The organism is Monashia sp. HAY1-11D, assembly GCF_056868035.1.
This window is the reverse complement of record NZ_CP200320.1, coordinates 2,389,831-2,446,366: the sequence shown is the minus strand read 5'-3', so window position 1 is coordinate 2,446,366 and position 56,536 is coordinate 2,389,831. Positions and strand designations below refer to the sequence as shown.

General features: G+C 72.3%; 47 protein-coding genes and 7 pseudogenes (2 of these 54 running past the window's edge). 26 read left to right on the top strand and 28 right to left on the bottom strand.

Annotated elements, in window-relative coordinates; all coding sequences use genetic code 11:
• On the bottom strand, positions 1 to 800 hold the beginning of the coding sequence (locus tag AC1VM9_RS11290) for a glycosyltransferase family 2 protein (RefSeq protein ID WP_483122698.1). It extends 1,540 nt beyond the left edge of the window; the window shows 800 of its 2,340 coding nt (coding positions 1-800); the start codon lies at positions 798 to 800; the stop codon falls past the left edge of the window.
• Between the two features lie 154 nt (positions 801 to 954).
• Between AC1VM9_RS11290 and AC1VM9_RS11285 the strand changes: the two genes are divergently transcribed.
• Entirely contained in the window at positions 955 to 1,263 is a 309-nt protein-coding gene (locus AC1VM9_RS11285; RefSeq protein WP_481347189.1) for a hypothetical protein, read from the top strand.
• Positions 1,264 to 1,352: 89 nt separating this feature from the next.
• Here AC1VM9_RS11285 and AC1VM9_RS11280 read toward each other — a convergent pair whose 3' ends face one another.
• The 5 genes from AC1VM9_RS11280 to AC1VM9_RS11260 all read right to left on the bottom strand — a co-directional run bounded on the left by AC1VM9_RS11280 (position 1,353) and on the right by AC1VM9_RS11260 (position 8,224).
• Positions 1,353 to 2,795, bottom strand: a complete 1,443-nt coding sequence (locus tag AC1VM9_RS11280; protein WP_483122697.1) for a glycoside hydrolase family 3 N-terminal domain-containing protein — start codon at positions 2,793 to 2,795, stop codon at positions 1,353 to 1,355.
• A gap of 160 nt (positions 2,796 to 2,955) precedes the next feature.
• Positions 2,956 to 3,294 (bottom strand): STAS domain-containing protein, encoded by a 339-nt coding sequence (locus AC1VM9_RS11275; RefSeq protein WP_481342906.1) that lies wholly within the window; start codon positions 3,292 to 3,294, stop codon positions 2,956 to 2,958.
• On the bottom strand, positions 3,291 to 5,492 hold the full coding sequence (locus tag AC1VM9_RS11270) for an ATP-binding SpoIIE family protein phosphatase (RefSeq protein WP_483122695.1): 2,202 nt from the start codon (positions 5,490 to 5,492) through the stop codon (positions 3,291 to 3,293). Before AC1VM9_RS11270 ends, AC1VM9_RS11275 begins: the two co-directional genes overlap by 4 nt.
• A 180-nt stretch (positions 5,493 to 5,672) precedes the next feature.
• Entirely contained in the window at positions 5,673 to 6,140 is a 468-nt protein-coding gene (locus tag AC1VM9_RS11265; protein WP_483122694.1) for a hypothetical protein, read from the bottom strand.
• Positions 6,137 to 8,224, bottom strand: coding sequence for a CARDB domain-containing protein (locus AC1VM9_RS11260; protein WP_483122693.1), 2,088 nt, complete (start codon positions 8,222 to 8,224; stop codon positions 6,137 to 6,139). The genes AC1VM9_RS11265 and AC1VM9_RS11260 overlap by 4 nt, the downstream gene beginning before the upstream one ends.
• A gap of 245 nt (positions 8,225 to 8,469) precedes the next feature.
• Between AC1VM9_RS11260 and map the strand changes: the two genes are divergently transcribed.
• Positions 8,470 to 9,252, top strand: coding sequence for a type I methionyl aminopeptidase (gene map, locus AC1VM9_RS11255; protein ID WP_483122691.1), 783 nt, complete (start codon positions 8,470 to 8,472; stop codon positions 9,250 to 9,252).
• Between the two features lie 48 nt (positions 9,253 to 9,300).
• On the opposite strand, the gene AC1VM9_RS11250 is transcribed toward map, so the two are convergent.
• A complete protein-coding gene (locus tag AC1VM9_RS11250; protein ID WP_483122690.1) occupies positions 9,301 to 10,194 on the bottom strand; it encodes an NAD(P)H-hydrate dehydratase in 894 nt (297 codons plus the stop codon).
• A complete protein-coding gene (locus AC1VM9_RS11245; protein ID WP_483122689.1) occupies positions 10,184 to 10,867 on the bottom strand; it encodes a histidine phosphatase family protein in 684 nt (227 codons plus the stop codon). The genes AC1VM9_RS11250 and AC1VM9_RS11245 overlap by 11 nt, the downstream gene beginning before the upstream one ends.
• A 307-nt stretch (positions 10,868 to 11,174) precedes the next feature.
• Between AC1VM9_RS11245 and AC1VM9_RS11240 the strand changes: the two genes are divergently transcribed.
• From AC1VM9_RS11240 to AC1VM9_RS11210, 7 genes are all read left to right on the top strand, one after another.
• Positions 11,175 to 11,747, top strand: coding sequence for an NADPH-dependent F420 reductase (locus AC1VM9_RS11240; RefSeq protein WP_483122687.1), 573 nt, complete (start codon positions 11,175 to 11,177; stop codon positions 11,745 to 11,747).
• Positions 11,748 to 11,792: 45 nt separating this feature from the next.
• Positions 11,793 to 12,503 carry a FadR/GntR family transcriptional regulator gene (locus AC1VM9_RS11235; RefSeq protein WP_481342914.1) on the top strand — a complete coding sequence of 237 codons (711 nt, stop codon included), beginning with the start codon at positions 11,793 to 11,795 and terminating at the stop codon, positions 12,501 to 12,503.
• 72 nt (positions 12,504 to 12,575) lie between these two features.
• Positions 12,576 to 13,601, top strand: coding sequence for an asparaginase (locus tag AC1VM9_RS11230; RefSeq protein WP_483122686.1), 1,026 nt, complete (start codon positions 12,576 to 12,578; stop codon positions 13,599 to 13,601).
• 101 nt (positions 13,602 to 13,702) lie between these two features.
• Positions 13,703 to 15,112, top strand: a complete 1,410-nt coding sequence (locus AC1VM9_RS11225; protein ID WP_481343519.1) for an aspartate ammonia-lyase — start codon at positions 13,703 to 13,705, stop codon at positions 15,110 to 15,112.
• A 91-nt stretch (positions 15,113 to 15,203) separates the two neighbouring features.
• A complete protein-coding gene (locus AC1VM9_RS11220) occupies positions 15,204 to 16,733 on the top strand; it encodes an amino acid permease (protein ID WP_481343518.1) in 1,530 nt (509 codons plus the stop codon).
• A 292-nt stretch (positions 16,734 to 17,025) separates the two neighbouring features.
• On the top strand, positions 17,026 to 17,298 hold the full coding sequence (locus AC1VM9_RS11215; RefSeq protein WP_483122684.1) for a hypothetical protein: 273 nt from the start codon (positions 17,026 to 17,028) through the stop codon (positions 17,296 to 17,298).
• 61 nt (positions 17,299 to 17,359) lie between these two features.
• Positions 17,360 to 18,214, top strand: coding sequence for a PaaX family transcriptional regulator (locus AC1VM9_RS11210; protein WP_481346176.1), 855 nt, complete (start codon positions 17,360 to 17,362; stop codon positions 18,212 to 18,214).
• Here AC1VM9_RS11210 and AC1VM9_RS11205 read toward each other — a convergent pair.
• Positions 18,180 to 18,608: a RidA family protein gene (locus AC1VM9_RS11205; protein ID WP_481343515.1), complete on the bottom strand. Its 429-nt coding sequence runs from the start codon at positions 18,606 to 18,608 to the stop codon at positions 18,180 to 18,182. The two genes, AC1VM9_RS11210 and AC1VM9_RS11205, sit on opposite strands and share 35 nt — an antisense overlap.
• Positions 18,609 to 18,753: 145 nt before the next feature.
• Here AC1VM9_RS11205 and AC1VM9_RS11200 point away from each other — a divergent pair, with 145 nt between their 5' ends.
• The 7 genes from AC1VM9_RS11200 to AC1VM9_RS11170 all read left to right on the top strand — a co-directional run bounded on the left by AC1VM9_RS11200 (position 18,754) and on the right by AC1VM9_RS11170 (position 27,979).
• A complete protein-coding gene (locus AC1VM9_RS11200; protein WP_483122683.1) occupies positions 18,754 to 19,578 on the top strand; it encodes a fumarylacetoacetate hydrolase family protein in 825 nt (274 codons plus the stop codon).
• Positions 19,579 to 19,619: 41 nt separating this feature from the next.
• Positions 19,620 to 20,105, top strand: coding sequence for a cupin domain-containing protein (locus AC1VM9_RS11195; RefSeq protein ID WP_481343513.1), 486 nt, complete (start codon positions 19,620 to 19,622; stop codon positions 20,103 to 20,105).
• Entirely contained in the window at positions 20,102 to 21,028 is a 927-nt protein-coding gene (locus AC1VM9_RS11190; RefSeq protein WP_483122682.1) for an acyl-CoA thioesterase, read from the top strand. Before AC1VM9_RS11195 ends, AC1VM9_RS11190 begins: the two co-directional genes overlap by 4 nt.
• The gene (locus tag AC1VM9_RS11185) at positions 21,028 to 22,683 is read left to right on the top strand and encodes an AMP-binding protein (RefSeq protein ID WP_483122680.1); all 1,656 of its coding nucleotides are present in this window, start codon (positions 21,028 to 21,030) and stop codon (positions 22,681 to 22,683) included. Before AC1VM9_RS11190 ends, AC1VM9_RS11185 begins: the two co-directional genes overlap by 1 nt.
• Positions 22,680 to 25,076, top strand: coding sequence for a bifunctional salicylyl-CoA 5-hydroxylase/oxidoreductase (locus AC1VM9_RS11180; RefSeq protein WP_483122679.1), 2,397 nt, complete (start codon positions 22,680 to 22,682; stop codon positions 25,074 to 25,076). The genes AC1VM9_RS11185 and AC1VM9_RS11180 overlap by 4 nt, the downstream gene beginning before the upstream one ends.
• A complete protein-coding gene (locus tag AC1VM9_RS11175) occupies positions 25,073 to 25,498 on the top strand; it encodes an acyl-CoA thioesterase (protein ID WP_481346181.1) in 426 nt (141 codons plus the stop codon). Before AC1VM9_RS11180 ends, AC1VM9_RS11175 begins: the two co-directional genes overlap by 4 nt.
• Before the next feature lie 159 nt (positions 25,499 to 25,657).
• The gene (locus AC1VM9_RS11170; RefSeq protein WP_483122678.1) at positions 25,658 to 27,979 is read left to right on the top strand and encodes an ATP-binding protein; all 2,322 of its coding nucleotides are present in this window, start codon (positions 25,658 to 25,660) and stop codon (positions 27,977 to 27,979) included.
• 58 nt (positions 27,980 to 28,037) lie between these two features.
• On the opposite strand, the gene AC1VM9_RS11165 is transcribed toward AC1VM9_RS11170, so the two are convergent.
• The 3 genes and pseudogenes from AC1VM9_RS11165 to AC1VM9_RS11155 all read right to left on the bottom strand — a co-directional run bounded on the left by AC1VM9_RS11165 (position 28,038) and on the right by AC1VM9_RS11155 (position 30,084).
• Positions 28,038 to 28,400, bottom strand: coding sequence for a cupin domain-containing protein (locus tag AC1VM9_RS11165; protein ID WP_481343472.1), 363 nt, complete (start codon positions 28,398 to 28,400; stop codon positions 28,038 to 28,040).
• Positions 28,401 to 28,441: 41 nt separating this feature from the next.
• Positions 28,442 to 29,823: pseudogene (locus AC1VM9_RS11160) on the bottom strand (NAD-dependent succinate-semialdehyde dehydrogenase).
• Positions 29,824 to 29,919: 96 nt separating this feature from the next.
• Positions 29,920 to 30,084, bottom strand: coding sequence for a hypothetical protein (locus AC1VM9_RS11155; protein ID WP_483122676.1), 165 nt, complete (start codon positions 30,082 to 30,084; stop codon positions 29,920 to 29,922).
• Here AC1VM9_RS11155 and AC1VM9_RS11150 point away from each other — a divergent pair.
• Positions 30,083 to 30,574 (top strand): Lrp/AsnC family transcriptional regulator, encoded by a 492-nt coding sequence (locus AC1VM9_RS11150; protein ID WP_481346184.1) that lies wholly within the window; start codon positions 30,083 to 30,085, stop codon positions 30,572 to 30,574. The genes AC1VM9_RS11155 and AC1VM9_RS11150 overlap by 2 nt on opposite strands.
• An 18-nt stretch (positions 30,575 to 30,592) precedes the next feature.
• Here the strand turns inward: AC1VM9_RS11150 and AC1VM9_RS11145 are convergent, their stop codons facing one another.
• The gene (locus tag AC1VM9_RS11145; RefSeq protein ID WP_483122675.1) at positions 30,593 to 31,468 is read right to left on the bottom strand and encodes an SGNH/GDSL hydrolase family protein; all 876 of its coding nucleotides are present in this window, start codon (positions 31,466 to 31,468) and stop codon (positions 30,593 to 30,595) included.
• A gap of 97 nt (positions 31,469 to 31,565) precedes the next feature.
• The gene (locus AC1VM9_RS11140; protein WP_481343477.1) at positions 31,566 to 31,844 is read right to left on the bottom strand and encodes a hypothetical protein; all 279 of its coding nucleotides are present in this window, start codon (positions 31,842 to 31,844) and stop codon (positions 31,566 to 31,568) included.
• 442 nt (positions 31,845 to 32,286) lie between these two features.
• Here AC1VM9_RS11140 and AC1VM9_RS11135 point away from each other — a divergent pair.
• The 3 genes and pseudogenes from AC1VM9_RS11135 to AC1VM9_RS11125 all read left to right on the top strand — a co-directional run.
• A pseudogene (locus tag AC1VM9_RS11135) lies at positions 32,287 to 33,978 on the top strand (glycoside hydrolase family 3 N-terminal domain-containing protein); the annotation flags it as partial.
• Positions 33,979 to 34,060: 82 nt separating this feature from the next.
• Positions 34,061 to 34,624, top strand: a pseudogene (locus tag AC1VM9_RS11130) (glycoside hydrolase family 3 C-terminal domain-containing protein); the annotation flags it as partial.
• A 105-nt stretch (positions 34,625 to 34,729) separates the two neighbouring features.
• Positions 34,730 to 35,131, top strand: coding sequence for a carbohydrate-binding protein (locus tag AC1VM9_RS11125; protein ID WP_483124001.1), 402 nt, complete (start codon positions 34,730 to 34,732; stop codon positions 35,129 to 35,131).
• Positions 35,132 to 35,219: 88 nt separating this feature from the next.
• Here the strand turns inward: AC1VM9_RS11125 and AC1VM9_RS11120 are convergent.
• From AC1VM9_RS11120 to AC1VM9_RS11095, 6 genes and pseudogenes are all read right to left on the bottom strand, one after another.
• Positions 35,220 to 36,681, bottom strand: a pseudogene (locus AC1VM9_RS11120) (GH1 family beta-glucosidase).
• Complete coding sequence (locus tag AC1VM9_RS11115; RefSeq protein WP_483124061.1) at positions 36,678 to 36,887, bottom strand: hypothetical protein; 210 nt, start codon at positions 36,885 to 36,887, stop codon at positions 36,678 to 36,680. The pseudogene AC1VM9_RS11120 and the gene AC1VM9_RS11115 overlap by 4 nt, the downstream one beginning before the upstream one ends.
• A gap of 37 nt (positions 36,888 to 36,924) precedes the next feature.
• Positions 36,925 to 39,045, bottom strand: a pseudogene (gene yicI, locus AC1VM9_RS11110) (alpha-xylosidase); the annotation flags it as partial.
• A gap of 60 nt (positions 39,046 to 39,105) precedes the next feature.
• Entirely contained in the window at positions 39,106 to 40,035 is a 930-nt protein-coding gene (locus AC1VM9_RS11105; protein WP_483122673.1) for a carbohydrate ABC transporter permease, read from the bottom strand.
• Positions 40,032 to 40,988, bottom strand: coding sequence for a carbohydrate ABC transporter permease (locus AC1VM9_RS11100; RefSeq protein WP_483122672.1), 957 nt, complete (start codon positions 40,986 to 40,988; stop codon positions 40,032 to 40,034). The genes AC1VM9_RS11105 and AC1VM9_RS11100 overlap by 4 nt, the downstream gene beginning before the upstream one ends.
• Before the next feature lie 58 nt (positions 40,989 to 41,046).
• On the bottom strand, positions 41,047 to 42,363 hold the full coding sequence (locus AC1VM9_RS11095; RefSeq protein ID WP_483122671.1) for an ABC transporter substrate-binding protein: 1,317 nt from the start codon (positions 42,361 to 42,363) through the stop codon (positions 41,047 to 41,049).
• Between the two features lie 172 nt (positions 42,364 to 42,535).
• Between AC1VM9_RS11095 and AC1VM9_RS11090 the strand changes: the two are divergent.
• Both AC1VM9_RS11090 and AC1VM9_RS11085 read left to right on the top strand, forming a co-directional pair.
• Positions 42,536 to 43,465: pseudogene (locus AC1VM9_RS11090) on the top strand (LacI family DNA-binding transcriptional regulator); the annotation flags it as partial.
• 179 nt (positions 43,466 to 43,644) lie between these two features.
• On the top strand, positions 43,645 to 44,682 hold the full coding sequence (locus tag AC1VM9_RS11085) for an alcohol dehydrogenase catalytic domain-containing protein (RefSeq protein ID WP_483122670.1): 1,038 nt from the start codon (positions 43,645 to 43,647) through the stop codon (positions 44,680 to 44,682).
• 83 nt (positions 44,683 to 44,765) lie between these two features.
• On the opposite strand, the gene AC1VM9_RS11080 is transcribed toward AC1VM9_RS11085, so the two are convergent.
• From AC1VM9_RS11080 to AC1VM9_RS11045, 8 genes and pseudogenes are all read right to left on the bottom strand, one after another.
• Positions 44,766 to 45,383 carry a bifunctional 4-hydroxy-2-oxoglutarate aldolase/2-dehydro-3-deoxy-phosphogluconate aldolase gene (locus AC1VM9_RS11080; protein WP_483122668.1) on the bottom strand — a complete coding sequence of 206 codons (618 nt, stop codon included), beginning with the start codon at positions 45,381 to 45,383 and terminating at the stop codon, positions 44,766 to 44,768.
• Positions 45,370 to 46,299, bottom strand: coding sequence for a sugar kinase (locus tag AC1VM9_RS11075; protein WP_483124000.1), 930 nt, complete (start codon positions 46,297 to 46,299; stop codon positions 45,370 to 45,372). Before AC1VM9_RS11075 ends, AC1VM9_RS11080 begins: the two co-directional genes overlap by 14 nt.
• Positions 46,299 to 47,414: a glycoside hydrolase family 88 protein gene (locus tag AC1VM9_RS11070; RefSeq protein ID WP_483122667.1), complete on the bottom strand. Its 1,116-nt coding sequence runs from the start codon at positions 47,412 to 47,414 to the stop codon at positions 46,299 to 46,301. Before AC1VM9_RS11070 ends, AC1VM9_RS11075 begins: the two co-directional genes overlap by 1 nt.
• Positions 47,401 to 50,142, bottom strand: a complete 2,742-nt coding sequence (locus AC1VM9_RS11065; RefSeq protein WP_483122666.1) for a hypothetical protein — start codon at positions 50,140 to 50,142, stop codon at positions 47,401 to 47,403. Before AC1VM9_RS11065 ends, AC1VM9_RS11070 begins: the two co-directional genes overlap by 14 nt.
• Complete coding sequence (locus AC1VM9_RS11060) at positions 50,139 to 51,038, bottom strand: carbohydrate ABC transporter permease (protein ID WP_481342964.1); 900 nt, start codon at positions 51,036 to 51,038, stop codon at positions 50,139 to 50,141. Before AC1VM9_RS11060 ends, AC1VM9_RS11065 begins: the two co-directional genes overlap by 4 nt.
• Entirely contained in the window at positions 51,035 to 51,952 is a 918-nt protein-coding gene (locus AC1VM9_RS11055) for a carbohydrate ABC transporter permease (RefSeq protein WP_483122665.1), read from the bottom strand. Before AC1VM9_RS11055 ends, AC1VM9_RS11060 begins: the two co-directional genes overlap by 4 nt.
• Positions 51,949 to 52,683, bottom strand: a complete 735-nt coding sequence (locus AC1VM9_RS11050) for an extracellular solute-binding protein (protein WP_483122663.1) — start codon at positions 52,681 to 52,683, stop codon at positions 51,949 to 51,951. Before AC1VM9_RS11050 ends, AC1VM9_RS11055 begins: the two co-directional genes overlap by 4 nt.
• A gap of 13 nt (positions 52,684 to 52,696) precedes the next feature.
• A pseudogene (locus AC1VM9_RS11045) lies at positions 52,697 to 53,095 on the bottom strand (extracellular solute-binding protein); the annotation flags it as partial.
• Positions 53,096 to 53,413: 318 nt separating this feature from the next.
• Between AC1VM9_RS11045 and kduI the strand changes: the two are divergent.
• The 4 genes in view from kduI to glpK are tightly spaced (at most 6 nt apart) and all read left to right on the top strand, a layout consistent with a single transcriptional unit that may run on beyond the window.
• The gene (gene kduI, locus AC1VM9_RS11040) at positions 53,414 to 54,232 is read left to right on the top strand and encodes a 5-dehydro-4-deoxy-D-glucuronate isomerase (protein ID WP_483122662.1); all 819 of its coding nucleotides are present in this window, start codon (positions 53,414 to 53,416) and stop codon (positions 54,230 to 54,232) included.
• Positions 54,229 to 54,990, top strand: a complete 762-nt coding sequence (locus AC1VM9_RS11035; protein ID WP_483122661.1) for an SDR family oxidoreductase — start codon at positions 54,229 to 54,231, stop codon at positions 54,988 to 54,990. The genes kduI and AC1VM9_RS11035 overlap by 4 nt, the downstream gene beginning before the upstream one ends.
• Entirely contained in the window at positions 54,987 to 55,805 is an 819-nt protein-coding gene (locus AC1VM9_RS11030) for an IclR family transcriptional regulator (RefSeq protein ID WP_481342969.1), read from the top strand. The genes AC1VM9_RS11035 and AC1VM9_RS11030 overlap by 4 nt, the downstream gene beginning before the upstream one ends.
• A 6-nt stretch (positions 55,806 to 55,811) precedes the next feature.
• On the top strand, positions 55,812 to 56,536 hold the start of the coding sequence (gene glpK / locus AC1VM9_RS11025; protein WP_483122660.1) for a glycerol kinase GlpK. 784 nt of this gene lie beyond the right edge of the window; the window shows 725 of its 1,509 coding nt (coding positions 1-725); its start codon is at positions 55,812 to 55,814; its stop codon lies off the right edge, out of view.

Here is a 56,536-nt window from a genome sequence, read left to right as displayed (position 1 = left end):
ACGCCGACGACGAGGGCCCGTGGGTCCGTCACGGTCAGGGCGTAGTTGAGGGCCCCTGACTTGTACCCGGGCCAGTCGAGGAGGCGGTGGAACCGGAAGACCTCGGGGTGGGCGGCGCAGAACGCGGCGACCGGCTCGACGAGCGCGTCGTCCTCGGTGTTGTTGTCGATGACGAGCACCTCGTACGCCGGGTAGTCGAGGGCGGCCAGCGAGCGCAGGGTGTCGATGAGCATGTCCGGCGGCTCGTTGTGGGCCGGCACGTGGATCGAGACGAACGGCAGGTCGGTGCGGGTGGCGACGACGGACGTCGTCCCCGGTGCGAGGCGGCGGCGCCACTGCCGGCTGCCGAGCACGTCGAAGATCTCCCAGCCGTAGGCGAGGAGGAGCACGAACGCCGCGACCTCGAGACCGAGCAGCAGCCACGCGCCGACGAGGGTCAGCCCGGTGAGCCCGGAACCGAGCGTCCACCAGAGCATCGCGCCGAGGTAGGCGAGGCCTGCGGACACGGTGAGCGACCACGCGGCGTGCGCCCACACCCCCCAGCGTGTCGTGACGAGGACCCACGGCACGGACAGCACCCACAGGACGCCGACCGCGACGGCCACGTCGCTCGCGGCGCCGAGCAGGAGCATCCCACCGCCGACGAGGCCGAGCGGGACGAGGGGGAAGAGGGCGCGGGCGGGCCACGACGCCGGTGCGGCGCGGCGGACGCGGCCGGAGGAGCGGCGTGGCGCGGCGACGAGGCACCCGAGGGTGGCGAGCATGCTTGCGAGGACGGCTTCGAGGACGGTCAGACCCACGAACGAACTTCCTGTCGGCGGGTCCCCTTGCCCCGGATCCGTGCGGATGGACCCAGCGAGTGTAGGCAACCGGCGTGCCCGAGTCGAACCGAGCGGGTACGGCCCCCTCCGGAGGAGCGCGGCGGAGGCGGTCCCCACACCCGAGGAGGCAGCGATGGAGCCGACGACGGACCCGATGGACGACCGCGCTCTCGAGCGGGCCGCCCTCGCCCGCGACGAGCAGCTGCAGACGATCATCAACGACCTCGTGCGCCGGGGTCGGCACCGGTCCCACGACGAGGCCACGCAGGCGCTCGTCGAGGCGATCGCCGGAGCCGGGCTCGCGCCGATGCCGGAGCCGTGGGTCGACGCCGTGGCCGACGCGGTCGCCCGCGGCAACCCCTACGTCGTCTCGGCCCACACGGCCCGGGTCACCGACGTGCCGACGCCGGACGACGACGTGCCGAGCACGTCCGTCGAGTAGCGACGCGGGTCCGGCGCGCGTAGTCGGCCGACGACGGCTCCCCCGGCCGACGACGGCTCCTCGTCTCCCTGGTCGGACGCGTCTGCGGGTCAGAGCTGCGTGGCGAGGTAGCGCTGCAGCTCGGCGACGGTCCGGGCGTTCCACGTCGTCGCGCCGTCGCGGTAGAGGCCGAGGTAGGTCTGCATCGCGGCCATCGAGCGCGGGCCCCAGACGCCGACGACGTCCATCCCGATGCGGGCCTGCAGGGCGCGGATGGTCGTCGTGTCGAAGACGCCGGTGCGGGTGACGCCCAACCAGCGCTGGAGTGCGACGATCGTCGAGGACCCGAGGGAGCCGTTGACCGGGGGCCGCGGTGCGAGGAGTCCGTCCTGCGCCTTGACCGTGAGGACCCGGAGCACCGCCGCGTCGACCTTGGCCCGGAAGACCGAGTCGGACGCCGCCCGTGCCGTGACCGCCTGCACCATGGCCGGCACCACGGTCGGGGTGACGGTCAGGACGACGTCACCGCCGGCCTCGAGGAAGTGCAGGGCCCGCGCCGCCGGCGTCCAGCCGGTGACCTGCCGGGCGCTGCCGAGGTCGTCGCTGACGACGATCCCGGTGAAGTGCAGGTCGCCGCGGATCATCCCGCCGATGACGGTGGGTGAGAACACGGCCGGGTGCGCGGCGTCGATGAGCCGGTAGTAGGCCGACGAGACCATGAGCACCCGCGAACCGGCGGCGATGGCCGCGCGGAACGGCCCGATGTCGGCCGAGGTGCGCGTCGTGACGGTGTCGGTGACCCCGGCCGACGTGTCGGTGTTGCCGGTGACGCGGCCCAGACCCGGGAAGTGCTTGGCCGTCATCGCCAGACCGGAGGTCTGCATGCCGTGCTGGAACGCCGTGCCCTTGTCGGCGACGACCGAGGGCGTGTACCCGTACTCCCGGTCCCAGTACCCGATCGGCTGGTTGAGGCTGGCGAAGCTCTTGGCGACGGTGTCCATCACCGGTGCCAGGTCGAGGTCCACCCCGGAGCGGAACACCTGCCGCCCCCACGTCGTCGCGCTCGCGGTCAGCGTCGTGTCGGACCACGTGCCCTGCGTCAGTGCCGTCGGCATCCGCGAGAACCCGGTGCCCTGGAGCACCTGCACGTAGCCGCCCTCCTGGTCGGTCGCGATGAAGAGGGGGACGCCGGCCGTGGCCGCCGACGTCGTCAGCGCGTCGGCGTGGGCGGTGAGGTAGCGCACCGGGGCCGCGCCGTAGGTCGTCCGGCCGGTGAGGACGAGGTTGCCGACGTGGTACTGCGTGATGGCCGCCTGCGTCGAGGACCCGAGGCCGGTTGCCGGGCCGCCCACCATGAACAGCTGCCCGATCCGCTGCGCGGCGGTCATCCGGTCGAAGACCGCGCGCGCCTGGTCGGCCGGCGTCAGGGTGGTGGTCGCGAGCGTGGCCGGCACGGCGCTCGGGACCGTGCCCGAGACGGCGGCCGGCACGCCGGCTCCGAGCAGGAGGACCGCGGCGCAGGCCGCGAGGAAGGTCGTGCGTCGTGCCGGCATGTTGGGCCCCCAACGGTCGATGGCGTGCAGCAGCGACGCGTCTTCAGTGTAGGTCCGCGTGACGCTCCTGCCCACAGGTCCGCGACGACCCACAGGAAAGTGCCTCTCGGCCGGGCAGCCTTGTGCGGCAGGGCCTCCCGCCGGCCGGGGGTGAGGCGCGTCAGGCCAGCTCGGGCGGGCCGTCGTCGACGGGGATGACCGCGCCGAGGTCGGTGATGTCGACGACCCTGCGGATCACCGACGTCGGCGGCACGACGACCCGCAGGGGCTGGCGCTGGTGGCCCAGCCGTTCGGACAGGTGGAAGATCATCGCGATGCCCGTGCTGTCGAGGTACGTGGTGCCGCTGAGGTCGACGACGACCCGCGCCGCGGCCCCGGGAACCGCTGCGGCGACCGCGTCCCCGACGTCGGAGGCGTTGGACAGGTCGATCTCCCCGCGGACACGGACGAGGCAGAGCTCGTCGTGCAGTGCGGCGTCGACGTGCGCGAGGTCGTTCACGGCACAGCTCCTCTCCGGACCGCACGCGTCATCGTCACGACGGTGCCCCCCGGATCGTGTCGCGTGTCGACGGACTCCGTCAAAGCCCGGATCACGCCGAGCCCCCAGCCACCGCCGCGGGCCGCGGGCACGCGCCACGTCCCGTGGTCCCGGACGGCGACCTCCACGGCGTCGACGCCTCCGTCCGCGCCGACGCGTCGGCGCACCTCGACGTCGATGGTCTCCGGCGACGGGGCACCGCTGTACGCGTGCTGGACGACGTTCGCACATGCCTCCCCGCAGGCCACGAGGAGGGCGACCTCGTCCTCCGGCGAGACGCCCACCTCCCGCAGCCATCGGCGCATCGCGGTGCGGACCTCGGCGAGCGAGCGGGCGTCCGCCGGGACGCTGAGCCGCAGGGCGCCGGTGCCGGTCCGCACCGGGCGGACGGCGAGGAGGGCGACGTCGTCCGAGCGGTCGGCCTCGCCGAGGAGCACGGCCAGGAGCGCGTCGCAGACGGTGTCGAGGTCACCGGCATCGTGTCCGGCATCGGGCTGCACGAGGCGGAGCGCGCCGGCGCTCAGCCGGTCCAGGCCCTCGGTGATCGCGACACCGCGACGCTCGACGAGCCCGTCGGTGTAGAGCAGCAGGGTCGCCCCGGCCGGCAGCAGGTGCTCGACCTCGGCGAAGGTCCGGGCCGGGGTGACACCGAGCGGCGGCGCGAGGGCGCCGTCGAGGAACCGGGCCCGGTCGGCGTCGACGAGGAGCGCCGGCGGGTGCCCGGCGCTCGAGAGGCGCACGGTGCCCTGCGCCGGGTCGAGCAGGAGGAAGAGCATGGTGACCATCTCGTCGGTGGCCAGGCGCGTCAGGAGCCGGTGGACGCGACGCAGGACGCGGGCCGGCGAGGGGTCCTGGACGGCGTAGGCCCGCACGGCCATGCGCACCTGCGCCATGGTCGCCGCGGCGTGCACACCGTGGCCGGCGACGTCGCCGATGACGAGGCCGACGAGCCCGTGCCGCAGGGGGATCACGTCGTACCAGTCCCCGCCGACCTGCACGTCCGCGGTCGCCGGCAGGTACCGGGCGGCGACGTCGAGGCCGGGCAGGTCGGGCAGGCCACCGGGGAGCATGCTGCGCTGGAGGACCTCCGCGATCTGGTGCTCCCTCGTGGCGCGGGCCTCCTCGTGGCTCAGCAGGCGCTGCGCCTGGGAGCGCTCGCGGATCTCGCGGCGCAGCCGCGCGTTGGCGGTCTGCAGGTCGGCGGTGCGCTGGGCCACCCGCGCCTCGAGCTCGGCCGCGGACCGTGCCAGGGTGCTCGCCGCCTCGAGCCGCTCGCTGACGAGCGAGGCGAGGATCAACGACGTCAGCGCGACGCAGGCGTTGAACGCCTGGAGGCTCACCATCTGCTCGAGCAGGGAGCGGCCTTCGAACGGGCCGCGCTGGTGGGCTGCAGCCCACGTGGCGACGACGGAGGCCACGAGGGCGGCGGGGGCTGCACCGCGCAGCTGCAGCCGCCACGCCGCCCACCCGAGGACCGGCAGGACCACGACGAGGACGACCATGTGCGAGAAGGCCGCCCAGCCCGTGACCAGGCCCGACGCGACGAGGACGGTGAGGCCCTCCAGCCACTGGCTCCTGCGCCACGTGCGGTCGACGACGAGCGGCACGCTGAGCAGGTAGGGCGTCACGACGAGCACCCCCATGGCGTCCCCCGTCCACCACACCGCCCACGCGGTCGGCAGGGCGTCGACGCCGATGGCCCCCGACGCCGCGAGCGTGACGGCGCCGACCGTGGCGCTGACCGTCATGCTGGCGAGGGCGCCGAGGAAGACGATGGCGAGCGCGTCGCGGAGGCGGTCGACCTGGCGGCGGAAGCCGAAGCGGTGCAGCAGCAGGGCCGCGACGAGCGGGGCCGCGGCGTTGCCGACCGCCGTCACCCCGGCGGCCAGCGGGTTCGCGCTGATGGGCAGGTTGACGGCGAACGCCGACAGGAGGACGGCGAGGGTGACCACGGGCCGGCGTCGGCGGTCGAGCAGGAGGAACGCCGCGACGGCGATGCCCGTCGGCGGCCACAGCGGGGTGACGTTGCGCTCGACGAGGGACATGCCGAGGCCGAGGCGCGCGCCGAGGTAGTACGAGCCCCCGACGAGGAGGAGGACGCGGAGGTGGTGGAGCAGGGGGCGGCCTGCGGCGGGCCGCAGCCCGCTCGTGCCGCTCACCGTGCCCCGTCCATGTGCACATCGTGCTCCGGCGGGCCGCGTCGCGTCCGGCAAACGCACGCCGCCGTGGCGCGGTTGCCACGGCGGCGCGGTTGCCACGCCGGCGCGGCGGCCGGCGAGGTGGGCGCAGGTGGCGGGGGTCGGGGGTGTGGGGGCGCGACGCCCCGCCACCTGCGGGCCTCACGTCCCGATGAGCACGCTGACCGCGGTGTTGCCGGTGCAGTCCGGGATCTGCCGGATGGCCCACCGGCCGCGGAGACCGTTGCCGCCGAAGTCGGACTCCGCGTCCCGCTCCTCGACCTCCCCGTCCGATGCCGTCCAGCCGCGGGTGGAGTAGGCGCGCTGCATGTCGGCGAGCGTCTGCTCGAAGGACGTCGGGGAGACGGCCGTGACCACGGTTCGCCCACCGCTACGGGCCTGGACACCGGTGACGACGTAGCCGGCGGGCAACGTCGCCTGCTGGGGGAACCCGTCCGGCAGGTCGACGGGCTTCGCGTCCCTGGCGCAGACCATCGCAGCCGGGGACGCGCCGGTGCCGGGTTGCGCCACGGCGGCCTCCAGCTCGTCCTCGCCGCAGGCGGACAGGAGCGTCAGCGCCATGAGCGCCGCGACGACGGCGCCCCCGCGAGCCGGCGTCCCCGGGCTCACCGGAGGACCTGCGTCTGGCGCCGGTTGTCGGTCTCGTCCGACTCGCGGACGTGGCCGTCCGGGTCGGCCACGACGACCACCGTGTGGGTTCCCTTGGCGAGGCGCACACCGGGGAACGTCACGTTCGTCGAGCGTCCCGCCGCGACGTCGGTCGGTGCGGACGTCGCGACGTTCACGCCGTCGACGAACAGCCGGGTCGTGACGCCGGTGGCCGCGGCCCGGCCGGTGTTCGCGACGGTCGTGCTCGTGGCGTAGAGCCCGCCGGTCCTCGCCACCGACAATGTCGTGGGCGTCAGGTTCGGCAGGGCGTCGAAGGCCGAGTACAGCGTGGCGCCGGACTGCTGGCGCGCGATGGTGGCGTAGGCGTCGAAGTTCTGCGCCCCACCCGGCTGGGCACAGGCGCCGGTGCAGCCGTCGGCGTACCCGACCTCGACCCGACCGGTGCGGTCCACCGTGACGTCCATGAAGTCGAGCAGGTTGCGGTCGTTGCCGCACGTCGTGCCGCCGGTGCAGATCGAGCCGCGCTGGACGGGGTCGCTCGGGGTGGTGTCGACGGTGACCCAGCTCCTGCCACCGTCGTACGTCGTCGAGACGTAGAGGTGCCAGACGCCGGTGAAGTTCGCCGCGTCCTGGTAGTTGCCGGGGGTCGTCGTGCCGATGAAGGCGAAGGACGCCCGGTCGTCGTCACCGGCGACGACGGCCGGGAAGACGGTGTTGTGGATGCCGAGGCCGGCGCCGACGTTCTGGTCGTCGGTCCACGTCCGGCCCTTGTCGCGGCTCACCGCCACTCGTGGCGTCCCGTCGGCGGCCTGGTAGCCGAGGTAGACCGTGCCCTTGGCGCCGATGCCGACGCTCGGGTCGGAGTCGCCCGCGGTGCTGGCCGGGTTCTTGCGGACCGACCACGTCGTGCCACCGTCCTCGGACACCGCGACGGCCTGGTTGCCGCCACACGACTTGTTCGGCACGTAGACGGTGCCGTCCGGGGCGACCTTGACGTGCCCGTGCAGGCCGCCGCAGTCGAGCAGCGAGTACATCGGCACGGCCGGCCCGAAGGTGACGCCGCCGTCGTGGCTCGCGGCACAGCTGGCGTCGGCGATGTCCTGGCTGCAGTAGTACACGGCGTTCGGATAGGTCGACGTCGGAAGGGCTCCGGTCCCGTTCGGGGAGTAGGCGCCTCCGCCGACGGTCTGGTGGTCGACCCCGGAGTTGAGGCCACCACCCTGGCTGGGTGACCAGGTCCGGCCCTCGTCGTCGGAGTAGCACATCAGCGAGGTCTTGCCCGCGAGCTGGCTCTCGAAGACGCGGCCCGTCTTCGGGTCGGTGAACCCGATCGGGTCGAGCGAGGTCGAGCCGCCCGTGAGGCAGCCCTTGGCCGGCGTCGCCGACACGTCCGACCACGTCACCTTCGAGGGAGTCACGGTGTCGTCCCAGGTGGCCCGGTACGTGTCGTACAACGCCTGGTAGAAGGTCGCCCCGGTGGTGTGGGCGGCGCCGATCGAGGGCTCGCCGGCGTCGTGGGCGCGGCCGAAGGACTCCGGGGCCCCGTACTGGCTGAAGGTCGGCGGCGTCGCCGTGCCCGGCGCCGGGTTGGCCGGCACGTCGGTCAGCGTCGCGGTGCCGGTGACGGTCTCACCGAGCGGGGCGAAGGGGACGATCCGCACGGTGTAGTCGCCGCTCGTGGGCGGCGCGACGATGACCTCGGGGTCGGCGCTCGATGCCGCCGACGCGACGACCGCACCGTTGGCGTCGAGGAGGTAGACGTCGAAGTCGGCGGCGGCGGTGGCCCAGCCGACCTTGATCGTCAGCTGGTGCGTCGTGCCGTAGTCGCTCGGCGTCGACACGTGGAGCGCGAAGTCGTCGCACAGGCCCGGACCGCACGTCACGTCGCCCGTGGTGCCGGTGACGTTGGGGACGGCGAACGGCCCGGCGGTCCACTGGGTGCTCGTGCTCGTGTCGGACACCGAACCGCTGTCGGGGGTGGCGGCGAGCGCCGGTGCGGCGGCGACGAGCCCCCCGGTCAGGGTGGCGGCCGCGAGGAGTGGCAGGGTGCGGGAGCGGACCCTGCCGGACATCGGTGACAGCATGCGTTCTCCTGGCTCGTGTAGAGGCGACGCCCCCGAGGCGTGTGGTGGGACCACCAATCGGGCGAGAACACCGGGCTCCCGCTCGCCGTGACAACGAGCCGCGAGGCGGCCGCGCTACGACCCCGCTCGGTCAAGACTCCGTCAGCAGAGTCTGGGAAGCGGCTGGGAGCGCCGGTGCCCGACGAGGGGGCGCGGTCTGGTCGAATGGGGCCGGACAGTCGTCGGACCCACGTGGAAGGTGCCGCATGATCGAGATCCTCGACCGCAGCCAGCTCTCCCGGGCACGGGCGGTCGGCGCCCTCGTGGCCGACATCCTCCAGACGCTGAGGCGCCGGACCACCGTGGGCACCAACCTCCTCGACATCGACGCCTGGGCCGAGGCGATGATCCTCGAGGCGGGAGCGCACTCCTGCTACGTCGACTACGCGCCCTCGTTCGGGCGCGGACCGTTCGGCCACTACATCTGCACCTCGGTCAACGACGCCGTCCCGCACGGGCTCCCGCACGACCACGCCCTCGTCGACGGTGACCTGCTCTCGCTCGATCTCGCCGTCTCGCTGGACGGGGTGGTCGCCGACTCGGCCATCAGCTTCGTCGTCGGGCAGGCGCGGCCCGCCGAGAGCCTCGCCCTGGTCCGGGCCACGGAGCGCGCCCTGGCGGCCGCGGTCGCGGCCGCCAGACCCGGAGCCCATATCGGCGACGTCTCGCACGCCATCGGCTCGACGCTCCAGGCGGCGGGGTACCAGGTCAACACCGAGTTCGGCGGTCACGGTGTCGGGTCGACGATGCATCAGGACCCGCACGTCGCCAACATGGGGCGCCCGGGGCGCGGGTACCGGCTCCGACCGGGACTGCTGCTCGCGCTCGAGCCGTGGGTCATGGCCGACACGGCGCAGCTCGTCACGGACGCCGACGGATGGACGCTGCGCAGCGTGACCGGTTGCCGGACCGCGCACAGCGAGCACACGGTCGCCATCACGAGCGACGGTGCCGAGGTGCTCACCCTGCCGAGCGACCCGCACGCCTGAGCTCAGGGCCCCGAGCGCGAGACCACCGGCTCGGCCGGGTCCGGCTGCTCAGCCGCCGCCCGACGTCCGCGTGACGCCGGCCAGCTCGCGCGCGATGGCGAGGGACAGGTCGCGCGCGAGGAAGCCCGGCGCCTCCCCGTCGAGGCGCTCCCCGGCGCGGCTGTGGGCCCAGGTGGCCCAGACCGCCGCCTGCGCGGGGTCGGCGCCGCGCGCCATGAGCCCCGCCACGGCGCCGGCCTTCACGTCGCCGGACCCGGCCGTTCCCAGGCCCGGGGAGCCCCCGTCGTCCCGCCACGCCTCGCCCTGTGGGGTGACGATGCACGACACCTCTCCCCCGCCGAGCACCACGGCACCCGTCGCCTCCGCGAGCCGGCGCGCAGCGTCGACCGGGTCCTTCCCGAGCTCGGAGCGCGGCACCCGGAGGGTCGATGCCAGCTCGGTGACGTTGGGGGTCAAGAGGACTCGGCCCTCCAGGTGGCGCACGCCGTCCAGGTTGCCAGTCAGGTAGGCCGTCCCGAGGGCGTCGATGACGACGGGGGCGTCGAGCCGAGGCACCACCCGCTCGAGGAGCAGCCTGGCGCAGTCGGGGTCCCTGAGCCCCGGGCCCAGCAGCACGACCTCGACCCGGGAGGCCAGCTCGAGGATGCGGTCCGCGCCGGCGACCGCCAGCTCACCCGAGGCGAGCACCGGCAGCGGCTCGACGAAGGCCTCCGGCACGGCCACGCCCAGGGCGGACGCCGCGTCCGCCGCCGTGGCGACCTGCACCTTGCCGGCACCCACCCGCAGGGCCGCCTCGGCCGCCAGGACGACGGCCCCGGGGGTCTGGCGGGAGCCCCCGACGACGAGCACGGTGCCCCGGTCCGTCTTGTCCCCGTCGGGCGCCGGCAGCGGCCAGTCGCGCAGCACGTCGACGTCGACGGGGCGTGGCGTCTCACGAGGCATGGCTCTGGCCGCCGTCGGGCGGTGCGGCCTCGTGGGTCTCCTCGGCCTCCGAGGCCGCGAGGTGGGCGGTGTCGGCGAACGAGACGAGCTCGAACCGCCCGTCGTCCCCGCGCCGGTAGCGCGTGAGCGAGCAGTTCCCGAGGGGTTCGTTGCGGTCCAGCTCGAGCAGGCGCTGCTCGTCCAGACCTTCGAGCACGAGGCGGAAGCTCATGATGACGGCCTGGTGCGTGAAGACCCACACCCGCCGGCCGGCGCGCATCGAGGCCAGGTCGACGAGGACGTGACGCACTCTCAGGGCGACGTCCGTCCAGCTCTCCCCGCCCGGAGGGCGGTAGTAGAACTTGCCGAGGCGGGCACGACGCTCGGCCTCCTCGGGGTACGTCTCGCGGATGCCGGCGCCGGTGAGTCCGTCGAAGACACCGAGGTCCCGCTCCCGCAGGCGCTCGTCGAGGCGCGCGTCGAGCCCGAGCGGTCGGGTCACGAGCCGAGCCGTCTGCGCGGCGCGCGCGTACGGGGAGCTGAGGACGACCTCCGGCCGCTCGTCCTCGTCCCAGCCGGCGACCGTCCGGGCCAGGACCGCGGCCTGCTGCTCCCCCCGCTCGGACAGGGGCGTGTCGGGGTCGCGCGTCTCGAGCTTCCAGGCGGCCGGCGCCCCGTCGGCGTGCCTCGGCATCGGCCACGTTGCCCACGCTCTCGCCGTGGCGCACGAGCGCGAGCTCCTCGACGTGCGCCGGCGTCGACTCGCTGCTGGGTTCGATGGACACGGGCCCTCCTGGCGATCTCGTCCGATGCGACGCAGATACCCGCGCTCCGTCCCGCGCGAACACGACCGCCGCCTGCCGGCGCATCCCCGCGCATCCCGGCGCCCCGGCGCCCCGGCGCCCCGGCGCCTCCGCGCGGCATCGGCCCCCGCCCGGCCCGGGCGTATCGTCGCAGGGAGGCATCGCGCACCAGGACCGCCACCAGGCAGGAGCGCTTCCATGACGCAGATCTCCATCATCGGAACAGGGAACATGGGGCAGGCGATCGCGTCGGTCGCCGAACGCGGCGAGCACACCGTGCAGCTCGTCGGACGACAGGACGACCTCGACGGGGGCGCCGAGGTCGTGGTCCTGGCGGTGCCCTACCCGGCCGTCTCGGAGGTCCTCGCCGCCCGCGGGGCCGACCTTGCGGGCAGGATCGTCGTGGACATCACCAACCCGCTCGACGTCGAGACGTTCGACTCGCTCACCGTCCCTCCGGACGCGTCGGCCACCGCCGAGATCGCCGCCGCGCTGCCGGACTCGCGCGTGGTCAAGGCGTTCAACACCACCTTCGCCGGCACGCTCGTCGCGGGTCGGCTCGGGGACCTGCCCACGACGGTCCTCATCGCCGGCGACGACGCCGAGGCCAAGGCCGTCGTGGCCGACATCGTCTCGTCCGGTGGGCTCGCCGCCATCGATGCGGGGTCGCTGCGCCGAGCGCGCGAGCTCGAGGCGCTCGGCTTCCTCCAGATCACCCTCGCCGCCGGCGAGAAGGTGCCCTGGACCGGCGGCTTCGCCGTCGTCACGTAGCAGCGCTCCCGCGCGCCCTCCACGGCCCGACCTAGGATGGCGACCGTGGAGAGCGCCGTGACGTGGACCGCGGGGCAGCCGTACCGGCCGTCCGGCGCCGTCGACCACGTCTTCCGGCAGCTGCGCGAGGCCATCGAGGACGGCACCTTCCCGGTCGGCAGCCGCCTCGAGGCAGAGGGCACGCTCGCCACCCGGTTCGCGGTGAGCCGCCCGGTCGTCCGCGAGGCGCTCAAGGCGTGCGCGGTGCTCGGCCTGACCGAGACGCGTGTCGGCCGCGGCACCTTCGTCGTCTCGCGCGCCCCGTCGGCGGAGGCGCCCCTGGGCCGGTACTCCGCCCGCGAGCTGCAGGAGGCCCGGCCACACGTCGAGGTGCCCGCGGCCGCGCTCGCCGCGACCCGCCGCACCGACGAGGAGCTGGCGCGCCTGACCGAGCTCGTCGACCGGATGGCCGACGAACGTGACTTCGCGCGGTGGGTGGACCTCGACGCCGCCTTCCACCAGGTGGTGGCCAAGGCGAGCCGCAACCGGGTCTTCGCGTCCGTCGTGACCGAGATCCGGGACGCCATGGCGAGCCAGTCGGGCATGTTGAACTCCCTCGAGGGCCGCCGCGAGGAGTCGGACGCCGAGCACCGCCGCATCGTCTCGGCCATCGCGGCGGGCTCGTCCGAGCGAGCGGCGACGGCGATGCGCGAGCACCTCTCGTCGGTCGAGGACGCCGTGGCGCGGTTCTTCGCCGACGACCCGCGCGACGCCTGAACGCGCGCCTCACGGCAGAAAGGTCCACCGGAAGCCTTGACCGGCGACGGTCGCCTTCCCTATCGTCTCCGCGTGGCCAACCTGTCTTACAGCCTGACAGCCTTACAGATGTCGCGCGACGACGCGCCGGCGTCGGCGTCGATGCCCGCCCACGTCCCCGTGGCGGTGCTGCGGCGGGGGGCGCTGGTCGAGTCGGTGCACCACGGCTCCGCGGCCGTGACGCGCGCCGACGGGAGCACGGTCCTCCTCACCGGCGACGGGACCTGCCCCGTCTACCCGCGTTCCGCGCTCAAGCCCCTGCAGGCGGTCGCCGCACTACGGCTGGGTGTGCAGGCGGACGCCGAGCTGCTCGCCGTCGCCTCGGCGAGCCACTCCGGCGGGCCAGAGCACGTGGCGGCCGTGAGCCGCCTCCTCGCCGACCACGGTCTCGGCGAGGGCGACCTCGCCAACCTCCCCGACCTGCCGTACGGGACCCCGGAGCGCGAGGCCCTGCTCGCGGCCGGCGGCCGACGCAGCCGGCTCGTGCAGAACTGCTCGGGCAACCACGCCCTCGTGCTCGCCGCGTGCGTCGTCGCCGGGTGGCCGACGGACACCTACCTCGACCCGCGCCACCCCGTCCAGGTGGCCATCCGCGACACGCTTGACGAGCTCGGCGCGGAGCGGACGGGTCCGGTGGCGACCGACGGCTGTGGCATGCCCGTGGTGGGCATGACCCTTCCGGCCGTCGCCCGGGCCTACGGCCGGCTCGCTGCGGCCGACGCCGCGAGCGCCGAGGGACGCGTCGCGTCGGCCATGCGCGCCCACCCCCACCTCGTCGGGGGCAGCGCACGCGACGTCACCGACGCGATGGTGGTCGCGCCGGGACTCGTCGCCAAGGACGGGGCCGAGGGCGTGCAGCTGCTCGGCCTGCCGGACGGCACCGGGGTGGCGGTCAAGATCGCCGACGGCGCGGACCGCGCCCGGATGCCGGTGGCGGTGGCGGCCCTCGCGGCCGCGGGTGGTCACGAGTCCCTCGTCGCCGCCCTCGCGCCCTTCGGCAGCACCTCGGCGACCCACGGCGACGAGGTCGTCTCGACGCTCACCGCGCTCCCCCGCTGACGCGTCACCCCCGGCGCCGCGCCCCTCGGTGCCGGCCCGCCAGACCCCCCGCGTTCCCACCCCGCAGCACCGCTCGCCTGCCCGCCCCGCCAGGAGGAACCATGCCCCGCACCGAACACGACCTGCTCGGAGACCGCGACGTCCCCGACGACGCCTACTGGGGCGTCCACACGCTCCGCGCCGTCGAGAACTTCCCCATCACCGGCGAGACCATCGCCGGCAACCCGTACCTCGTGCGCGGGCTCGCCGCCGTCAAGCTCGCGGCGGCCCGCGCCAACCGCGACCTCGGGTTGCTCGACGAGCGGCGCTGCGGCGCCATCGAAGCCGCCTGCCTCGAGATCCTGGACGGCCGGCTCGCGGACCAGTTCGTCGTCGACGCCATCCAGGGTGGCGCCGGCACGTCGACGAACATGAACGCCAACGAGGTCATCGCCAACCGGGCCCTCGAGCTGCTCGGCGCGGCGCGCGGCGACTACGCGGTGCTCCACCCGAACGACCACGTCAACCTCAGCCAGTCGACCAACGACGTCTACCCGACGGCCGCGAACATCGCGACGATCCGCGCCCTCGCCGACCTGCTCGCGTCGGTCGACCACCTCGTCGCGGCCTTCCGCCGGAAGGCCGTCGAGTTCCACGACGTCGTCAAGATGGGGCGCACGCAGCTGCAGGACGCCGTGCCGATGACCGTCGGGCAGGAGTTCGCCGCGTACGCGGTGACGCTGGCCGAGGACCGCGACCGTCTCGCCGAGGCCGGCACCCTGCTCCACGAGATCAACCTCGGCGCGACGGCCATCGGCACCGGGCTCAACGCTCCCGCGGGCTACGCCGAGTCGGCGCGCCGCCACCTCGCCGAGATCACGGCCCTGCCGCTGACGACGAGCCCCGACCTCATCGAGGCCACGGCCGACGTCGGCGCCTTCGTCCACCTGTCCGGCGTGCTCAAGCGGGTCGCCGTCAAGCTGTCGAAGATCTGCAACGACCTGCGGCTGCTCTCGTCGGGGCCGCGAAGCGGACTGGCGGAGCTGAACCTGCCTGCCGTGCAGTCGGGGTCGTCGATCATGCCCGGCAAGGTCAACCCAGTGATCCCGGAGGTCGTCAACCAGGTCGCGTACGAGGTCATCGGCAACGACGTCACGGTGACCCTCGCCGCCGAGGGTGGTCAGCTGCAGCTCAACGCCTTCGAGCCGGTCATCGTTCACAGCCTCAACCGCAGCATCACCCACCTCGGCAACGCGTGCCGCGTGCTGGCCGACCGGTGCGTCGACGACATCACCGTCAACGCCGACCGGCTGCGCGCCTCCGTCGCGGGGTCGATCGGCCTGGTGACGGCGCTCAACCCGCACATCGGGTACGCGGCCGCGACGTCCGTGGCGACCGAGGCGCTGCTCACCGGGCGCGGCGTCGCCGAGCTCGTGCTCGAACGGGGTCTGCTGTCGGCCGACGAGCTCGAGGAGCTCATCCGGCCGGAGCGGCTCGCCAACCTGCCCGACTCCCGCCCGCAGCCCGTCTGACGCGGCGAGGTCCACACGCCAACGGCGTCGGCCGCCGGTCGCACGCTCCCCTCCGGATTCTCCTGTCACAGAAAGGCGCCCAATGACGAGCATGCCTGGAAGAACGACCAGAACCCAGCCACCGTCCGCTCCGCCGAACGCACCGGCGGCGGACGGCTCGCTGACCGACCGCGAGCAGAGCGGCTACCACAAGTCCCTCAAGCCCCGGCAGATCCGGATGATCGCGATCGGCGGTGCCATCGGGACGGGCCTGTTCCTCGGTGCCGGGGGACGCCTCGAGGCCGCAGGGCCGTCGCTCGCCCTGACGTACGCGGTGTGCGGCTTCTTCGCCTTCCTCATCCTGCGCGCTCTCGGCGAGCTCGTGCTCCACCGGCCCTCGTCGGGCTCGTTCGTGTCCTACGCCCGCGAGTTCTACGGCGAGAAGGCGGCGTTCGTCACGGGGTGGATGTACTGGCTCGTGTGGGCCACGACCGCCGTCGTCGACGTGACGGCCGTCGCGCTCTACATGAACTTCTTCGCGCGGTACTGGGCACCCATCGCGAGCGTCCCGCAGTGGGCCTTCGCCCTCGGCGCACTCGTGCTCGTCCTCGGCCTCAACCTCGTCAACGTCAAGGTCTTCGGCGAGCTCGAGTTCTGGTTCGCCCTGGTCAAGGTGGCCGCGCTCGTCATCTTCCTCGCGGTCGGGCTGTGGTTCCTCTTCTTCGGCACGCCGGTCGCCGGCCACCACCCGGGGCTGGGCCTGCTCGGCGCCAACGGTGGCATCTTCCCGCACGGCGTCCTGCCCGCGGTCGTCGTCGTGCAGGGCGTCGTCTTCGCCTACGCCTCGATCGAGCTCGTCGGCACGGCTGCGGGCGAGGCCGAGAACGCCCGCGTCGTCATCCCCAAGGCGATCAACACGGTCATCGTGCGCATCATCGTCTTCTACGTCGGGTCCGTCGTGCTGCTCTCGCTCCTGCTGCCGTACACGGCCTACAAGGCCGGCGAGAGCCCGTTCGTCACCTTCTTCGGGTCGATCGGCGTCGAGGGGGTCGACACCGCGATGAACCTCGTCGTCCTCACCGCAGCGCTGTCCTCGCTCAACGCCGGCCTCTACTCGACGGGCCGCATCATGCGCTCGATGGCGTTCTCCGGCTCGGCGCCGCAGTTCGCCGGACGGATGAGCCGCGGCGGCGTGCCCTACGGCGGCATCGTCATCACCGCCGCGGTCGCCCTCGTCGGTGTCCTGCTCAACGCGCTCGTGCCGGCCCAGGCCTTCGAGATCGTCCTCAACGTCGCGGCCCTCGGCATCGTCGCCGCGTGGGGGATGATCGTGCTGTGCCAGATGCGGCTCGTCGCCTGGGCGCGGGCGGGCCGGCTCGTGCGGCCCTCGTTCCGCCTCTTCGGGTCGCCGTTCACCGGGTGGCTCACCCTCGGGTTCCTCGCCGCGGTCATCGTCCTCATGGCCTTCGACCGCCCCGTCGGCACGTGGACGGTCGCCTCGCTCGCCGTCATCGTCCCGCTGCTCGCCGGAGGCTGGTTGCTCGCCCGCGACCGCATCCGGCGCATCGCCGCGGGTGAGGCAGCGCCGACGCACCCGACCCGACGGTCCGCCGCGCCGAGGCCGATCGTCGAGGAGGCCTGAGGCCGGGGGGGCGCCGCCTGAGCCCCCGTCGACCCCTGCGGTCCGACCCGTGTGCCGCCGAGCCCCGTCGGCGGCACACGTGCGCCGAGCGGGCGGTGTCCGTGGCCGACGAGAACACCTGCAGCAGAACGGCAACGGGCACCGAAGGTCTTGCGTCGTTCTTGTGCACTTCTTCGGGGGTCGCTCACGGCGGCGTTGCAGTTGGACCGGCATCGTGATGGGAAGGAAGCAGGACATCGCGCTTCCGGTCACCGGTCCGGCAGGACCACGCACAGTTGGGGGTCGAGCAGGCATGAACGCTCTCATGGTTCCGTCGGTCGTCGTTTCCATGGCCGTCCTGGCCGTCCTGGTCGGGCTGCTCGTCGGCAGGGCTCGCCACCACGCCGGCCGCCGCGCGGTGCAGGACCGGACGGTGGCGATGCTCGCTCCCGCGACGGTCTCCGCGGCCGGCGCCCACTGCGGCCGGTCCGGGCACCACTACCTCAGGCGGCAGACCGGCTGGTGCTGCGCGCGCTGCGGCCACGAGGTCGTGACCGAGGCTCGCTCGTCCGTGGCGGTCGGCTGAGCGCCTGAGGCCCACGAGGTCGTCACACGAGGGCGTGGCCGGGTCCCGATACTGTGCCCCCGTGACGACGGAACTCGACGGCGGTACGGAACGGGGTCCCCTACCGCCTCGCGCGCTCATCGTCACCCTGTTGGGCCTCTACGTCCGCGAGCTCGGCGGCTGGATCAGCGTCAGCGCGCTGATCCGCCTCATGGGCGCCGCCGGCGTCGACGAGCAGGCCGTCCGCTCGTCCCTGTCCCGCCTCAAGCGTCGCGGCATCGTCGAGGCCGAGCGCCGCGACGGCGCCGCCGGGTACGCCCTGTCCGACTACGCGCGCCGGCTGCTCGAGGTCGGCGACCGGCGCATCTTCGCGCCGCGCCGACAGCACGCGCACCACTGGGTCGTCGTCGTCTTCTCGGTGCCCGAGTCCGAACGCCAGAAGCGCCACGCGCTCCGGTCCCGCCTGTCCTGGCTGGGCTTCGGCACGGTGTCCTCGGGTGTGTGGATCGCTCCCGGACACCTGGCCGACGACGCCCGGGAGGTCCTGCTCGGCGACGGCCTGGAACCGTACGTCGACCTGTTCCGGGCGGAGTACCTCGCGTTCGGCGAACCGGCCGACAAGGTGGCCCGGTGGTGGGACCTGGGCGCGCTCGAGCTGCTCTACGCGGACTTCCTCGATTCCTACGAGCCGGCCCGCCGGGCCTGGGCCGAGCAGCCGCACGTGCCGGTCGGGCCCGCCGCGTTCGCCGACCACCTCCGCGCCCTGACCGCCTGGCGCCGCCTGCCCTACCTCGACCCCGGGCTGCCGACGGACCTGCTGCCGCCCGACTGGTCAGGCACCCGGGCGGCGGAGACCTTCTTCGCGCTGCACGCCATGCTGTCGGGGCCCGCCCACGACTTCGTCACCGACCAGGCCGGAGCCGCTCGTCGGGGATGACGGCGACGCCGACGATCTCGATGAGGGCCTCGGGCTGCCACAAGCCGGTCGTGCCGATGCCGGCCATCGCGGGGTACACGGGCCCGGCCAGCTCGCGCCACACCTGTCCGATCTCGCGGCCGTGGGCCTGGTAGTCCGGGATGTCGGTGAGGTAGATCGTGATGCTCACGAGGTCCTCCGGCCGGCCGCCCGCCTCGGCGAGGGTCGCGAGGACGTTGGAGAACGCCTGCCGGAACTGGGCGACGATCCCGCCCGGGACGATCTGCATGTCGGCGTCGAGGGCGGTCTGCCCGCCGAGGTAGAGCGTGTTGCCGCTCAGGGTGCCGTGCGAGTAGCCCCGCGGGGTGGGCAGCGCGGCCGGGTTGACCGGGATCGGCGTCGGGTCGGCGGACATGGGACCTCCAGGGTCGGGCAGTCGCTGGTCGTCGAACGGTGGTGGCGCCGCGGCTCTCGGGCGCCGGCCTGCCACCACGGCGGGGCGGCGACCTCAGGATAGACCACCTATTGATCTTTTTCGACGACCGTGACAATCTCGCTATATGCAGTTCGGCACCGTCGCCCACCGAGGCACCACGCACGCCGCGGCGTACACGGCAGACGGCTGGCGCGCGCTGCCCGCCCGGGACCTGTCCGAGCTCCTCTCCACCGGCGGCACCCTCGGGCAGGGGCAGCCGCTCGGTGCGCCGCTGCCGGACGCTCGGCCGGTGACACCACTGCCACGGCCGGCCAAGGTGGTCTGCTGCGGCCTCAACTACCGCGAGCACATCCTCGAGACCGGTCGCGAGCTGCCGCGGCACCCCACCCTGTTCGCCAAGTACGCCGACAGCCTCGTCGGGCCGACCGACGACGTCGTCATCGCACCCGGCACCCAGGTCGACTGGGAGGCCGAGCTCGCGGTCGTCGTCGGGGCGGAGGTCCGCAACGCGGACCGGGCCACGGCCGTGGCGGCCGTCGCCGGCTACACCGTGGCCAACGACGTCTCCGTGCGCGACTGGCAGTACCGCACGCTGCAGTGGTTCCAGGGCAAGGCGTGGGACCGCTCGACGCCCGTCGGGCCGGTGCTCGTCACCGCCGACGAGCTCGACCCGGCCGACGGCCTCACCATCACGTGCCGCGTCAACGGCGAGGAGGTCCAGCGCGACAGCACGGCGACCCTGCTGTTCGACGCCGCCGAGCTCGTCTCCTACATCTCCCGCTTCACCGTCCTGCGCCCCGGTGACCTCGTCCTCACCGGCACCCCCGGCGGCGTCGGCGTCAGCCGCGACCCGCAGCGCTTCCTCGGTGACGGCGACGTCCTCGAGACGGAGATCGAGGGGATCGGCCTGCTGCGCAACGTCGTCCGCGTCGGACCACCCCTCGACTGATCCCCTCCCACGGAACGACCTCTGACACAAGGAGACCCATCATGGAGCCCGACCTCAGCAAGTACCAGCTCGTCGGCGACAACTCGATCTACGCGGATGCGAACGGACTGGTCGTGCCGGTCGTCACGCGGGGCGGGCACGAGGTGGGCGACACCGGCCAGTCCAGCGGCGCCACGCGAGTCTCCGGCGTCAGCATCCAGCACACGCCGGCGACGCGCCTGTGGTTCGGCAAGGTCAGCAACGACCCCGGGTACCGGTCCGTGCCGCACCACCACGGGGAGGCCGAGACCGGCGGCTACGTGCTGTCCGGCCGCGCCCGCATCTACTTCGGCGAGCGCTTCGAGGACTACATCGACATGGAAGAGGGCGACTGGGTCTTCGTGCCGCCGTTCATGCCGCACGTCGAGTGCAACCTCGACCGCAACAACCCCCTGACGTGGATGACGGCACGCACCCCCGAGAACATCGTCGTCAACCTCCCGCAGGTCGCCGATGCCGAGCTGCGGCACTGGGTGGACCGTCCGTGAGCGGGCCGACCTCGGAGACCCTCACGGCGGCCCTGGCCCTGACGCCCACCGCCGCCGAGCACTTCGACCTGGCCTGGAGCGCCACCACCCAGCCCTGCCCGTGGCCCAAGGCCTACGGCGGCGACATGGTCGCGCAGGCAGCGGCCGCCGCGATGCTGAGCGTCACCGACGGCAAGGTCATGCACTCGATGCACAGCTACTTCATGCGGCCCGTCGACATCGCCGCGCCGGTGACGTACGAGGTGGAGGTGCTGCGCGACGGGCGCGGCTACGCGACCCGCCACGTGCGGGCCTTCCAGAACGGCAGGCCCGCGTACGTGGGCCTCGCCGGCTTCGCCGCCGGCGAGGACGGAGGTCGCTACGCGGCCGCCCCGGTAGCCGCCGTCCCGGGACCCGAGTCGCTGCCCACCTCGGCGGACTACCTGGCCGGGCACGACCCCGGGGACGGCTCCACGATGACGGCAGAGTCCAAGGAGTACTGGTCGGGCGGGCGCAGCTTCGACATGCGCCACGTGCCGGGCCCGGTCTACCTGCGGGTCGACGGCGGCCGGGTACCGCACCAGGCCCTGTGGGTGCGACCGTTCGATGCCCTGCGCCCGGTCGACGGCCTCACCGACGCCCAGCGCGACCTCGCCGCCATCGCCTACGTCTGCGACTACACGATCCTCGAGCCGGTCCTGCGCGTGCTCGACCTGCAGTGGGCGAAGCCCGGCCTCGTGACCGCCAGCCTCGACCACGCCATGTGGTTCCACCGCCAGCCGGAGCCGGGGGTGCTCGACGGCTGGCTGCTCTACGCGCAGGAGGCCGTCTCGGCCGACGCCGGGCGCGGCGTCGGCCTCGGTCGCTTCTTCACGCCGGACGGCGAGCACCTGGCGACCGTCGTCCAGGAGGGCATGATCCGCGCCAACAGAGGGAGCCACTGATGCCCAACTCCGCCCGACCCGCCCTGGAACCGAGCGCGTACACCGACACCTTCGCCCGCGACCACCTGCCGCCCGACGGGCTGTGGCCGACGCTGGAGTTCACCACCCCCGAGCTGCAGTACCCGGCGCGCCTCAACGCCGCGACCGAGCTGCTCGACGCGGCCGTGGACCGTCACGGCGCCGACCGCCCCGCAGTGCGCGCCACCGACGGCACGGTGTGGACCTACGGCGACCTGCAGCGGCGCGCCAACCAGGTCGCGGCGGTGCTCACCGAGGACCTCGGGCTGGAGCCGGGCAACCGCGTCCTGCTCCGCTCGCCGAACAACCCGTGGACCGTCGCGGCGTGGCTGGGGACCCTCAAGGCCGGTGGCGTGGTCGTCACGACGATGGCCGCCCTGCGGGCCCGCGAGCTCGGCCCCATCGTGGAGAAGACCCGACCGGTGGTCGCCCTCGTCGACCACCGGTTCACCGAGGAGGTCGAGACGGTGCGCGACACCGTGGCGGGCGGCCTCGTCGTCGTCCCCTACGGCGGCGACACCGACGCCGACCTGACCCGACGCGTCGCGTCCAAGCCGGGCGAGTACCGAGGCGTGGACACGGCGGCCGACGACGTCGCGCTCCTCGGGCCGACCTCCGGCAGCACCGGCGTGCCGAAGGTCACGATGCACTTCCACCGTGACCTCCTGTCCATCGACAACACGTTCGGACGCCACATCCTGCGCCTGGAGCCGGACGACGTCGTCGCCTGCACGGCTCCCTTCGCCTTCACCTTCGGCCTGGGCATGCTCGTCGTCTTCACCCTCCGGGCCGGCGCCTGTGCCCTGCTCACCGAGAGCACGACGCCCGTCCAGCTCGCGGAGGTCGTCGAGCAGCACGGCGTGACCGTCCTCGCGACCGCGCCCACGGCGTACAAGCAGATCATCAGGGGCGGCCACCTGGCGAGGCTGGCCGGGCTGCGCAAGGCCGTCAGCGCCGGCGAGCACCTCCCCCAGGAGGTCTGGCAGAGGATCCGTTCCGAGCTCGGGCTGTCGGTCATCGACGGCATCGGCGCGACCGAGATGCTGCACATCTTCATCTCCGCCCCGGAGGGCGAGATGCGGCCCGGGAGCACCGGTCGACCGGTCCCCGGCTACCGTGCCACGATCCTCGGCCCCGACTCGACGCCGGTTCCCCCGGGCACCGAGGGCCGCCTGGCCGTCATCGGCCCCGTCGGCTGCCGCTACCTCGACGACGACCGACAGTACGCCTACGTCGTGGACGGCTGGAACGTCACCGGTGACACCTTCGTCGAGGACGAGGACGGCTACTTCTTCTACCGCGCACGCACCGACAGCATGATCGTGTCCTCCGGCTACAACATCGGCGCGCCGGAGGTGGAGGAGGCGATCGACGCCCATCCCGATGTCGTCGAGACCGGTGTCGTGGGCGAGCCGGACCCCGAACGCGGCTCGGTGGTCAGCGCCTTCGTCGTGCTCCGCGAGGGGGTCGTCGGCGACGAGGCCAAGGCGCGCGAGATCCAGGAGTTCGTCAAGGCGACCCTCGCCCCGTACAAGTACCCGCGCCGAGTGCGCTTCGTCGAGCAGCTGCCCCGCAACACCAGCGGCAAGCTCCAGCACTACAAGCTGCGTGAGCTGGTCAAGGAGATGTCGTCATGAGAGTCGCGATCGTCGGTGGGGGCCCGGGTGGCCTGTACCTGGCCGCCCTGATGAAGCAGCTGGACGCCGGCCACGAGGTGAACGTGTGGGAGCGCAACGCCCCCGACGACACCTTCGGCTTCGGGGTCGTGTTCTCCGACGAGACCCTCGGTGGCATCGAGAGCGCCGACACCGCGATCTACCGCGCGATGGAACGCCGGTTCGCCCGATGGACCGACATCGACGTGTCGGTCGACGGCGTCCCCTCGACGATCGGCGGCCAGGGGTTCGCGGCGATGAGCCGCAAGGAGCTGCTCCGCATCCTCCAGGCGCGGGTGGCCGAGCTCGGCGTGCAGGTGCACTACCGCACCGAGGCACCCGACGCGGACCTGCTCCGGGCGCAGTACGACCTCGTCGTCGCCGCCGACGGGCTCAACTCGCAGGTGCGGACGCGGTACGCCGACGCCTTCGGTCCGAGCCTGGACCGGCGCCACAACAAGTACATCTGGTTCGGCACCGACCTGGTGTTCGAGGCGTTCCAGTTCATCGTCCGCAACACGCAGTGGGGGACGATGCAGATCCACGGCTACCCCTACTCCGACCAGGGATCGACGTTCATCGTGGAGATGCACGAGGACGTCTGGCGCCGAGCCGGTTTCGACCGCACCGAGGAGGAGGTGCTCCCGCCCGGGGTCTCCGACGACTACGCGGTCGGGCGCGTGGCGGAGATCTTCGCCGAGGACCTCCGCGGCCACCGCATCCTCACCAACAACTCCAAGTGGCTGAGCTTCACGACGGTGCGCAACGACCGCTGGCACGACGAGAACGTCGTCCTGCTCGGCGACGCGGCGCACACGGCCCACTTCTCCATCGGTTCGGGGACCAAGCTCGCCATGGAGGACGCCCTGGCCCTGGCGGCCTGCCTGCACGAGCACGACTCGGTGCCCGAAGCCCTCGCCGCCTACCAGGTGGAGCGCAAGCCCGTCGTCGAGTCGACCCAGCGGGCGGCGCAGGCGAGCCTCGAGTGGTTCGAGAACATCGGGATGTACGCCGGCCAGGACACCGACGAGTTCACGTTCAACCTGCTCACGCGGTCGCGGCGGATCACCTTCGAGAACCTCAAGGACCGGGACGCGGAGTTCGCCCGGCGCATCGAGGCCGGCTTCGCCCGGCGCAGCGGCTCGGGCGAGGAGGCGCCGGCGATGTTCCAGCCGACGCGGATCGGCGCTCTCGAGCTGAAGAACCGGATCGTCCTGTCCCCCATGGACATGTACTCCGCCGTCGACGGGGTCCCGGGCGAGTTCCACCTCGTGCACCTGGGCTCCAAGGCGCTCGGCGGTGCCGGGCTCGTCATGTCCGAGATGACGTGCGTGTCCCCCGAAGGTCGCATCACGCCGGGCTGCCCGGGACTGTGGTCCGACGAGCAACGCGACGCGTGGGCGCGGGTGACCGCGTTCGTCCACGAGCACAGCACGGCCCGGATCGGCCTGCAGCTGGGCCACTCCGGGCGCAAGGGCTCCACCAGGCTCATGTGGGAGGGCATGGACGAGCCACTCGGAGAAGGCAACTGGGAGGTCGTCGGCCCCTCGGCGCTGCCCTACGGCGAGGGTTGCCACGTGCCGCGCGAGATGACCCGGGCGGACATGGACCGCGTCGTCAGCGAGTTCCGGGACGCCGCCCGTCGCGGTGTGGAGGCCGGGTTCGACCTCGTCGAGGTGCACGCGGCGCACGGCTACCTGCTCTCCTCGTTCCTGTCCCCCATCTCCAACCTGCGGACCGACGACTACGGCGGCACGCCGGAGAACCGGCTGCGGTTCCCCCTCGAGGTGTTCGACGCGGTGCGCGGTGCCGTGCCGGCGAGCGTCCCGGTCACGGTCCGCATCTCCGCGACGGACTGGGCGCCGGACGGCAACACCGAGCACGACGCGGTCCAAATCGCGCGCGCCTTCATCGAGCACGGTGCGGCCGCCATCGACGTGTCGTCCGGGCAGGTCACCAAGGAGGAGAAGCCGGCGTTCGGGCGGTCCTACCAGACGCCGTTCGCGGACCGGATCCGTCACGAGGTGGCGCGCCCGGCCGGTGTGGCCGTCATCGCCGTCGGGGCCATCTCCTCCTACGACGACGTCAACTCCATCCTGCTCGCCGGCCGCGCCGACCTCTGCGCCCTCGGACGCACGCACCTCTACGACCCGCAGTGGACCCTGCACGCCGCAGCCGAACAGGGGTACGTCGGGCCCGCCGCGGAGTGGCCGACGCCGTGGAAGGCGGGTCGGCGCCGTCCGCCGACGTCGCGCACCGACAAGATCCCGCCCCGGCTCGCACTGCTGCGCGACGCGGGTTCGGACGACGTGCACCTCCGGTGGCGCCCCGGTGCCCCTGCGGCCACTCCCGCGGAAGACGTCGTGTCGGTGTGAACGGCCGCCCGCTCGCCCACGCGTCCGTGCGGTCGCGGATCGAGTGGATCGACACCGACGCGGCCGGGATCTACCACAACAGCACGGTGGTGCGGCTGGTCGAGACCGTCGAGGCCGCGCTGGTGCGCGACCGCGGCCTCGACGGCTACTTCCCCGTGGCCCCCAGGGTCCGCTACGAGGCGGACTTCGAGGCGCCGCTGTTCTTCGGGCAGGAGGTCACGACGACCCTTGCCGTCACCGAGCTGGGCACCACCTCGATGACCTTCTCCTTCGAGGTCTGGGGTGAGGCCTTCGAGGGCGCGCCGCGCACGCGCGCGGCGCGGGGGCGCTACGTCACCGTGCACCTGGACCGGGACGGGTCGGGCCGGGCCACGACCTCCCCGTGGCCCGCCGACTGGGTCGAGAAGCTCTCCCGCGCCTGACCGGCGACAGCACACCCGAGGTTGCTGCTCCCGGTCCGGCAACCGGCCGGATGTCGCGCGCGGACGCAGGCGAGTGTGGCTCCATTGACAGGACCCTGACCGGGCCGCAGGCTCGGGGGAGCAGGCCACCCCCGGGGTCGTCGAACGGAGTCCATGGGCATGACGATGGTGAAGGCGGAGCCCCGCAACGCCCTGCCCGCGGAGCTGACCAGCTTCGTCGGCCGGCGTCACCAGCTCGTCGAGATCCGGCGCCTGCTCGCCACCAGCCGACTGCTGACGCTGACCGGGATGGGCGGCGTCGGCAAGACCCGCCTCGCCCTGAGGACGGCCGGGGGCGTGCGGCGTGCCTTCCCCGACGGCGTCTGGTTCGTCGAGCTGGCGGCGCTGAACGAACCGCAGCTGCTGCCGCACACGGTCGCGAGCGCCCTGGGCCTGCACAACGTCTCCGAGGCGCCGCTCGCCGACCTGGCCGACCACCTCCAGGACAAGCAGCTGCTCCTGGTCCTCGACAACTGCGAGCACCTGACCGAGGCGTGCGCCGTCGTCGTCGGCAAGCTGCTCGCCGCGGCACCGGCGCTCCACGTCCTGGCGACCAGTCGGCACGTCCTCGGCGTCGAGGGCGAACAGGTCCTTGCCATCCCGCCACTCGCCACCCCCGGAGAGGTCGACGGTCGGGGCGGCGACGCCAGGCAGTACGAAGCGGTCGCCCTGCTCGCCGACCGGGCCACTGCTGTCGATCCCGGTTTCCGGGTCACCGACGAGAACCGGGACGGGGTGGTCGAGCTCTGCCGGCGGCTGGACGGACTACCGCTCGCACTCGAGCTCGCCGCGGTGTGGCTGCGGGCTCTGTCGCCGGCGGAGGTGCTGGACCGGCTCGACGACCGCTTCCAGCTGCTCACGAGCGCACGCCGCGCCGTCCCGGCCCGGCAGCGGGCGCTGGAGACGGCCGTCGCGTGGAGCTTCGACCTGTGCTCGCCGGACGAGCAGCTCCTGTGGACCCGCCTGTCCGTCTTCACGGGTGGCTTCGACCTGCAGGCGGCCGAGGAGGTCTGCGCGGGAGACGGCCTCGACCGGGCGGACGTGCTCCCGGCCCTGGCGGGCCTCGTGGACAAGTCGATCGTCGGTCGGGAGCACGACCTGGAACGGGGCGCCGCGTGGTACCGGATGCTGGAGACGATCCGGGAGTACGGGGCTCGACGGCTGTCCCCACCGCAGGCCCGCGCGATCCGCCTGCGCCACCGAGAGCACTACCGACGGCTGGCGAACGCGTTCGCCACGGAGTTCCTCACCCCCCGCCAGGCCGAGTGGTACGTCCGGATGGGCCGGGAGCACGGCAACGTCCGCACGGCGCTGGACTTCTGTCTCACCGAACCCGGGGAGGCGTCGGCGGCCCTCGACATCGCCGCCGCGCTGTGGCCCTTCTGGCACGCCGGCCACCTCCAGGAGGGGTACCGCTACCTGCTCCGGGGCCTGGAGCGCGCGCCCGAGCCGACGCACAGCCGGGGGTACGCGCTGTTCGCGACGAGCAACCTGGCCATCCACCTGAGCGAGTTCGACCGGGCCCGAGCCCTGCTCGCCGAGGCCGGCCACCTCGCCGACCTGCTCGGTGACGAGCTGCTGGCCAGCCGGGTCAAGCAGTGCGAAGGACACGTGCGGCTGCACAGCGGACACCCGGCCGAAGCCGTGCCGTTCCTCGAGGCCGCGCGCGCCGATGCCCGACGACTGGGCGCGACGAGGGACGAGTGGCGGATCCTGAACCTCCACACGCTGGCCCTGATGTTCCTCGGGGACCCCCGGGCCGAGGACCTCGGCCGCGAGTCCCTGCGGCTGGCCGAACAGCACGAGGCCGACTCGTCGAAGGGGTGGTCCCTCTGGGGCCTCGGTCTGGCGCAGTGGCGTGCCGGTCGGCACGAGGACGCGGCCCGTTCGCTGCGCGACGGCGTCCGGCTGTTCCAGCCCATGGAGAACCTCGACGGGCTGAGCGTCTGCGTCGAGGCTCTCGCGTGGTGTGCCGCGTCCACCTCCCCCGACGAGCACGCGGCGCTCCTGACAGGGGCGGCGGAAGCCGTCTGGCGGGCGATCGGTGGGAACTTCTCGCAGGCGATCTACCGAGACCTCGGCCGGCGCGCGCAGGAGCAGGTGCGGTCGGCCATCGGTGACCGGCGTTTCGACGCGGCGTTCGCGCAGGGCGCGGCGTACTCCATGGACCAGGTGGTGGCCCTGGCGCTGTCCCGGGCTGCCTCCGACCGGGGCTCGGTGCGCGGCCCGGCGCCGCGGACGGCCACCCCCGGCGGCCTGACCCGCCGGGAGTGGGAGATCGCCCAGCTACTCGCCGAGGGCCTGAGCAACAAGGAGATCGCGGCCCGGCTCGTCATCGCACCGCGGACCGCCGAGACCCACGTCGAGCACATCCTCACCAAGCTCGGGTTCACCTCCCGGACGCAGGCGAGCGCTTGGGTGCTCGACCAGCAGGGTCGCTGACGCGCCGGGACGCAGCCCGGCCGGCGTACGCCCGTGGGCGCACGCCGGCCGACTCCCCTCAGGCGTCGCCGGCCGGTACGCCGATGCTGTAGACCTTCCGGATGGTCTCGGTGACGTCCCAGCGCCCCGACCAGCCGCGCGGCTGCACGACGACGTCCCCGGCGGAGATCTCGTAGCGGTGCCCGGTCTCGCCGTCGGTGATGGTCGCCCGGCCACTGAGGATGTAGCAGGTCTCGGTGTCGGCGCGGTCGACGACCGGCCACCCGCCCGGCTCGCACTCCCAGATGCCGACCCGGACGTCACCCGGCGTGTCGAAGGCCAGCGACGAGATCTGGGGGTCGCCGCTGTCGGCGCCGGGGCGCTGGCCCCTGGGCTCGAGGGCCCCCGTGACGACCGTGGCGGGCTGGTGGACGTAGGACATGCGGAGTTTCCTTTCGGGCGTTCGGCTCTCGATGACGGCGGTCATCGCGCCTGGACGTAGAACAGGCGTCTGTTGACGAACTCGTGGATGCCGAGCGGGCCGAGCTCGCGGCCGAAGCCGGAGCGCTTGATGCCGCCGAAGGGCAGGTCGGGGCCCGATGGGGTGGGGGTGTTGACCGCGGCCATGCCGACCTCGAGCCGCGCGGCGACGCGGGCGGCGCGCTGCTCGTCGGTGCTCCAGACCGAGCCCCCGAGACCGAGGTCGACCGCGTTGGCCAGCGCCACCGCTTCGTCGTCACTGCCGACCCGGTACACCACGGCGACCGGGCCGAAGCGTCCTCGCGGTAGGCCCGCATCTGGGGCGTGACGTCGGTGAGGACCGCGGGCGCGAAGTAGGCGCCGTGCTCGGAGACCAGCTCGCCGCCGACGTGCAGCGTGGCGCCCTGGGCGACGGCGTCCTGGACCTGGGCAAGCAGCGTCTCGGCCGCCCGGCGGGACACCATCGGGGAGTAGGCCGTGTCGGAGTCGTCACCCGGACCCCGCGGGGTCATCGCCGAGGCCTGCTTGACGAGCGTGGCCACGAAGTCGTCGTAGATGTCGTCCATGACGATCATCCGCTTGTTGGAGTTGCAGGCCTGGCCGACGTTGGCGACCCGGGTCGCCCAGGCCTGCTCGGCGGCGGCGGCCACGTCGTCGGCGTCGAGCACGATGTACGGGTCGGAGCCGCCGAGCTCGAGGACGACCTTCTTCAGGTGCCGCCCGGCGGCCTCCGCGACCGCAGCACCGGCCCGTTCGGAGCCGGTGAGCGAGACACCCCGGACGCGGGGGTCGGCGATCATGGTGGCGACCTGCTCGTGGGTGGCGAAGAGGTTGAGGTAGACGCCCTCGGGGACGCCGGCGTCCCGCATCAGCTCGGCGATGGCCAGCGCCGACGTTGGGCAGTTCTCGGCGTGCTTGACCAGGATGGTGTTGCCGGCCAGCAGGTTCGGGGCGGCGAACCGGGCGACCTGCGAGTACGGGTAGTTCCACGGCATGACGCCCAGCAGCGGGCCCATCGGGAGGTGCTCGATGCGGGCGCCGTCGCGGCCGGGCAGCGGCTGGTCGGCCAGCAGCGCCGGGCCGTGGGCGGCGTAGTAGTCGAAGATCGTGGAGCAGTACGCGGCCTCGCCGCGCGCAGAGGAGGGCCGCTTGCCCATCTCGCGCGTGACCAGCGCGCCCAGCTCGGAGGCGCGTTCGGTGAACAGCACGCCCACCCGCCCGACGATCGCCGCACGCTCCTCGACCGGGCGGGCCCGCCAGGCCTCGAAGGCCTCGAAGGAGGCGGTCAGCGCTGCCTCGACGTCTGCATCACTGGCAAACGGAAAGCGGTCGGCCACCTGCCCGGTGGCCGGGTCGGTGACCTGGTACGGCGGTGTCTGGGTCATGTCCTTCTCCCGGTGGTGCGGTGGTGGGGTGCAGGGTGGGCCGGCCCCACCCGGCGGCGAACGGCAGGAACCACGGCGGAACGCTAGTGCGGCGGGTCAGGGCGGATCCAGCCTGACCGCCATCTGCTGGACGACTTCGATCGGAAGGCCCTCTTGCCTGGACAGATCGCGCGCGTGGTCGTGGTCTGCGTCGAAGCAGTCCGGCATTATCGAGATATCGTCAGGTGCGGCGACCGGTTCGACCTCGAGGAGGAACGTCATGGCGAAGGTTGCGGTCGACGACATCGACCTGGCTCTGCTCGGCGCCCTCCAGGCCGATGCTCGGGCGCCGGTCGAGACGCTGTGCAAGGCGGCACGGGTGTCCCGGGGCACGGCCTATGCCCGGTTGGCCCAGCTCCGCGAGGCCGGCGTCATCCAGAGCCTGACCGTCGCGGTCGACCCGTACAAGGTCGGCCTGTCCCTCGCCGCGCTCGTGCTGCTGCGGGCGAGCACGGAGAAGTTCTGGCGATGGACGGAGTTCGCCGCCACCTTCGAGGAGATGCCGGAGGTGGAGTTCGCCGCAGACCTGGCCGGCGAGTTCGACATGGTCCTGCTGACCCGCTTCCGCGACGCCGACCACCTGCGGGCCTTCCTTCAGGAGGACCTGCGCCGTGTTCCCGGCATCGCCGGCATCCGGACCTTCCTAGTCCTCAACGAGACGCCACGACGTTCCGGGTTGCTGCCGCAGCGGACGCGCGAAGAGGCCGACTGACGCGCGGCCGCGAGCAGGTCATCCGAGCTCGAGCTTCCACCGGGCGACGTCGAGCGGCCCTCGGGTGGCGGCCCGGCGCAGGAGCTCCCGGGTGCGACGGGTCGCCTCGCCGATGGACCACGGGCCGAGGTCCCGGACCCGGCGGCCCAACCAGGGGGCGACGTCGGCGACCAGGGTGCGGGCCAGGTCCCGGCGCCTCGGGGGCTCGCCCGTGCAGGCCATCGAGGGAAGGCCGAACCGCAGGCCCTCCTCGACGAGCAGCTCACCGGCGAGCCGCGCGAGCCGTCGGTGGCCCAGCTCGGAGGGGTGCATCCGGTCGGCGGCCCAGAGGTCCCGCGAGTAGATGTCCTGGTCGGCGGACAGGTCGAGCCGAAGCACGCCGTACCTCTCGTGCACCTCGTCGTAGATCTCGTTGAGGACCTCGATGCGGCGCCGCACGGGACGCGCCAGGACCTCCGGCAGACCCAGGACGCGCGCGTGGTCGTGGAACCTCACCGTCACCAGCAGGGTGCCCTGGCGGGCCAGCTCCCCCGCGCAGAACAGCAGGTCCCGTCGGATCTGCTCGGGGTCCCACGTGGAGCGGAAGACGTCGTTGATGCCGACCACCAGCGAGGCCAGCACCGGGCGGTGGTCGAGGGCGTCCGCCAGCTGCCGCCGCCGGACGTCGGCCACCGTGGCGCCGGGGACGGCGAGCTTGCAGAAGGAGACGTAGTGGTCCGTCGCCATCGAGTCGGCGAGGATCCTGGCCCAGCCGCGCCATCCGTCGGGCGTCGCGTCTCCGACGCCGCACGAGGCCGAGTCGCCCAGCGCGACGAACCGGATGTAGTCACGGGCGGCACCCCGCCGCCCCGGGGCGGACGCGTCGTCGCTGCGCGGTGCCTGGGAGTCGTCCATGACCTTCACCTCCTTGTCCTTGCTGCTGGACCTCGCTCCAGCGTCGTCCCTCGGTGGTGTCGCGACATCCGGGGAGTTACGGAGATCGCTACGGATTTCAGCCGGCGAGCGCGCTCGTCCAGCGGGGGCGAGCACCCGGCTCCGACGCGGCGCGGGCGACGAGGATCGCCCCGGTGACGTGCTCGACGTAGGGCAGGTCGACGCGCTGGATCCAGACCGTGGAGTTCATCCCCACCTCCACCGACACCAGGGCGTGGGCGATGCCCTCCGTGTCGAACACGAGGTCGCCCACCGACAGCTCCGTCACGGGGACGACGCTGACGTCGAGCGCTGGGGCGTGGGTCTCGACCCGGTAGGCCGTGGGTGCGATGGACATGGGGAGCTCCTCGGGTGGAACGCGGCTAGTCGGTGGTCCTGACGGTGCGCCGAGGACAGGCGCTGCGTCTGGTCGGGTTCTGCATCACGTCTTCCACGGTCGCGGTCGGCCGACCTCGGCGAATCGGGGGAGATACGTAGACGGGCACGTATTCCGTCCACGTACGTGGTCGGCCCCTTGACCGCCCCAGGTGGCACTGACAGAGTCGAAGCGCTTCGACTCGAAGCGCTTCGACACCTATCAGGAGGACAGCGTGGTCCACCCCCCACGATCTGTGAGACGTAGGCAGACCCGAAGGACGGCCGCCCTCGCGGCGGCCGTCGTCGTCGCGGCCACCGGAGCGCTCGTCGCTCCGCGCGCCGCCACCGGTGCGGTCGTCACCGCAGCGGACCTTCCCTTCCGCGACCCCAGGCTCCCCATCGAGCAGCGGGTCGCGGACCTCATGTCCCGACTCACGCTCGACGAGCGGATCGGGCTGCTCCACCAGTACCAGCAGCCCGTCCCGCGGCTCGGGATCGGCATCTTCAAGGCGGGCACCGAGGCCCTCCACGGTGTCGCATGGTCGAACGACCACCGCGACAACGGCAACGTCGTGACCGCGACCGCCACCCAGTTCCCCCAGGCGCTCGGCCTGGCCAGCACGTGGGACCGCGGGCTCGTCGAGCAGGTCGGCTCCGCCGTCGGTGACGAGGCGCGCGGCCTGCACGCGAAGGACCCCGAGGTGTGGGGTCTCAACCTGTGGGCGCCGGTCGTCAACCTCCTGCGCGACCCGCGATGGGGCCGCAACGAGGAGGGCTACTCCGAGGACGCGCTGCTCACCGGCGCCGTCGCGACGGCCTACGGCTCCGGGATCCAGGGCCGTGACACGACCTACCTCAAGGCCGCGCCGACGCTCAAGCACCTCATCGGCTACAACAACGAGGCGCAGCGCGACACGTCGTCCTCGAACCTGCCACCGCGCGTCCTCAACGAGTACGAGCTCAAGGCGTTCACGTCGCCGCTCGCGGCCGGGGCGGCCACCGGGATGATGGCCTCGTACAACCTCGTCAACGGGCGTCCCTCCACGGTCGACTCCCTCATCGGCCAGCTGCGGTCCGTCTCGAAGACGCCGCTCTACAACGTCAGTGACGCCTTCGCCCCCGGCAACCTCGTCGGCTCCCAGCACTACTTCGACACCCAGCCCGAGGCCGACGCGGCGATGTTCAGGGCCGGCATCGACGGCTACGTGGCGGACAACGCCGACCCGACCGCGATGACCACCGCGGTCAAGGAGGCGCTCGCCAAGGGGTTCATGACCGAGGCGGACGTCGACGCCGCAGCGTCGCACGCCCTCACCCTGCGGTTCCGGCTCGGCGAGTTCGACCCGGACGGCGGGCCGTACGGGGCTCTCGGGGCCTCGGAGGTCAACGCCCCCGAGCACCAGCGGCTGGCTCGTACGACAGCGGCCGAGGCGATGGTCCTGCTCAAGAACTCGAGGAACGCACTCCCCCTCGACGCAGCGCGGGACCAGAAGGTCGCCGTGATCGGCCAGCTCGCCGACACCGTCTACAGCGACTGGTACGGCGGCAACGCCCCTTACACGGTCACGCCGGCTGCTGGCATCACCAAGCGGCTCGGCAGCTCCGGCTCGGTGAGCACCGTCGAGGGTGTCGACCGGATCGCCCTGCGCGACAATGCGACCGGCAAGTACGTGACCTCTCGCGGCACAACCGGCTCCGACACGGTGGCCGCAGCAGGCGACACCGCAGGTCCGGCCGCCCAGTTCGACGTCTTCGACTGGGGCGAGGACGTCGTCACGCTGCGCAACGTCTCGACGGGCAACGTCGTGGGCAACACCGGGTCGGCCCTCGTCACCAAGGACAAGCAGCCGAACGGGTGGTTCGTCCAGCAGCAGTTCGCCATCGAGAACCAGCCCGACGGGTCGGTCGTCCTGCGCTACGCGGGCTACGAGACGCGGGAGAGCTGGTACGGCGGCGGCACCTACGTCCGGGTCGGGCCCGACGGCGTCCTGCGCGTCGACGCCAGGTCCGCGTCGGAGGCCAGCCGGTTCACGCGCGAGACCCTGAGCAGCGGCACGGCGCAGGCAGCGGCCGCCGCAGCACGCAGCGACGCCGCCGTCCTCGTCGTCGGGAGCATGCCGTTCATCAACGGCCGCGAGAACCGAGACCGCACGAGCATGGAGCTTCCCGGCAGCGCAGCGGCGTCTCGTCGAGGCGGTGCTCGCCGCCAACCCCCACACCGTGCTCGTGCTGGAGACCTCCTACCCGGAGACGATCGACTGGGCGCAGCAGACCGTTCCCGCGATCGTCTGGACGACGCACGCCGGCCAGGAGACCGGCAACGCGCTCGCCGACGTCCTCTTCGGCGACGTCAACCCGTCGGGCCACCTGACGCAGACGTGGTACCGCGAGGGCACGACGCTGCCGAGCATCCACGACTACGACATCATCAAGAGCAGGCGCACGTACCAGTACTACGAGGGCACACCGCTCTACCCGTTCGGGCACGGCCTCAGCTACACCGACTTCGCGTACGGCCGGGCCACCGCCACGCCCGCATCGGTGGCGCCGGACGGCACGGTCACCGTCCGGGTCACGGTCCGCAACACCGGCACCCGCGCCGGTGCGGACGTCGTCCAGCTCTACGACCACCAGCGCACCTCGCGGACCCCGCAGCCGCAACGGCGACTGCTCGGCTTCGCCAAGGTCACGCTCGCTCCCGGCGAGTCCCGGCAGGTGGCCATCAAGGTCAGGGCCGCCGACCTCGTGGTGTGGGACGTGACGCGCGGCCGGTGGGTCGTCGAGCGCTCGGTGCACGACCTTCTCGTCGGCCGGTCGTCGGCGGACATCCGCGCACGGACGTCGATCGACGTCCGCGGAGAGGTCGTGCCTGCTCGTGACCTGGGCGTCGCGACGAGGGCGATGAACTTCGACGACTACTCGGGCATCACCCTCGTCGATGAGTCCAAGGCGGCGGGTACGTCGATCACGGCCCCCGAGGCCGGGGGCTGGGCGGTCTACCGCGACGCCCGTCTCGGTTCGGGGCCCCTGACGTTCACCGCCCAGGCGGCGCTCGACGGGCCGGCCGACGCCACCGTCGAGCTGCGTGTCGGGTCCCCCACCGGTCCGGTGGTCGGACGGGCCACCGTGGTGCCGACCGGCAGCGTCTACACGTACCGCCCGGTCACCGCGTCGGTCACGGGGTCGGTCACCGCGTCGGCGGGCACGGAGGACCTCTACCTCGTCCTCGACAAGGGGGTGCGGATCTCCTCCTTCACCCTCCGGTAGTCCCGTAGTCCCCTGTCGGACCGACACGAACGGCCCCGCCCACGAGCAGGTGGGCGGGGCCGTTCGTCGTGCGGGTCGGTGGGGCCGGTCAGTCGCCGGCGGTTCCCCCGCACCAGGTGGCCTCGTGGCGGGCGAGCAGACCGGCGTACCACCGGCCCGAGTCCTTGACGGTCCGGACCTGGGTGTCGTAGTCGACGTGGACGATGCCGAAGCGCCGCTCGAAGCCGTAGGCCCACTCGAAGTTGTCGAGCAGCGACCACAGGAGGTAGCCGCGCACGTCGGCGCCGGCCTCGATCGCGTCGGCGACGGCCTCGAGGTGGCGGCGGACGTAGTCGGTGCGGTCGGCGTCGCGGACGCGGCCGTCCGCGTCCACGCGGTCAGGGAACGCGGCCCCGTTCTCGGTGACGAGCAGGGGCAGGCCGGGGTAGCGCGCCGCCAGGTCGGTGAGCAGCTCGGTCAGACCCGCCGGGTCGACGTTCCACCCCATGGCGGTGTGCGGCGGTGCCGTGGCCGGGAACTCGACGTCGTCGGCCCCCACCCACGGGCTCGCGCCGTCGCCGTGGCCGTCGGCCGTCTCCTTCGGGCCGGTGCCGATGTGCTCGCGCACCAGGCAGCTCGCGTAGTAGTTGACGCCCAGGACGCTGAGCGGCAGGGCGATCTGCTTGAGGTCGCCGTCGTGGACGAACCCCAGGTCGCTGACGCCGGCGACGTCGCGGACGAGGTCCTCCGGGTAACGGCCCTCGAGCATCGGCCCGAGGAACGCCCGGTTCGCCAGGGCGTCGACCTTGCGCACCGCCTCGAGGTCGCCAGGGCTGGACGGGTCGACAGGACGCGGCACGTGGAGGTTGACGGCGACGCCGACTCCGACGTCGTCGCCCGCGACGGCCCGCACCGCCCGCCCGCCCAGCCCGTGGGCGAGGTTGAGGTGGTGCACGGCGCCGAGCGCCGCCGCCGGTTCGGTGCGCCCGGGTGCGTGCACACCGGCGGCATAGCCGAGGTAGGCCGAGCACCACGGCTCGTTGAGCGTCAGCCAGAGCGGGACCCGGTCGCCCAGGCGTTCGGCGACGAGGCCGGCGTACTCGGCGAAGCGGTAGGCGGTGTCGCGCTCCGGCCACCCGCCGGCATCCTCGAGGGTCTGCGGCAGGTCCCAGTGGTAGAGCGTCGGGATCGGTTGGATCCCCTTGTCCAGCAGGGCATCCACGAGCCGGGAGTAGAAGTCGAGCCCCTTCTCGTTCGCGGGGCCGCGTCCCGTCGGCTGGATCCGCGGCCACGCGACCGAGAAGCGGTAGGTGCCCAGGCCGAGGGCCGCCATCGAGCTCGACGTCGTCGCGCCAGCGGTGGAAGTGGTCGTCGGCCACGTCGCCGGTGTCACCGCCCAGGGTGCGCCCCGGCGTGTGGCTGAAGGTGTCCCAGATCGAGGCACCGCGCCCGTCCTCGTGCACGCCTCCTTCGATCTGGTAGGCCGCCGTCGCGGCACCCCACCGGAACCCGGGCGGGAACCGCCGGGCGAGAACGGTCGCCGCGGAGCGGGGGTGGCCCACCAGCGTCATGACACCACCTCGACGTCGAGCCTCAGCTCGACGACGTCGCCCGCGGCCTCGGCCAGGACGCCGTCGACGGCATACGGCCGGTCGTCCGGCGCCGGGACCACCCGGCCCGCGAGCACGGCGGACGAGCCGCCCGCGCCGACGGCCAGGACCCGGAAGCCACCCGGGAAGCTCCGGGCCGGAGAGACGCCGCACCGTGACCGCCTCACCCCTGCGCTCCACGGCGAAGACGGTGTCGGCCTCGCCGGCACGGCCGGGGACGGTCACCTCCCGCAGGCCGTCCGCGAGCTCGACGAGGGCCAGCGTGACGCCGTCAGCCCACGCATACTCCGGCGTGTCGGTGCAGGCGCCGAGCGGGAGCACCGTGTCGGGGCGGACGAGCAGGGGCACCGAGTCGAACCCGTGCTGCTCGCGCACCCAGGCGGGACCGACGACGGTGCGTCCGTCGAGCAGGCCCGTCCAGCGCCCCGCGGGCACGTAGTAGTCGACGACCCCCTCGTGCGTGAGGACCGGGGCGACGAGCAGCGAGTCGCCGAGGGTGTACTGGCGGTCGAGGTGTGCCACGGCCGGGTCGTCCGGGAACTCGAGGAGCAGCGGGCGCATGATGCCCACCCCCTCGCTCGTCACCTCGCGGGCAACCCTCGCGAGGTAGGGCATGAGGGCGAGCTTGAGCCGGGTGAACCGACGCGTCACCTCGACGGCCTCCTCGTCGAAGGCCCAGGGCACCCGGTAGGAGTCCGACCCGTGCAGGCGGCTGTGGCTCGAGAGCAGCCCGAAGGCGAGCCACCGCTTGAAGACCGCAGGGTCGGGGGTGCCCTCGAAGCCGCCGATGTCGTGGGACCAGTAGCCGAACCCCGAGTAGGCCAGCGACAGCCCACCCCGCAGCGACTCGGCCATCGACGGGAAGGTCGAGTCGCAGTCGCCGCCCCAGTGGACGGGGAACTGCTGACCACCCGCCGTCGCGGAGCGCGCGAAGAGCACCGCCTCTCCCTCACCCTTGGTGCGCCGGAGCAGGTCGAAGACGACCCGGTTGTACACGTGCGTGTAGTAGTTGTGCATCCGCTCCGGGTCCGAGCCGTCGTGCCAGACGACGTCGGTCGGGATCCGCTCGCCGAAGTCCGTCTTGAACGCGTCGACGCCCAGGTCGAGCAGCTTGTGCAGTTCACCGGTGAACCAGTCCACGGCGGCCGGGTTGGTCAGGTCGACGAGGCCCATCCCGGCCTGCCACTTGTCCCACTGCCACACGCTGCCGTCGGGTCGGCGCACGAGGTAGCCCTTCTCCATACCCTCGTCGAACAGGTGCGACCGCTGAGCGATGTACGGGTTGATCCAGAGGCACACCCGCAGGCCCTTGGCCTTGAGCCGTCGCAGCATCCCGGCGGGGTCGGGGAACGTGGCGGGGTCCCAGACGAAGTCGCACCAGTGGAACTCGCGCATCCAGAAGCAGTCGAAGTGGAACACCGAGAGGGGCAGCCCCCGCTCGGCCATGCCGTCGACGAAGGACATGACCGTGGCCTCGTCGTAGCTCGTCGTGAACGACGTCGACAGCCAGAGGCCGTACGACCAGGCCGGCACCTGGGGCGCGCGGCCGGTGAGCGCGGTGTACCTCGCGAGGATCTCCTTGGGCGAGGGCCCGTGGATGACGTAGTACTCGAGCTGCTCGCCGGCGACGGAGAACTGGGTCGCTGACACCGCCTCGGACCCGACCTCGAACGACACCTCCTCGGGATGCCGCACGAAGACTCCGTAGCCCGCGTTCGTGAGGTAGAACGGCACGTTCTTGTAGGCCTGCTCGCTGCTCGTGCCGCCGTCGGCGTTCCAGATGTCGACGGTCTGCCCGTTCTTGACGAGCGGACCGAAGCGCTCGCCCAGCCCGTAGACGAGGTCGCCGACGCCGAGGGCCAGCTGGTCGACCGCGAAGACGTCGTCGTCCTCGAAGAGGGCGACGCCCGTGCCACGTGGCATCGACCCGGTGAGGCGGCGTCCGTCGGCGAGGAAGCTCACCGCGTACCCGGGTCCCTTCGCGACGTGCACGCTGAGGCCACCCGCCGTCAGGGTCCCGCCCTCGTCGTCGACGGTCACGGACACCGGCGCCTCGTCGACGCCGTCGACCGCGAACTGCGGGTGCAGCGGGCCCGCCCCCAGGTGCCGCGCCAGCCGGACCCGGATGACGTCGGGCATGGGTGAGCTGAACTCGACCGTGAGCAAGGGCCGGTTGAGCGTGTCGCCGCGGGCGTGGATCCGCGCCGTGGGGGCGTACGCCGTGAGCGTCCGGCCGTCGGGTCCGACGACGAGGTCGCGGACCTCCGCCGGCCGCAGCAGCGTGACGCCCTGTCGGGACTGCCAGTAGCCGTCAGTGAACTTCATGGGAGGTCCGTGCTCGCTTTCGTCGGACGGGGTGCGCCGCTTCTCGGCTCGCGTGCGGGCTCACTTCTCGGCGCCCGCCATGACGCCGCGCGTCAGGGTGCGCTGGAAGACGAGGAAGAAGATGACGCAAGGGATGAGGGAGATGAGAGCGCCGGCGTTCGTCGTGGGGGCGTCCATGATGCGGTCGCCCTGCAGCGTCGCCAGCGCGACGGGAACGGTCTGGGTCGAGTTGGAGATGAGCATGACCAGGGGGATGAAGAACTCGTTCCACGTCCAGATGAAGAAGAAGATGACGAGCACCGTGAGCGTCGGGCGCGTGATGGGGAAGACGACGCGCCAGAGGGTCTGCCACCGGCTCGCGCCGTCGAGGGCCGCGGCCTCGAGCACCGACCGCGGGAAGGTGCCGAGGACCGAGGCGAGCAGGTAGGTGCCGAAGGCGCTCTGGATGACGGTGAAGATGATGATCACCGACAGCTGGGTGTTGTAGAGGCCGACCTGCTTGGCGAAGAAGTAGAGCGGGTAGACCAGGGCCTCCTGCGGCAGCATGTTGGCGAGCAGGAAGAGCCCGACGATCCACAGCCGTCCCCTCACCCGGCCGATGCCGAGCGCGAACGCGTTGAGGAGCGACACGACCGTCGCCGCCACCGCGACGGTGCCGGAGATGACGACCGAGTTGAGCAGCTTCTGCGGGTAGTCCACCTGCTCCCAGTACGTCGTCAGGCCCTTCGTGTAGATCTCGGTCGGCAGGCTCAGCGGACCGTTGGTGCTGTAGTCCGACGGCGACTTGAACGCGTTGAGCAGCATGAGCAGGAACGGCGCGATGACGGCGAGCGCGCACACGGTGACGAGGGCGAGGACGAGCCAGCGGCCCGGGCCTCGGCGCAGCCGGCTGGTGGTCGGCGGGGCCGCTGCCGGGAGCCCGCCGGCTGCGGGGCCGGCGGTCCCGGGGGCCCTGGGGCTGGTGGTCGTGTCGGTCACGATGGCGCTCATCGCCCATCCCTTCGCTCGGCGCGGGCCTGCAGGGCCATGAAGACTGCCGCGACGGCCACGATGATGAGGGTGAGCACCGTGGCGATGGCGGCCCCGTAGCCGACGTCGAGCTTCTTGAAGAACGTGGTGTAGGCGAAGTAGGAGGGCACCGTGGTGCTGTTCTCCGGTCCCCCGCGGGTCAGGGCGAAGATCGGCGCGAAGACCTTGAGTGCGGCGATCGTGCAGGTCAGCGTGACGACGTAGGTCTCGGGGCGGATCTGCGGGATGGTGATGGCCCGGAGCCGGTCCCACCACCCGGCGCCGTCCAGCTCGGCCGCCTCGTAGAGCTCGGGGTCGACCCGGCCGAGCGCCGCCATGAAGATGACGACGGGGTAGCCGATCTGCACCCAGACGAGCACGAGCATGACGGCCGGCAGGGCCGATGCAGGCTCACCGAGCCAGTCCTGGGCCAGCGAGCCGAGCCCGACCGCCTCGAGGAGGCCGTTGACGGCGCCGTCCGGTCGCAGCACCCAGCCCCACACGATGCCGGCCACGACGACGGGCAGGATCTGGGGCAGGTAGAAGGTCGCGCGCAGGACCGACACGACGCCGGCTCCGAAACGTCGGCCGAGGTAGTCGAACAGCACGGCCGCCAGCACGAGGCCGATGACCGTCGGCAGCACGACCATCGCGACGATCATCGCCAGCGAGTTGCGGAACGACGTCCAGAACACGTCGTCGGCGAAAAGCCGTGCGTACTGGTGGAACCCGGCGAAGCGTGGTTTGCCCACGCCGGACCAGCGGGTCAGCGACAGGTAGATGTTGTAGAAGAAGGGGATCCCGATGACGGCGGTGAACAGGACCGCTCCCGGGACGAAGTACGTCCAGTAGGACGCCTCCCGGCGTCGTCTCCTCGGGAGCCGGTCGGTCGGGACCGACGCGTCGTCGGCGTGGCTGAGCGTGGCGCTCGACATGATTCCTCCGTTCGGGGTGGGGCGGCGGGCCGCCCCACCCCGCGTGGCGGGTTCCCGGCTACTTGGCCTGGATCTCCTTGATGCCGTCGGCGTACGGCTTGGCGAGCTCGTCGAGGACCTCGCTCGGCTGCGCGGACTGGTTGATGAGCCCCTGGAGCTTGGCCACGAGCACGTCGTAGTAGCCCGGGACCGGCCAGTCGGGGTAGAAGGCGAGACCGTCCTGGTCGAGCAGGGTCGCGAAGTCCTCCGTCATCTTGCGGGTGCGCTCGTCGGTGATCTTCGACGGGTCCCCCGCCACCGGCAGGCCACCCTTCTGGCCGAGCAGGTCCTGGACCTCGGGGCGGAGCGTGATGTCGATGAAGTCGTAGGCGAGGGACTTCGCCTTGGAGTTCTCCGGCACGACCCAGAGGTTGCCCGAGGAGCCGGCGTCGAGCTTGTTGCCCGGGAAGAGCATCGTGCCCCAGTCGAACCCCTTGATCTCGTCGGCGAACCGGCCGAACCACCAGGAGCCCGAGACGATCATCGGCGTCTTGCCGGCGATGAAGGCCGTGCCCATGTCCTCGGCCTTGGCGCTGGCCGTGTTCCTGGCGATGTAGCCCTTCTTGACCCAGGCGTCGAAGGTGTCGGCGCCGTACTTCAGCGGGTCGGCGTGGAAGTCGACGGGTCCCTTGTACAGCTGGTAGTCGTCGACGAAGCTCCGGTCGGCCTTCGAGAGGGCGAGCTGGTAGTAGAGCTGGCCCGCGGGGTACTCGGCGCCGGCCATGCCTAGGCCGGCGATCCCCTTGGCCTTGAAGGCTGCCAGCGCGGACTCGAGCTCGGCGAAGGTCGTCGGCAGCTTGACGCCGTTCTTCGTGAAGAGGTCCTTGTTGTAGTAGACCATGACGTACTCGCCGTAGTTCGGCACGCCGTACCAGGCGTTGCCGCCCATGACGCCCTTCTCGTCGTACTTGGCCGTGGTCTGCAGGCTCGGGCTCAGCTTCTTGTCCCACCCGCGCTTCTGCGCCTCGGCAGTCAGGTCGGTGAGCAGACCCTGGGAGGCGAGCAGGCCGGCGGTGGCGTTGCCCTTGTTGTACTCCATGATGTCGGGACCGGCTTCGGAGTTGAGGATCATGCCGGCGTTCTGCTGGATCTGCTCGAACGCCTTGCGCTCGAACTCGACCTTCACACCGGGGTGCTCCTTCTTGAAGATCTCGATGGCCTTGTCCCAGGCCACACCCATGGCGCCGTTCGCGCTCTCGTAGTGCCACAGGCGCAGGGTCGTGGCCGCCGTGTTGTCGGCACCCGCTCCCGGCGACTCGCCGCCGCTGCAGGCGCCGAGGGCGAGGGCCGCTGCGGCCACGGCGGCCAGAGCTGCGCGGTGAAGGGGAAACCTCATTGTCGCTCCTTGGTCAGGTACAGTGTCGAAGCGCTTCGACTGTGCCAGTCGCGAGCCCGCTCAGTCAATAGTTTGAGGAAAAAACAAATTGTCGCGAGACACGGCCACCGGGCCGCGGACGGATGAGTCGGAGGTGGCGTTGAACGGCCGGACCCTCGCCTATGGTGATCGCATGCCCACCATCGCCGACGTCGCCCGCGAGGCCGGGGTGGCGCCGAGCACCGTCTCCTACGTGCTCAGCGGCAAGCGCGCCATCTCTGCCGAGACGCGCGCCCGCGTCGAGGCCGGTATCGCGCGACTCGGCTACCGGCCCAATGCCGGCGCCCGGGCCCTGGCGAGCGCGAGCACGAACATCGTCGCGGTCGCTGCACCACTGCGGACCGACATCAACGTGCCGGTGATCATGCAGTTCGTCGCGGCCATCGCCCTGGAGTGCCGGGTCCGCGACTACGACGTGCTGCTCGTCATCAAGGACGAGGGCCCCGAGTCGCTGGACCGGATCGTGCAGGGCTCGATGGCGGACGCGCTCATCGTCATGGACGTCGAGGCCCACGAGCCACGGCTCGCGACCCTGCACGACGCCGGTTTCCCCGTCGTCCTCATCGGGGTGCCCGAGACGCCCGGCGACTTCACCTGCGTCGACCTCGACTTCGCCGCGGCGGCCCGGTCGTGCGTCGAGCGGCTCGTGGGGCTCGGCCACCGCGACATCGCCCTCCTGGGAGCGACCCCCGCGGTCTACGAACGGGGAACGAGCTACGCGTTGCGCTTCCGGGCCGGCTTCGAGGCCGCTGCTGCGGAGGCGGGGGTGCGCGCCTCCGTGCACGCCCTCAGCGTGGGACACCACGAAGTGGAGGCCCAGGTCGACGCGCTGTTGCGTGACGAGCCCGCGGTCACCGGCCTCGTCGTGCACAACGAGGCGTCGCTGCCGGCTCTGATCACGACGCTCAGGGCGCGCGGCCGGGACGTCCCGGAGCACATGTCGATCGTCGCCCTGTGCCCCGACGACATCGCCGAGACGCAGTCGGTGCCGCTCGACGCGGTGTCCATCCCGGCCGCCGAGGTGGGTCGCCGAGCCGTCGAGCTCGCCCTGCGGCAGCTGGCCGGCCAGGCAGGTGGCCAGGCGGCCTCCCGCCGCACCTCGAGGTCCGCGGCAGCGCTGCCGAGCCGTACCGGGCGGCGGCCACCGGCGACTGACGCCTTCGACCCGGCAGCCCTGAACGCCACCGAACGCCACCACGGGACGGCAGACCGCCGGGCGCGGGTGGCTGCCATGATGACCCGGTGCGCGCGATGGTCCTCGATGCTGTCCGAGCCCGGCCCGAGGTCCGGGAGGTCCCCGAGCCGACCGCGCCGGCGGCCGGCGTCGTCGTCAGGGTCGTGGCGACCGGCCTGTGCCGCAGCGACTGGCACGCCTGGGCCGGGCACGACGACATCGCCTTCCCGCACGTGCCGGGTCACGAGCTCGCCGGCGTCGTCACCGAGGTCGGCCGCGGCGTCGAGCGCTGGGCGGTCGGCGACCGGGTGACCGTCCCGTTCGTGTGCGGCTGCGGCAGGTGCGAGTGGTGCCGTTCGGGGCAGGCCCAGGTGTGCCCTTTCCAGGAGCAGCCCGGCTTCACGCACTGGGGCTCGTTCGCCGAGTACGTCGCGCTCCACGCGGCCGACACCAACCTCGTGGGTATCCCCCGGAGCGTCGGCTTCGCGGCCGCTGCGAGCCTCGGTTGCCGTTTCGCCACGGCCTACCGGGCGCTCTCCGGCCGCGCGCGGCTCGCGGAGGGCGAGTGGGTCACGGTGGTCGGTTCGGGCGGCGTCGGGCTCAGCACGGTGATGATCGCGCGGGCGCTCGGCGCACGCGTGGTCGCGGTCGACCGCAACCCGGAAGCCCTCGCCGTCGCCTCGGCGCTCGGCGCCGAGGCGACGCTGCTCGCCGACGGCACGGACGTCCCGGCTGCCGTCGCCGAGCTCACCGGGGGCGGCAGCCACGTCGCGGTGGACGCGGTCGGCAGCGAGCAGACCTGCGCCGACGCCGTCCTCAGCCTGCGGCGCCGGGGCCGCCACGTCCAGGTGGGCCTGCTGCCCCCTGTCGACGGGCACCCGCGCGTCCCGATGGCGCGGGTCATCGGCTGGGAGCTCGACCTGCTCGGCAGCCACGGCATGGCCGCCGCCGACTACCCGGGCATGATCGAGCTCGTCGAACGCGGTCTGCTCCAACCGCAGCGTCTGGTCGAACGGACCGTCGGGCTGGAGGAGGCCGCCGCCATGCTCCCCGGGTTCGACCAGGCGACCGTCGCCGGCATGACGATGATCGACCCCAGCCGCTGACCCCGCCGGGCCGACGCGTGCCACGGAGCGCCTGGGGCACTGCGGTGCACTGCGGCGGCTCGGGCCGGCAACGAGCGTGACGCCTACGCGAGGATCCGCCGCAGCGTGTCGACCGGGTCGCGGGTCTCGAACAGGTCCCTGCCGACGCCGACGGCCGTCGCTCCTGCGGCCAGCCACGTCGGCACGTCGGCGAGGGGGATGCCGCCGGTGGGCACCACGCGTGCCCCGGGGCAGATCGCCAGCAGGGAGCGCAGGAAGCCGATGCCGCCGACGTGAGCCGGGAAGAGCTTGGCCACGCCGCCGTGGCCGGCCGAGGCCAGGACCTCCCCCACCGTCATGCCGCCCTCCATGAAGGGGACACGTCCGGCGAGCTCCGCACGCACGGCCGGGGCCGGGCAGGGAGAGACGAGGAAGTCGGCGCCCGACTCGACGGCGGTCCGTGCCTGGTCGGCTCGCAGCACCGTGCCGAGGCCCACCATCAGCTGCGGATGGGCCGCCCGCACCTCGCCCAGTGCCGTCGGCCAGCCCGCGGTGGTGGCCGTCAGCTCGACCATGGTGAGCCCCGCGTCGACGCACCGTGCGGCGGCGTCGACCGCCTCGGCAGCGGTCGACGTGCGCAGCACCGGGATGACCCGCGCGTGAGCCACCTTCTCGGCGAAGCGCTCCTCGACGTGCACCGCTTCCTGCTCATCGCGTTCCATGGGTCGTCGCTCCTTCCTCCGCCATGGCCGCCAGCTGCTCGCGCCCGACGTGGATGCCGTGGTCACCGAGCTGCTGCAGCACCGCGCCGGCCAGGCCGTGGCCCCATCGCAGCGCGGCCTCCGGCTCCCGGTCCAGGCTGCGGGCGGCCAGGTAGCCGGCCGCGAAGGCGTCTCCGGCGCCGACCGGCTCGACCACCTCGACCCGGGGGGCCGGGACCGAGACGACCTGCGACCCCACGAAGGCGACCGCCTCGTGGGGGCCGTCCTTGACGACGAGCTCTGCAGGTGCGGGCAGCACCCGGCGCACCTCGCCGGCGTTCGCGCATCCCCAGATCTCGGCGGCCTCGTCGAGCCCCACGAACACGGTGTCCGCCTCCTGGGCGAGAGCCATGAGGACGTCGCCCGCGGTCACGGGATCCCACAGCGCCGGGCGGTAGTTGACGTCGAACGACGTGTGCACCCGGTGCGTCCCGAGGAGGTCCTGCACGAGCGCCAGGCAGTCCGCCGACAGCGCGGGGGTGATGCCGGACAGGTGCACGTGCTCCATGCCGTGGAGGGCCGGCGCGGGCACGCGCCGGTAGGTCGTGGCCGCGGACGCGCTCCGGTAGTACCGCATGGTCGTGACCGTCCCCGTGAGGTCCTTGACGTACACGCCGGTGACGCGGTCGGGATCCTCCTCCAGGTACGTGGCGTCGACCCCTGCGTCCTCCAGGGTCCGCCTCAGCCTGCGCCCGAAGGCGTCGGAGCCGACCCTCCCGGCGAAACGCGTGGGGACGCCGAGCCGGGCGAGATGGACGGCGACGTTGAGCTCCGCGCCCCCGGCGGAGACGACGAGCTCGTCAGCCGACTCGAGCGAGGCCCCCGCCGGGGCGACGAGGGAGATCAGCGCCTCGCCGACGCACAGGACGGCGCCCATCACGGGGCCTCCGTCGCCGGACGGCCACCGGGCGCCGCTCGCCGGGCCTGCAGTGCTGCGGCCACGGCGTGGAGGGCGAGGCCCTGTCCCCACAGCTGCGGCCGGTCGTCGCGGATGACGCTGTAGCCGAACGGGACGAGCTGCAGCACCGTGCCGGCACTGACACGCGTCAGCGCACCGTCGTCGACGTAGGCCAGGGACCCAGCCACGGCGCGCCAGCCCGCCGCCCCGACCGCCTCGGACAGCCCCGGCACGACCGCGACCGCACGCAGCATGGCGGCACCGAGCCCCGCCGCCGCGGACGTCTCGAGGATCCCGGCGTTCTCCGCCTGGTCGTCGACGAGCACGCTCCACACGCCGTGCTCGGGCTGGCACGCCGTCAATGCGTCCAGCTGCCGACCGAGCCGGCCGCGCACGGCGGCGACCGTCCCGGCATCGGCGAGGTGGGGTTCACGGTCCGCGATCTCGAGGTACTCGACCGCCGACAGCGCCATCCAGGCGTTGGCCCGGCCCCAGAAGCACCGCACGGGACGACCCAGGTGGGAGCCGTGGACGAACAACCCGGTCTGCTCGTCCTGGAGGATCTCGGCGTGGGCGAGCCACTGCCGCCCCAGCTCCGACACCAGCGCCGGCTCGCTCCGCGCGACGCCGAGGTGCCCGAGGAACACGCCGCCCATGAACACCGTGTCGGCCCAGACGCCGTCGGGCCAGTGCTCGATGGCACCGTTGGCGGCCCGGGTCACCGCGGGAGAGGCCCGCAGCCACCCGAGCAGGCGGTCCGCGAGCGCGGCGCTCGACGGCCGCCCGTCGAGCACTGCCGCCGTCCCCGGAGCGAGGTGGTTGACGTGGTCCAGGACGACCTCGCCGACGGCCCGCTCGTCGAGCCAGGCCCGCACCCGGGGTGGGAACGGTCGTCCCGCGGCGTCGGCGAAACGGATGAGGCCGAGCAGGCACACGCCCTCGCCCCAGAAGAAGTCGGGCAGCCCGTCGCGCCAGGTGCGCTCCTCGATCTGCTCGCCGAGCCGGACCAGCGCCGCGGCGTCGAGGCGGGGTCCCGCCAGCGGAGGCCGCGGCGCAGCGGCGAGGCGGCTCGAGGTGAGGTCATGCCCGGCCATGACCGGCCCCCCGGGTGTCGAGCAGGGACGCCTCGACGCCACTCTCGGGGTGGGTCCGACGGCCTCGGTCGTAGTCGATGACGAGCCGTTCGCCCTCCCACTCGACCTCGAGCCGGTCCGCGCCGAGAACCTGCCGGCAGGCGGGGTTGTCCAGGTGCGGAGGATCCTGCGGGGTCCCGTCGACCCCGAGGGAGGTGTCGCGTCCGTCGACGACGAACGCGGTGTCCCACCCGAGCTGGAGGGTCCGGCCGTCACGGGACGTCCACGTCACCGTAGGGTTCCTGCGGCTGCTGTCGAAGACCGGGTCACGCAGCGCGGCAACGAAGTCCGCGAAGCTGCCGTCGACCGCTCGACGACCCACTGTCGCGACGTAGGCGGTCCCGTCACCCACCGGCCACCAGCACTGCCACGCCTCGTCGCCCGTGGTCTGGGGGGTGAAGCCCCCGGCCGTGGCGACCGCGACGTAGCCGTCACCGACCCGTCCCACGAGCCAGGGTCCCTGCTGCTGCCACTCGTCGAAGAGGTCAGCGGGGAACCACAGGTGGGTGGTGCCGAACCTGTCGTCGTCGGGGATGCGGTGCAGCACGAGAACGGTGTCCCGGTGCTGGTGGGCACGCGGCAGGACCCGCTGCCCGGCCCAGGCGCTCGGCCGGGCCGACGACCCGATCGTCGATGCCGCAGGATGCGTCGCGAACACCTGGACCTCCGACCCGAGCGTCGCGCCCCAGATGTGCTCCTGCAGGCCCGGGAGCCCGGCGCGGTAGTCCTGCACGCTCGAGAGCATGGCGTCGGGCGTGCGCCACACCCGGAGGTCCGACCCGTACGGGCGGGCGAGCAGGTCATGGTGCAGGCGGTACTCGCCGCGGTAGACCTGCCGGCCGTCCCACCCGTCGGGCTCGGCGCGGGCGACGGACCGGATCACCGGCGGCATCGTGTAGTGGCGAGCCGTGGCGAGGACCGTCGCCGGGAGGACGGCGTCGTTGAGGGCGCCGACTCCCCACAGCAGCACCATGATCGGCGCGGTCTCCTCGAAGCGGGCCGATCGAAGGGTGTGCGTGTACGAGCGACCGTGCGCGGCTGCGTGCACGCCCTGCCACGAGTTCGTGGCCAGGGTCAGCAGGACCTTGTCGAGCAGCGCCTCGGCAAGGAGCCTCAGCTCCTGCGACCTCGCGAGCTCGACGAGCGAGACGAGCGCGAAGCAGTCGATGGCGAGGTAGGCGTTCGAGTCGAACTCGCTGAACCCGCCGGCGAGCTTGCGACGCATCCACTCCTCGGCCAGAGGAGCGGCATGCTCGGCGTGCTCGCGTCCGGTCCAGCCGGAGTTGGTGAACGTCTCGTCGGCGAACATCTCGCCGACGAGGAGCTCGGCGGTGTGCCAGACGAACTGGTGGTTCTCGGTGAAGTAGCACATGGCGTCGAGACCCGGCTGGTCGATCCAGTACTTGAAGCCGGTCAGCGCACGGCGAACCCTGTCGCGGTCGCCGTCGCGCCACGACTCCTCGGGCAGCCGGTGCCACAGGTGCACCAGGCCGACCGCCTCGAAGTCGGCACAGTCGTACCGGGCCCCGATCATGCGCAGCGGTGTCTCGAGGTCGGCCGAGTCGACAGGACGGTCCGCGTCGAGCGCGTGCCGGGCGAGGGCGCGGGCCGACCCCGGCACGGCCGCCGCGCTGTGGCGCAACAGCCGCTCGCGCCAGGCGTCCGGCGTCTCGTCGGGGGCGTCCACCCGGGGGACTTCCGCCAGGGAGGCGACGCGGGCCGTGCGGCACACGGGGACGTCGTCGCGGTCGACCCGCAGCGTCAGCTCGGTCTCACCGGTGCTGAGCATCGACGCCGCGCCCTCCGAGTCGGCCCCGTGGGGCTGGGCGAGGTGGAGGACCGCGCTCCCCCCGTCGAGCACGAGCGTCCTGTCGGGCCCCCCGGACACCGAGGCGCGCAGCCTGGCACCACGGGGACCACTGATGCGCGTCGTCCCGTCCCTGCTGGCCCACGGCCCCACCGCGAGGGACTCGAGCAGCTGCTCGGCGCTCCGCGAGGCGTGCTCGTCCGCGCCGGGCGACGGGATGACCACGCGCACCGGGAGCCCGTCGACGCGGACCGACACGATGTGCCGGCACTCCCGGAAGGCCACCTGCCAGGTGGCGACGTGCAGGGTGGTCGTCCCGGACTCGAGACGGACCCGCACGCGGTGGGAGATCGGCTCCATGTAGCTGAACTCGTCCGTGCGCAGCACCGGCGAGCCGTCGACGAACGCCACCACCGGACCCGTGCTCGCGATCTCGAGGTCGCGGTACTCGGCCTGGTCGACCTCGAGCGTCGTGGCGCAGACGGAGTGCCGGTACTCGGGCGTGAAGCAGAACCGGCTCCAGTCGACGAAGCCGTCGGCGCCCGTGTGGACGCGCTGCCACCGTCCCGTCGACGCGGCGTCGGCGTGCGAACGGGTCCACGTGAGCGCACCGCCTTCGACCACGGTCGGCAGCGGCTGGTCGGCCAGTAGCGGGTGGAGCGCGTGCAACCGTCGCTTGAGCGGCGCGACGTCGGGACCGTTCGTCAGCACCCACCTGCCGTCGGGGCCCCACGGGCTCCCCTGCGCGTCGAGGAGCTGCCCGAGGTCGTCGCACGGCGCGCTCCAGGCGGGGCTCACGAGCCAGTCCCGGATGAGGCCCCGCTCGTCGAGGGTGTGCACGGTCCGTCCCGGCGACGTGGCCGGTGGGTCGGTGGGGATCACTTGATGGCACCTTGGGAGAGTCCGGCGATGATCTGCCGCTGCAGCAGCAGGAAGATGACCACGATCGGCACGATGGTGACGACCGAGACGGCGAGGATCTGGTTGAACGGGATGGCCTGCTGGCTGGCGAACCGGGCGATGGCCACCGGGATGGTCTGCTTCGACTCGTCCTGCGCGACGATGAGCGGCCACAGGAAGTCGTTCCAGCGCCAGATCACCGAGAAGATCGCGACGACCGCGAGCGCGGGACGACTGAGCGGCAAGATGATCCGCCAGAAGATGGCCCACTCTCCCGCGCCGTCGACACGTGCCGCCTCGATCATCTCGTCGGGGAGGGTCAGCATGTACTGCCGGAGCAGAAACACGCCAGTGGGCGTCGCGGCCGGCGGGATGATGAGCCCGAGCAGGGAGTTGGTGAGCCCGAGCGAGGAGACGACCTGGTACACCGGCAGGAGGATCACCTGGAGCGGGATCATGATCGTGGCCAGCGTGATGAGGAAGAACACCGTGCGGCCCCGGAAGTTGTACTTGGCCAGGGCGTAGGCCGCCATCGAGTTGATCGCGAGGGTGAGAACGGTGGCCGCCACGGTGACGATCAGGCTGTTCGTCAGGTAGCGGCTGAAGTCGAACGCCTGCAGGCCGCTCGTGTAGTTGTCGACCGTAGGGTTCTGCGGCCACAGCGTCGGTGGCGTCTGCGCCAGCTCCTCGGCGCTCTTGAACGAGGAGAGGGCAGCCCACACCAGTGGGGCGACGACGACCATCGCGCCGGCGACGAGCAGCGTCGTCCGCACGACAGTGCTCGTCGACGGCGGCCGGCCCGACGTCGATGTCCACGCCGACGGCCTCCGCTCGGGAGCGCGCGCCGCGGTGTCGGCGGCGGTGAGGGTGCTCGTCATATCGCATCGCTCCTTCGCCCGAGGACGTAGTTCGCGAACGTCACCGCGAACACCACGACGAAGAGGATCACCGCGGCCGCGCTCGCGAGACCGTACTCGATCGGGTAGCTGAACCCGTTCTCGTAGATGTACTGGACCATCAGGGTCGTGGCGCTCACGGGGCCGCCACCGGTGAGCGTGAAGATGAAGTCGAAGGACTGGAAGCCGGCGATCGTCGCCAGGATGATGACGACCATCAACGTCGGCCGCAGCAGCGGCAGGGTGATGAGGCGGATCGCCTGCCATGGGGTCGTGCCGTCGATCCGGGCCGCCTCGTAGAGCGAGCCGTCGATCGACTGGAGACCCGACATGAGGATCATCGCGTAGAAGCCGAGGTGGATCCACGTCCCCACGATGACGATCGCGACCATCGCCAGACCCGGCTCGACGAGCCAGCCGGGCTGGCCGAGCCCGACGGCCGACAGCGCCTGGTTCACCATGCCGCGTTCCCGGTCGAAGGCCGCCCTCCAGACGATGCCCACGACCACGGGCGAGATGACGATCGGCAGGAAGTAGGCCGCGCTGATGGCGCCGCGCCCCCGACGCTGGGCGTTGATCATCAGCGCGAGGGCCATCGCCAGGACGGTGGAGACGAGGACGAAGCCGACGGTGAAGACCACGGTGTGACGAACCACCGCCCAGAACTCCTCGTCGCTGAGGATCGCCCGGTAGTTCCCCGTCCCGACCGGTTTGAAGGTCCGGCCGTTGCTGCTGTTGTAGAAGCTGAGGTTGAAGCCGTTCGCCGCCGGCCAGATCGTGAAGACCGCGAAGATCAGCATGTTGGGCAGCAGGAACAGGTAGGGCGCGAGCCTGCGGGTGTTGAGTCGCCCTCGTGGCGGCCGTTCCCGGGCAGGAGCGAAAGCGGTGGTCGTCATTTCGCGCCCTGGATGGCCTTGTCGATCTCAGCGGACAGGTTGGTGACCGCGGTGGCCACATCCTGCTGACCGGCGACCACCTTGTCCGTCTCGGCGACCAGCGCCTTGCCCGCGTTCGAGAACGCCGGGTCGAAGCCCGCCGGCCAGGTGTCCTCGGGCGTCTGGCTGATCTGCGAGAGGAACACCTTCATGTCGGCGTCGTGGGTGGGGTAGTCGACACCCTTGTCGGTGAGGTCCTTCCGGGTGGGCAGCCAGAAGGCCGTCTTGTCGATCTCGGCTTGGTTCTCGGCCCGGTTCATCCACTGGACGAAGGCCGCCGCGAGGACCGGCTCCTTGCTGTTCTTGAACGCCACCATGAACTTGCCTCCGGGGAAGCCGCCGCAGCGCTCCTCGCACGGGTTGGGCACGGCGGCCCAGCTGAACTTCGCACTCGCGGCGAAGGCGCCGACCTGCCACGGGCCGGAGAGGTAGACCGGGACCTGCTTGGCCAGGAAGATCTCGTTGGCACCCGAGTACTTGCTCCCCGAACCCAGCCAGAAGTCCTTCGGCGAGGCGTTGCTCTTGACCAGGTCGGTGAAGAACGTCAGCGCCTTGGTGGCCTTCGCCTTGTCCAGGGCGTTCGTGCCGCCCTTGCCGATCATGACGGTGCCGTACTGGCTCAGCACCGTGCTGAGGCGGTTGCCGGACTTGTCGATGGCGACGGCGTAGGGCATCTGGTTCGCCGCGGCCACCTTCTTGGCCGAGCTGCGCGAGCTCGTCCCAGGTCCACTTGGCCGGTACGGCGACGCCGGCCTTCTTGAAGGCGTCCACATTGATGAAGGGCCCGTTGACCGTGGCGTCGCTCGGCACGGCGTACATGTGACCTGCGGCGTCCTGGGCGGTGCCGGCGGCGCCGGTGGAGAACTCCGACGCGTAGTCGCTGCCGAAGTACTGCTTGAAGTCGACGGCATCGTCCACGTAGGGGTGCCAGTCGGCGACTCGCGCGACCTCGGGGGCGTTGCCGCCCGACAACCGCGCCTGCAGCGAGGTGTTGATGTCGGCGAACGGGACGATCTGCAGGTTGACCTTCGCCCCGGTCTCCTGCTCGAACTTCGCGATCGCGTCCCTCGTCGCCTTCTCGTCAGGCCCGTCCGTGAAGTACACGTACGTGAGGGTCTTGCCCTTGAAGCTCTTGAAGTCCACCGTCGCGGGGGCGCTCTGCCCGCCGGAGGAGCTTCTCCGCGGTTCCGGGCGCACACGCCGCCAACGTGACCGCCAGCGCCACACACGCCAGGCCTCCGATCGTGGTCTGGGCTCGCATCTGTCCTCCACCTCTCTGTGGATGTCTCTCGGGGCCGTCCGAGCCGCTGCCGTTGGCTCTGGCGCACTCCACTGGTCACGTGCATACTGGTGCCTATTCCGCTGGAAGGGAAGTACTTCCCGTCAGGCGGGAAGCCATCCGGACTCCCGAAGGAAGCGCACATGACTGACGTAAGGCTGGCCACCCACCCGTCCGAGCTCGACGCGATGACGACATCGGACCTGCGTGGCCGGTTCCTCGTGGAGGACCTCTTCGCCCCGGGCGAGGTGCGCTTCTGCCTGAGCCACTCCGACCGGGTGCTGATCGGCGGTGCGGTGCCCGACGGCAACGTGCTGACCGTCACCGCGCCGGACGAGATCCGTGCGCAGAACCTCTGCGACCGGCGCGAGCTCGGCGTGGTGTGCCTCACCGGCTCGGGCGCGGTCGTCACCGACGGCACGACCCACGAGCTGGACGCCGAGGACATCCTCTACGTCGGCGCGGGGACAGGCACCGTCGAGCTCTCCGGAGAGGCGACGTTCTACCTCGTCTCCGTCCCGGCCCACCGCCCCCTTCCCACCACGCTCGTGCCGCGCGAGGAGGCCGACACCGTGGAGGTCGGCGACGACGCGGCAGCAAGTCGTCGCACCATCCGCAAGTACGTCGCGGGCGGCCGGGTCGAGTCCTGCGAGCTGGCCATCGGCATCACGACGCTCGAGCCGGGCAGCGTGTGGAACACCATGCCGTGCCACACCCACGACCGGCGCACCGAGATCTACCTGTACTTCGGCCTGCCCTCGAGTGAGCGCGTCGTCCACCTGTGCGGTCGGCCGCAGAGCACGCGCAGCATCGTCGTCGCGGACCAGCAGGCGGTCATCAGCCCGCCGTGGTCGGTGCACTTCGGGGCGGGCACCGCGCCGTACAAGTTCGTCTGGGCGACCGGAGGGGAGAACCTCGCCTACGACGACATGGACCCGGTGGCCACGGAGGCCCTCTCGTGATCGAGTCGATGTTCGGGCTCTCGGGGAAGGCGGCCCTCGTCACCGGCGCCGGTCGAGGGATCGGGGCGGCCGTCGCGAGAGGGCTCGCCGCGGCAGGCGCCGACGTGATCCTCTGGGGCCGTATCGAGTCCGGCCTGCGTGAGACGGCCGACGCGTGCTCGCAGCTGGGTCGGAAGGTGACCACCGTCTCCGGGGACCTGTCGGACCCCCGCGCAACGGCGACCACCGCGCGCGAGCTGGCCGCGGAGCAGCGCATCGACATCCTCGTGAACAACGCCGGGACCATCTCGCGGGCCCCCGCCCTCGACGTGGACTACGCGGACTGGCGCGCCGTCCTCGCCACCAACCTCGACTCGGCCTTCGTGCTGGCCCAGGTCGTCGGCGCCGGCATGGTCGAGCGCGGGGCGGGCTCGGTGATCAGCACCGCGTCGCTGCTGTCCTTCCAGGGCGGGATCAACGTGCCGTCCTACACCGCGAGCAAGCACGCCCTCGTCGGCCTGACCAAGGCCCTCGCCAACGAGTGGGCCGACCGCGGGGTGACCGTGAACGCGGTGGCGCCCGGGTACATCAGCACCGACAACACCACCGCCCTGCGCGAGGACCGCGAGCGTGAGCACGCCATCCGCTCCAGGATCCCGGCGGGGCGGTGGGGGACGCCGGACGACGTCGTGGGAGCCGTCGTGTTCCTCGCCGGTCCGTCGGCGAGGTACGTCACGGGCCACACGCTCGTCGTCGACGGCGGGTGGTTGGCGAGATGACCGGGCCACGCGCAGGCGCGGTGCCCGGAGCGTCGGCCGTCGACCGGACGGGTGCGGTCGCCAAGGTCGTCCGCGTCGTGGAGGCCCTCACCGAGCACTCCGGGGTCTCCGAGATCAGCAGGTCCACGGGCCTGTCGACCTCCACGGTGCACCGCATCATCCAGGAGCTCGTGGCCCTCGGATGGGTCCGCGGCGACGGCGAGCACGGCTACCTGCCGGGCGTGGGGCTGCTGACCATCGCCGCCAGAGCTGACTTCGAGGCAGGCATGCCCCTCGTCGAGCCGATTCTCAAGGGGCTCAGGGACGCCACGACGCACACCGTCCACTTCGCCCTGCGTCAGGGGGATCTCGCGGTCTACGTGGCCAAGATCGAGGGTCTTCGCGCGTACGAGATGCGCAGCCGCGTGGGGCTGGCCATCCCGCTGCACAGCACCGGCATCGGCAAGGCGCTGCTCGCCGGACTGCCGGAGTCGGAGGTCCGTGCGCTGCTCGAGCGCTCCGGCATGCCCCCGATGACGCCGAGGACCATCACCGACCCGGACGCCATGATCCAGCACCTGCACTCGGTCTCCCGGCGCGGCTACGCGATCGACGACGAGGAGAACGAGGAGCACACCCGATGCATCGCAGCCGTGGTGCGCGACCACCGAGGTGCCGCGATCGGTGGGATCAGCATGTCCGCCATGGCCTTCGAGATCGACGAGAAGCGAGCCCAGCAGCTCGCCCCGCTCGTCATGGCCGCGGCACGCAACGTCTCCCAGGCGCTCGGACACCGCGGTGCCGGTGACCTGCCCGGCGCCCAGCGCACGAGGTAGCCGGCGATGGCGGAGTTCGTCGGTGCGATCGACCAGGGCACGACCAGCACGAGGTTCATGGTCTTCGACCATACGGGACGGGTCGTGGCCTCGCATCGGGCCGAGCACGGACAGCACATGCCACGGCCCGGCTGGATCGAGCACGACCCCGTCGAGCTCTGGCGCGACACGCGGACGACCATCGAGGTGGCGCTCGAGGGCGCCGGCCTGACGGCCACCGACCTTGCCGCCGTCGGGATCACCAACCAGCGGGAGACCACGCTCGTCTGGGACCGACTGACGGGCAAGCCTTTTCACAACGCCATCGTCTGGCAGGACACCCGCACCGACCGTATCGCCGCCGAGCTGCTGCGTGACGGCCGCGGTGACGTCATCCGGGAGCGCACCGGCCTGCCGCCGTCGGCGTACTTCTCGGGGGGCAAGCTCCAGTGGCTGCTCGAGAACGTCGACGGCCTCCGCGCCGCGGCCGAGTCCGGGCGAGCCCTGTTCGGGACGGTCGACACCTGGCTGGTGTGGAACCTCACCGGCGGACCTTCGAGCGGGTCACACGTCACCGACCCCACCAACGCGAGCCGCACCATGCTCATGGACCTTCGGACCCTCGACTGGGACGAGGAGCTGCTGGGCTTCTTCGGCGTGCCGCGACGCATGCTGCCCGAGATCCGCCCGTCCGCAGACCCGGCCCACCACGGCACCACGTGCGTGGACGGGCCCTTCCGTGGTGCCGTCCC

What these genes read in the sequence shown, in the direction of transcription:
- AC1VM9_RS11285 (WP_481347189.1), top strand. Translation starts at nt 955, where the DNA reads ATGGAGCCGACGACGGACCCGATGGACGACCGCGCTCTCGAGCGGGCC.
- AC1VM9_RS11280 (WP_483122697.1), bottom strand. Translation starts at nt 2,795, where the DNA reads ATGCCGGCACGACGCACGACCTTCCTCGCGGCCTGCGCCGCGGTCCTC.
- AC1VM9_RS11260 (WP_483122693.1), bottom strand. Translation starts at nt 8,224, where the DNA reads ATGCTGTCACCGATGTCCGGCAGGGTCCGCTCCCGCACCCTGCCACTC.
- map (WP_483122691.1), top strand. Translation starts at nt 8,470, where the DNA reads ATGATCGAGATCCTCGACCGCAGCCAGCTCTCCCGGGCACGGGCGGTC.
- AC1VM9_RS11250 (WP_483122690.1), bottom strand. Translation starts at nt 10,194, where the DNA reads ATGCCTCGTGAGACGCCACGCCCCGTCGACGTCGACGTGCTGCGCGAC.
- AC1VM9_RS11245 (WP_483122689.1), bottom strand. Translation starts at nt 10,867, where the DNA reads ATGCCGAGGCACGCCGACGGGGCGCCGGCCGCCTGGAAGCTCGAGACG.
- AC1VM9_RS11240 (WP_483122687.1), top strand. Translation starts at nt 11,175, where the DNA reads ATGACGCAGATCTCCATCATCGGAACAGGGAACATGGGGCAGGCGATC.
- AC1VM9_RS11225 (WP_481343519.1), top strand. Translation starts at nt 13,703, where the DNA reads ATGCCCCGCACCGAACACGACCTGCTCGGAGACCGCGACGTCCCCGAC.
- AC1VM9_RS11220 (WP_481343518.1), top strand. Translation starts at nt 15,204, where the DNA reads ATGCCTGGAAGAACGACCAGAACCCAGCCACCGTCCGCTCCGCCGAAC.
- AC1VM9_RS11215 (WP_483122684.1), top strand. Translation starts at nt 17,026, where the DNA reads ATGAACGCTCTCATGGTTCCGTCGGTCGTCGTTTCCATGGCCGTCCTG.
- AC1VM9_RS11205 (WP_481343515.1), bottom strand. Translation starts at nt 18,608, where the DNA reads ATGTCCGCCGACCCGACGCCGATCCCGGTCAACCCGGCCGCGCTGCCC.
- AC1VM9_RS11200 (WP_483122683.1), top strand. Translation starts at nt 18,754, where the DNA reads ATGCAGTTCGGCACCGTCGCCCACCGAGGCACCACGCACGCCGCGGCG.
- AC1VM9_RS11195 (WP_481343513.1), top strand. Translation starts at nt 19,620, where the DNA reads ATGGAGCCCGACCTCAGCAAGTACCAGCTCGTCGGCGACAACTCGATC.
- AC1VM9_RS11185 (WP_483122680.1), top strand. Translation starts at nt 21,028, where the DNA reads ATGCCCAACTCCGCCCGACCCGCCCTGGAACCGAGCGCGTACACCGAC.
- AC1VM9_RS11180 (WP_483122679.1), top strand. Translation starts at nt 22,680, where the DNA reads ATGAGAGTCGCGATCGTCGGTGGGGGCCCGGGTGGCCTGTACCTGGCC.
- AC1VM9_RS11170 (WP_483122678.1), top strand. Translation starts at nt 25,658, where the DNA reads ATGACGATGGTGAAGGCGGAGCCCCGCAACGCCCTGCCCGCGGAGCTG.
- AC1VM9_RS11165 (WP_481343472.1), bottom strand. Translation starts at nt 28,400, where the DNA reads ATGTCCTACGTCCACCAGCCCGCCACGGTCGTCACGGGGGCCCTCGAG.
- AC1VM9_RS11150 (WP_481346184.1), top strand. Translation starts at nt 30,083, where the DNA reads ATGGCGAAGGTTGCGGTCGACGACATCGACCTGGCTCTGCTCGGCGCC.
- AC1VM9_RS11155 (WP_483122676.1), bottom strand. Translation starts at nt 30,084, where the DNA reads ATGACGTTCCTCCTCGAGGTCGAACCGGTCGCCGCACCTGACGATATC.
- AC1VM9_RS11145 (WP_483122675.1), bottom strand. Translation starts at nt 31,468, where the DNA reads ATGGACGACTCCCAGGCACCGCGCAGCGACGACGCGTCCGCCCCGGGG.
- AC1VM9_RS11140 (WP_481343477.1), bottom strand. Translation starts at nt 31,844, where the DNA reads ATGTCCATCGCACCCACGGCCTACCGGGTCGAGACCCACGCCCCAGCG.
- AC1VM9_RS11105 (WP_483122673.1), bottom strand. Translation starts at nt 40,035, where the DNA reads ATGAGCGCCATCGTGACCGACACGACCACCAGCCCCAGGGCCCCCGGG.
- AC1VM9_RS11100 (WP_483122672.1), bottom strand. Translation starts at nt 40,988, where the DNA reads ATGTCGAGCGCCACGCTCAGCCACGCCGACGACGCGTCGGTCCCGACC.
- AC1VM9_RS11095 (WP_483122671.1), bottom strand. Translation starts at nt 42,363, where the DNA reads ATGAGGTTTCCCCTTCACCGCGCAGCTCTGGCCGCCGTGGCCGCAGCG.
- AC1VM9_RS11080 (WP_483122668.1), bottom strand. Translation starts at nt 45,383, where the DNA reads ATGGAACGCGATGAGCAGGAAGCGGTGCACGTCGAGGAGCGCTTCGCC.
- AC1VM9_RS11075 (WP_483124000.1), bottom strand. Translation starts at nt 46,299, where the DNA reads ATGGGCGCCGTCCTGTGCGTCGGCGAGGCGCTGATCTCCCTCGTCGCC.
- AC1VM9_RS11070 (WP_483122667.1), bottom strand. Translation starts at nt 47,414, where the DNA reads ATGGCCGGGCATGACCTCACCTCGAGCCGCCTCGCCGCTGCGCCGCGG.
- AC1VM9_RS11060 (WP_481342964.1), bottom strand. Translation starts at nt 51,038, where the DNA reads ATGACGAGCACCCTCACCGCCGCCGACACCGCGGCGCGCGCTCCCGAG.
- AC1VM9_RS11055 (WP_483122665.1), bottom strand. Translation starts at nt 51,952, where the DNA reads ATGACGACCACCGCTTTCGCTCCTGCCCGGGAACGGCCGCCACGAGGG.
- kduI (WP_483122662.1), top strand. Translation starts at nt 53,414, where the DNA reads ATGACTGACGTAAGGCTGGCCACCCACCCGTCCGAGCTCGACGCGATG.
- AC1VM9_RS11030 (WP_481342969.1), top strand. Translation starts at nt 54,987, where the DNA reads ATGACCGGGCCACGCGCAGGCGCGGTGCCCGGAGCGTCGGCCGTCGAC.